Here is a 54,817-nt window from a genome sequence, read left to right on the forward strand (position 1 = left end):
GGCAGGTGCGGCCGCTGATCGACGACCGGCGGCTGGTCGCCACCACCTCGGACGGGCTGGCCGTCACCGACGATCTGCGGTGCACCCGGCCCGGCGTGCGCAGCGGCCGCTTCAACCCGTCGTCGCTGCTGCTGCGCCGCTCCACCGTGCTGCGGACGGTCGGCTACTTCGACCGGCTGCGCAAGGCGGCCGACTCCGAGTACATCGGCCGGATCCAGGCCGCGTTCGGGGCGGCCCGGGTCCGCCACCTCGACTCGCCGCCGCTGGCGCTGATCCGGTTGTCGGCCGGGTCGCTGTCCCGGGCCGAGATCCGCGCCCACTGGATGCATCCCGCGCGGACCGCGTACATGTCGGCCTACCAGCGGCATCACCGGTTGATCGCCGAGCGGCAGGCCAGCGCGTACCGGCCCGCGGACGGCTCCGACCGGCCCTTCCCGGCGCCCGACCACCTGCTCGGGACCGTACGCGACCGGGCCTACGACGTGGTGATGGTGGCCGACTGGCGGTTCCTCGAGAGCGCCCAGCGGACGGCCCTGGACGAACTCCGCGCGCTGAGCACGGCCGGGCTGCGGGTGGCGGTGCTGCAACTCGACTCGTACCGGGCGGTCGAGCTGCGGCGGATCCCGTTCGCGGCCGGAGTGCAGGACCTGGTGAACGCCTCGGTCGTCGACCGGATCTCGCTCGACGATCCGGTCGAGACCACGCTGATCGTGGTGCGCCAGGCCGCGGTGCTGCAGTTTGCTTCACAAGAGCCTTCCCTCGTACGGGCGGCGCGCGCGACGATCGTGGCCGACCGCGCGCCGGTCCGGGCCGATGGCAGCGACCACCGCTACGACCCGGCGATCTGTGCCGACGCGGTGCGGCGCCTCTTCGGAGCCGATCCGACCTGGACGGTGCAGGATGCGGGTGTGCGCGCGTCGATGCGTACGGTGGGAAATCTGGACCCGGACGACCTGCCCGTCGCGCTCGCCCCGACCGGGTGGGTCGCCGACCGGGTGGCGGTCTCGGCCGGGACCGCGATCGCCGGCACCGACCTCTGCGACGCCGCCAACTGGCCGCCCGACGCCGTCGACAGCCTCGCCGTGTGCCGCCGCCTGCCCGACGCCGACGTGCGCGTGCGGCTGCCCGACCGGCCCGCCCCCGAGGTCGGCATCGGCGCGGCCTGGCTCGGCTATCAGGTGGCCGACCTGTCGTCCCGCTCGTTCGTGCACCAGCTCGACTTCTACCTGCACTTCCCGCCCCGCGAGCAGGCCGAATGGTATTCGCGCCCGGCGCTCGAAGCGGCGGCGGCCGGCTGCGTGGTGGTCATGCCGGCCCGCTACCAGGGCTTCTACGGCGACGCGGCGGTCTACTGCACCCGCTCCGAAGTGGACCCGCTGATCGCCCGCTATCAGGCCGATCCGTCCCGGTACGCCGCACAGAGCCGGCGCGCCCGCGAGGCCGTAGCCGCGTTCGACCCGTCGTACTACGTGGACCGGATCAGGGGGATGCTGCCCGCTTTGCTGTCGATCCCGTAACGGGACGGGTCGTCGCGACGTTGACGTGGGTGTGCGCATCCCCATGATCAGGCTGCTCCGGCTCGCCCGCCTCGTCGTGCGGCGGTGCCGTGGCCTGTCCCGGCGGCAGCTCGCTGCCCTGATCGTGGTCCTGCCGCTGGCGCTGGGCGTCGGGATCTCGTCGATGATCGGGCGGGCCGCGCTCGCCACCGGCCTGCTCGCGGTGCTGCTGGCCGTCGTGCTGACCGGGGTGATCCACCTGTCCCGCCGGATCGGTGGGGCCCAGCGCTCGACCCAGGAGGCCGTACGCGACCTGCACGGTGTCGTCGACCAGCTGCAGCGCCGGGTGATCGCCGCGCTCGAGAAGGAACGGCTCGCCGCGGGCGACCGGCACCAGGAACTCACCGAGGCGATGGCCCGCACCGAGCGGCTGACCGGTCGCGGGGCCGAACTGCTGCTGCGTGACCAGAGCCTCGAGATCGAAGCCCTGATGCAGCTGTTCCAGATGGTGACGCCGCGCGCGCCGATGCCGTCCGGGATGCCGCCGACCGACCTGCTCGGGCTGGTGCACGTCGTCCGCCACCGCCGGCCCGGCCTGGTCGTGGCCCTGGGCGGCGGGCCGGCCACAGTCTGGCTCGGCTACGCGGTGGCGGCCGGCGGCGGGCGCCTCGTCACGATCGATCACGACGCGCCGCGGGCGTCCCGGGTGCGGTCGCAGCTCGGCCCGCACGGGCTGGCCCGCTCGGTCGACGTACGCCACGTGGGGCTGGCCGAGCTGTCGGTCGACGGCCGGACGGTCGACTGGTTCGACGTCGAGGCGCTGGACGGGCTGACCGAGATCGACCTGCTGGTGGTGGACGGCTCGCTCGCGCCCGGCGGATCGGACCCGCTGGCGCCGGCGCTGCACGTGCTGGGCCGGCGGCTGGCCGAGGCGGCGGCCGTGGTCGTCGACGACGAACCCACCCGGGTGGCGCCCCGCCAGGGCGGAGGCTTCGGGCTGACCGTGCGGCATCGGCTGCCCGGCCGGTGGACCGCGCTGACCCACCCCGAGACCGTCAACGTCTAGAAACACCGCTACCCCGTCGCGGGGGACGACGGGGTAGCGGTACGCGGGGTGGGGGTTGGTGCTTCCCGCTTGCGGAGCGGCGGGGGCCGCTCCGAGTCTGTGCTGCTCGCTTCTGCCCTGAAGAATCGGTTGCCGCCCCACGCGGTTGACGAATCGCCCGGGTGCCAAACGGTTGCCGTCATTCAGCTCTGCGACGCCAGCCACGCGACCCGTTCGGCGTAGAGCTCGTGGGCGTGGTGACGGCGTACGAAATCGAACCCGCGGGCCCCCTGGTCGAGCAGCGCGCGGCGGTCGGCGTGCAGCAGTCGTACGGTGTCGTGCACCTCGTCCGGCGCGCAATAGACGGCCGCCTCACCGAACGTGGACGCGTACCGGTAGGGCAGCACGGCCACACACCCGGCGGCCAGCGCGGCCAGCACGTCCGGGGCCGGGTCGGCGGGCTCGTCGTCCGCGGGCAGGTGCAGGTAGAAGTCGATCTGGTAGAGGAACGAGCGCAGGCTCACGTCACCCGGGCCGTAGACCAGCCAGCTGCGCGGCGGCCCGAACCGCCCGAACGACCGGCCCGCGGTGCCCGCCGCATCCAGCAGGCGGACATCGAGGCGGGCGGTGTCGGGCAGTTCGTCGCGCAGGCGCTGCCACTCGGCCCGGCCGCCGTGACAGTGCCGCCCGAGCACCGGACGGTCGGCCCGCGGACCGCGCCGGTCGAGCCGCCACTGGGCCGCGTCCAAGGTGCTGGGGAGGTCGAGCTTGGCCAGCGCGGCGTCGTGGTCGGCGAGGTGCTTGCGGCCGTCGGGGCCGGCCGGGGCCCACAGCGGTTGGCGGCCGAAGAGGCGTACGGCGGCGGCCGCGGCGTCGGGGATCACGGTGGTGTCCTCGATGACTACGCGCTGGGCCCGGACGCCCGCGGGGAGGTCGGGGGCGTGCTGCAGGATGCGGGCCGAGCGGGCGATCACGAGCCGGGTGCGGACGTCGTCGGTGAGCTCGACCTGGGTCAGTTCGCCGGTGTTGATCAGCGTTTGGACGTACGGGTCGAGGTCGAGCGGGCCGTCGCGCAGGTTGGTGAGCGTGTCCAGGTGGAGGAGGGCGGCTCGGAGTCTTCGGGCGGAGAGGGCGCGGAGTTGGCCGATGCCGGCTGTGGCGGCGCCGCCGGGGGTGGTCCAGTCGCCGGCCAGGACTACGTCGTAGGCCTTGGCGCCGGTCTCGCCCAGCAGCTGACGGGGGCGGGCGAAGGCACGGTCGTGGGCGACGCGATAAGCCGACCGATACGACCGCCGAGCCGGATGCACCCACCCCGGCCGCACATCCCCGGCCACCCTGACCAGCACCAACGGCGGCCCCTCGACCGCCTGTACACCCCGGAGCCGCTCGACGTATTCGTCCTCCGCCCACATCCGTACGGAATCAAAATGCCCCGCCACCCCGCGCCGCACCATCAGCACCCCGTCGTGCTGCAGCGCCACCCCCGGCCGCGTCACCACCAGCTTCGGCGTCACCCACAACCCGCCGGCCATCGTCGCCGCCACCCGGGTGTCGGCCAGCATCGGCGCGACCTGCCGTTCCAGCCGCAGCGGATGCGACCAGTCCCCCGGATCCTGAAAGGTCACGTAATCACCGGTCGCCGCGTCCAGGCCCGCGTTGCGCGCCACGTAGGGCCCGGCGTCGGCCAGCATGCGGATCACCCGGACGCGGGGGTCGAGGCCGGCCGCCGTGCGCAGCACCGGCTCGAACTCGGCCGGCGAGGCGGCGTCGACGATCAGGATCTCGTGGTTGGTCCAGGTCTGCCGCACGAGTGAGCCGACCGCGGTGAGCAGTCCCTGGTCGGGCCGCCGGCATGCGACGACGGTGGTGATCCGGCGTGGATGTCCGGTGCGCTGGACCGGGCCGGTGGTGAGCCGGTCGAGCGGCGTGCCGGTGCCGTCGGCCACGGTCACTTTGGGCGCGGGCAGCAGGGCGGCGAAATTCCAGGTTCCCGAGCCTTCCGCGTACGGGTTGGCCAGGTCGACGACCAACCCCCGGCGCACGTCGGACGGCATGTCCAGATACGCCACCAGCAGTTCACCGGCGAGGGCGTGGTCTCCGGTGGCGTACGCGATCTGGCCGTGCAGTCCCTGGTGGACGCCCGCGATCCGGCCGCGCCGCCGCAGCCCGTCGAGCAGGGTGAGGGCCATGGTCTGGTCGTCGGGGCGCAGGTCCTGCAGCGCGATCACCCGGGCCAGTTCGCCGGTCGCCCAGGGGTCGCCGTCGGCCGCCCGGGCCAGCGGTTCCCGCGCCGCGACGGACCGGGCCTGCAGGGCGGCGACGGCCAGTGGATGCGGTTCGCCCATGAAAATTTCTCCCACGCCCTTCCCAACGATCAAGGCGCGAAGGTGAATTGTCCGTATCGCCCGGTTACTGCGTCTCGTTGACCAAGCCGTGTACGACGTCGCCATCCTGTCCGACCTGCGGTACCCGGGCAGCCACTCGGCGAGCATCGCGGCCGAGGTCCGGGCGCAGGCGGCGGCCGGACTCACCACCGTCCTGATCCACCGGCCCGCGCCGGGTCTGCGGCACACCCGTCCGTTCGCGTCGCGGATCGTGGCCTGCCTGCGTGACGGGCTGGCCGACCTCGCCCACGACGGTGACGTCGTCGAGGCCAAGGTGCTGCTGATCCGCCGCTTCGGGGACCCGGCGGCGCTGCCCGCGGTCTCCGCCGCGCACACCATCGTGGTGGTCGACGAGCCGCTCGACCACTATCCGGCCGGGGCCGTGCTGGCGCCGGTCGACGGCCGGGCGCGCGCGGCCATGCCGCCCGGCGCACCGCTGACCGCGACCGACTGGCACGACATCATCGACGGCGCGGCCGATCCCGGATCGGACGACGACGTCTTCATCAAGTCTGACGAGGACGACGGCGACCTGCGACCGGTCCTGGAGGCGATGGCGGCCGGTGTCCCGGTGATCCTCGGTCCGCGCTTCCGGTCGGTGTTCGCCGAGGCCGCGGCCTACGCCCACCCGGGCGGCCGCGAGGAGCTGGCCGAGCGTCTGCGTCAGGACCGTCCCGCGTACGAGGCCCAGGCCGCTCGCGCCGAGTCGTTCGTGACCGAGCACTACGGCAGTGCCTCGCACATCGCCCGGCTGGCCTCGCTCGGCGTGCTGACCCGCGGGATCGTGCCGTCCCCGCGCGAGCAGATCCAGCCCAGTGCCCGGCCTGCCCGGCGCGTGCTGTTCGTCGGCGACGACATCGCGCGTTTCCGGGCCATCGCCCGCCGCCTGCCCGCCGACCTCGAGCCGGTCGTGGTGGCCGGGTCGGCCGGGCTGTCCGACGCGCACGCGGCCGGCCTGCTCACCGAGTACCTGCCGTCGGCCGAGGATCTCGGGGCGGACGACGGGCGCTGGGCCGGGTTCGTCCGGGACCGGCTGCGTCACCTGATCGACCTCTACGGGCCGAAGGCCGTGCTGGTCGGCGGCGTGCCGCACGACGGGATCGCGGCCGCGGTCGAGCAGCCGGGTCCGCGCTGGCTCTGGCTGCGCCCGGCGATGTGGCGGCGCGGCACCGGCGGGCAGTGGGCGGCCCGCGGCGCGTTGTTCGCCGGAATCCTCGAGCCGGGGGAGTTCGCGGCGGGCGGCGACGAGGGCTGGACGACCACGGCGCGGGCCGGGGTCAGCACCGTCGATCCGATCACCGAGCTGCCGCGCAAGCTGCGCCGGCGTACGGGGGAAATGTCGTTGGTGTGCCGCGGGGTCGAGGCGGTCCTGCCCGGTTTCACGCGGGTCGAGGCCCGGCCGGAGGAGCTGGGCGGCGTCGCCGTGGCCGTGTCGCGGGCCGACTACACGAACTTCCACGAGCTGCTCGGCGCCGGTGTGCCGACGGTCTTCGTGCCCGACCCCGAAGCGTCCGACGACGAGCTGGCCCGGGCCCGGTTCGCGGCGGCGGCCGGGGTGGCGTTGTGCGCGACCGACGACGACTCGGCCGCGTCGGCCCTGGAACGGCTGGCCGACCCGGCCGTGCGGGAGGCCCTCGGCCGGCGTTGCGCCGAGCTGTCGTTCGGCAACGGGGCCGCCGACGCCGCCGAATGGCTGGCCGGGCATTGCCGGCGACGATCCGAAGTGGAGGCACAGGGTGTTCGATGAACCGGACGCCGCCGATCTGGCGCTCGCCCGCTGGGAGGTGGCCACGCTGACCGGGCGGTTGCGCTGCGTCGAGGACGAGCGGGACGCCGCCCTGCGCGACCGGGACCGCAACCGGGAACTGGTGCTGGCGTTGCGGCGCAGCCGGTCCTACCGGCTCGGCCGGGCCCTGGTCGATCTGGCCCGCGACCCGATGCGCAACGGCCCCTCGGTGGCCCGCCGGCTGCGGAGGTCGGAGGCGACCCGCACCCGCCCGGACGCGACGCCCGTGGCGGCCCGTGTCTATGTGGCGATCGGGTTGTCGCTGGCCGGCACGCACGCGCTGGTCCGGGCGTTGCGGCAGCGGGTGCAGGTGGACGCCGATCACCTGCCGGTGGTGGTCACCGACCAGCCCAGCCTGCGTGGCCTGCGGGTGCCGGGAGTGGTGCTGGAATATCTGCCCGACCCGGCCACCTGGTCGCGCCACGATCCGGGCGCGGACTGGGAGTCGCTGCTGGCCGGCCGGGTCGCGCAGTTGTGCCGCGACCACCGGGCCGAGGGGGCCGTGGTGATCGACCCGCGCGACCCGCCCACCCTGGCCCGCCTGCTCGAGAGCGTTACTGATCAATCGGTGGTGTCGTTGGCATCGGCATGAGTGCTCCGCCCGTCGACGTACCCGTCGCTGCCCCGCACGTGGGGATGCGTTTCGTCGTCGAGGGGCCGCCGGTCGGTGCGTTGTGGCGGCGGGCGCTCGCGCGGGCCGTGCTGGTGCCGTTGCCGGTGCTCGCGCCGCTGGTCGCGCTCGCGCCGACCCGCGATCACCGGTTCAACCTGTACTGGCACGGCGGGATGTTCCGCGACGATCCGTGGCGGATCGTGCCGCATACGGTCGACTCGCTGCCCGGCTATCTGCGGCTGGGCAACTTCCGGCTGTTCGGCCGGATGCTCGAGAAGGCGCTCGACACCGCCGCGTACGCCCTCAGCGAGGTGCTCGGTCTGCCGGTGAACGTCGGCTTCCGGCTCGTCTCGTTCCTGTCGGCGCTGGCGCTGTGCGTGACCGCCGTGCTGCTGGCCGAGAGCGTCATCGCCCGCGGCAAGGTGTTCCGCCGACCACCCTCCACAATGGCCGCCGTGGTTCCGTTCGCGGTTGCGGCCGGCTTCGTCGCGGCCGGTGGGTCCAGCCCGATCGTGTTGTTCGGCGGCCTCTATCTGGGCTCGGCCGCGCTCGTCCTCGGCGTGACCGCGGCGCTCTGTCGCATCGATCCCGACCGGCCGTTCCGGCTCTGGTGGGCGCCGCTTCTCCTGCTCGGCGGGGCGTCGCTCGCGGCCTTCAACGAGATCGCCTGTCTGGCCCTGCCGCTGGCCACCGTCGCTGTGCTTGCCCGTGGGTGGCTGGTGCTCGGTCTGCGGCCCGGGCGCCTCGTCACGGCGGCCCCGGCGCGCGCGATCGCGTTGCTGTGGCTCGGATTCCTGCCCGTCTTCCTGGCCGTCCGCGTGGTGATCCAGCGCTACTGCTCGGCCGGGGACTGCTACCGCGGATCCGACGTCCGGTTCACCGCCGACACGGTGGAGGCGTTTCCCGTACGGGCGATCAGCTGGCTCCCGCCCCTGATGTGGCGGGCCGCGACGGCCGGCGGCAGTGCCCGCCCGTGGCTCGGGGGAGTGGTGCTGATCGTGGCCGTGATCGCGCTCGGACTGCTGGCGTGGCACGCGATCCGGGATCTGCCGCGCCTGTCCCGGGTCGGGCGGCGGGGCGCCCTCGCCGTCGTGCTGACCGCGGGCACCCTGGTCGTGCTGGGTGCGGCGATGGGTTCGCTCAACGTGGATGTGCAGCAGCTGGTGACCGGGGGCCGGTGGGGATCGGGGTGGCGCGACTCGGCCGTGACCACCACCGCGGGGGCGCTGGTGCTGGCGGGCGGGCTTCACCTCGTACGGAGAAAGGGCCTTGTTCTTTCCGCCGTTGTGCTCTTCGCCGTGGCCGCTTCCGTGTCGGCCGCGGCCAACAAACGTCAGCGGGACACGGCGATGGCGACGCCCGCGGCCCGGCTCGCCGACCGGGTCGCGGTCGAGATGGCCGACTTCGACCCCGGTCCCGGCGGCGCCGCCCGGCGATGCGCGCTACGAGCCGAATTCCTGAAGCTGTACGCCGATTCCCCGTTCTCGGTACGCCGATTCGACGAGTCGCTCGAGACCGCGGCCCAGCAGCGGGCGGGCGTGGCGTTCTGCCCGGGCGTAACCGGCGCCGACCGTCCGCGTTGAGGAACCGTGCATCGGTTACGGAGCCTGACCAAGCGACAGGCGATCCTGGCCGCCGGCGCGTGTCTGCTCTGCGCGGCCGTCGCCGCGGCGGCCCTCACCGGCAACGTCGGGCTCGCCCTGACCCTGCTCGCCGGTTTCTTCACCATCCTGTTCGCCGGACTGCTGCTGATCGCGCGACGGATCTCGGGGCTGGCCCGGGCGCAGCGACGGCAGCAGGCCGACGTGCGCACGGTGCTCGACCAGACCCAGCGGCGGCTGCTCGGCGCGATGGAGGAGTTGCTGCTGCACTCGGGTGACCGGCATCGCGAGCTGAACGAGTCGGTGGCCGGCCAGCTCCGTGCGCAGACCCGCGACCTGGAAGCCGTCGTGCAGCTGTATCAGCACGTCACGCCGCGCGGCCCGATGCCGCCCGCGCACGCTCCGGCCGCGCTGCTGGCCCTGGTGCACCTGATTCGCACCCGGCGGCCGCGGCGCGTGCTCGAGCTCGGCAGTGGAACGTCGACCATCTGGATGGCGTACGCGCTGGAACAGGCCGGCGGCAAACTCGTCTCGCTGGAACACGACGCCGATGTGGCCGAGCGCAGCCGGGCCGCGGTCGCCGGGCACGCGCTGGTCGGGGTGGCCGAGGTGCGCGAGGCTCCACTGCGTCCGCTCTTCCTGGAGGATCGGACCTTTCCCTGGTACGACCTGGACGCGTTCGCCGATCAGCACGACGTCGACCTGCTCGTGGTGCACGGCCCGCCCGCGCGCACCGGGCCGGACGCGCGTTACCCGGCGATGCGTCTGCTCGAGGATCGGCTGGCCGAGGCCGCCTCGGTGTTCGTCGACGACGAGGACGACGTCGCCGGGCGGTGGCTGGAAACGACAGAAGGCCTCACCCGGGAAGGTGAGGCCCTGCTGTCCTACCGGCGAGTCGTCCGGGAACTGCTCAGTAACCGAACTCCTGGCTGATGTACGAGGTGCCGTTGGCCGAGTAGGCGATGCTGACGCCGACGGCCTTGGCGGTGCAGTTCAGGATGTTGGCACGGTGACCCGGGCTGGCCATCCACGCCTTCACGGTGTCGGCGCCGGTGCCGTAGCCGTACGCGATGTTCTCGCTCAGCGGGCGGACGTAGCCGGCGGCCTTGATGCGGTAGTCGAACGACGAGTTGCCGGAACCGACGTGGCTGAACTTGCCGGTGCGGGCCATCCAGGCGCTGTGGCCGGTGGCGGCGCGGGTCAGGGCCGGGCTGACGACGACGGCCTTGCAACCGTGGGCGACGCGCTGGGCGTTGGTCGCGGTCACGATGTCGGCCTGCATCTTCGCGGTGTTCGCGGGCGCCGAGGTGGCGGCCTGAGCGGCGGATGCGAACGCGACCATCACAAACAGGGTGGCGGGGATCATGGCGATCAGGGCCAGACGCTTGGTGATCGAAGAACGCATCGAGTGCCTTTCGTTTGGTTTCCGTTGCGGCTCGTGCCGCCCCGTACACGGTTCTAGTTCGACGGCGACGCAGTGATGCTGACCGTTGTTCGGGTGCGTGCCGGATGCCCTTCGGTTGCCGCCAGGTTCACGGTTTCGGTCACGTTGCCGTGACGGTGCGTGCCGGTTCTCGTTGATCACAACAGGCGTTTGGAGAGGGGGTTTTGCGGTGATTTCGACCGTTCACGACGTGGCCATCCTGGCCGACTTCCGCTTCGCCGGGCCGGGTGTCGCGGCCGAGGTGCAGGCCCAGGCCGAAGCGGCTCTGACCACGGTGCTGGTGCACGTGCCGCGGGACCCGCGTGTGCTGCCCTTCGCCCCGCACATCCAGGCGATCCTGCGCGACGGCTCGGCCACCCTGGCCCGGGAGGACCAGATTGCTTCCGTACGCCTGCTGGTCGCCCGCGGCGCGGACCTGCTGGCCGCCGGACGGGCCCGGACCCGCGCCGAGCACATCGTCGTGGTGGCCGGCGAACCGCCGATCTGGTCCGAGGAGTACGACGACGTCGAGTGGGCCCCGGCCGACGACCGCGTGCGCGTCGCCATGCCGCTGCTCTGCAAGCTCACCGTGCAGAACTGGCACGAGATCGTCGACGCGGCCGCCACCTGGCACGACGACCCCGAACGCTTCCGCGCCCTGGAACGCACCTCGGGACACCAATCGCACCTCAGGCGTCTCGCCGGTTTCGGCATCCGCCCCCGGATCAGCGCCCCGGCCGTGCCCCGCGAGCCCGGCCCGACGCCGCCCGGCCCCACCCGCCGCGTGTTGCTGGCCGGCTCACCGGCCCGGCTCACCGCGATCGCCCGGCGGCTGCCCGGTGACCTGGCCGCGGTGATCGCCACCGACTCGTACGAGAGCCCGGGCGACGGCTTTCTGACCGAGCACATTCCCGCGTACGAGGAATTCGGCGCCCCGCGGGACGCCTGGAACCGGATGTTGCGCGACCGCCTGTCCCACCTCGTCGAGCTGCACCGCCCGGAGATCGTGGCGGTCGACGACCTGCCTCATCCCGGCATCGTCGAGGCCGTGCGGGCGCACCCCGAGGTGCTGTGGGTGTGGGTGCGCCGGGCGATGTGGAAGCGTTCCCCGCTGAATACCGAGTGGCTCACCGAGGGCAAGGTGTTCGACCACGTGCTCGAGCCGGGCGAGTTCGCCGCGATGGCCGACGACGGCCCGACCGTGGCCGAGCGGGAGACCGCCCACCGCGTCGAGCCGATCACCCTGCTCGACGCGGGCGAACTGCTGGACGCCGCCGCGGCCCGGGCCGACCTCGGCCTGGACGACCGCCCGGCCGCGCTCGTCCGGCTGGATGACACCCGGATCGTCGAGCGGCTCGAGCGCCACGGTTTCCAGGTGGTCGTCCGCACGACGGCCGTGAGCCGCTACCTGCGGGCGTTCGACCTGGCGGTCAGCGCGGCCGACTACGACGCGTACCACGAGCAGTTGCGTTTCGGGATCCCGACCGTGTTCGTCCCGTCCGGCGATGATCCGCTCGACGATCAGGCCGCCCGGGCCCGGTTCGCCGACGCCAGCGGGGTCGCTCTGACCGTCTCCTCCGGTGACGACCTGGACCGGGCCCTCGACGCGATCGCCCGTCCTGAGAAGCGGGCCGCGCTGAGCCGCCGCTGCGAGGAACTGACCTTCAGCAACGGCGCCTCGGCCGCGGCGACCTGGCTGGGTGGGCTGGCCGCCCGGCACGACCGGACCGGAGGCTGACATGCCCGAGACCGCACTGGTGCCCGTCACGCGTGACCCCCTCGACTCCCAGCGGGCCCGCTGGGAACTGGCCGCGATGGCCGGCCGTCTCCGGATGCTGGAATCCCGCCTGGTCACCGAACGCCACCGCATCGACGAGCTGCAGCGCGAGCGTGACCGGGAGCGCCGCCGGGCCGACCGCCTGCGGCGCAGCGAGTCCTACCGGATCGGGGCGGCTCTGCTGGCCCTGCTCAAGAACCCGGTCCGGGCCACGCCCCGGCTGGCCCGCTCGGCGCTGCGCCGGTTGCGGCCCGCGCCCCGGACGACCCCCGCTCTGGCCCTGCCGGCCGGCCCGCCGATCGCGGCCGAGCCGACCCCGCCGGTGCACCTCTATGTGGTCATCGGTCTGGAGTTCGACGCGGTGCGGGAGTTCGTGCTGACGTTGCGTCAGCGCCTGCAGGTGTCACCCGACCACCGCCCGGTGGTGATGACCGACTGCTCGTCCTTCGGTCTGCTGCGCGACCTGGGCATCCTGATCGAATATCTGCCCGACCGGGCCACCTGGGAACGGCACCGCCCGGACCGGTCGTGGGAGGACGTGCTCTCCGAGCGCCTGTCCCGCCTCTATCGGGATCACGGCTCGGTCCGCACCATCATCATCGACCGGGCCGCACCGCCGACCCTGGCCGAACTGCTTCGTTGACGGCGTCGAACTCCGGCTCCGGGGACGGCTTGCCGAAGTAGTAGCCCTGGGCCAGCCGGTAGCCCAGCCGGTGCAGCTCGGCCGCCTGCTCGGCCGTCTCGACCCCCTCGGCCACCGCCATCAGCCCCAGACCGTCACTCACCATGATCAGCGCGGTGGCGATGACCGCGTGCCGGCCGGCCATGGTGATGTTGTCGACGAACGACTTGTCGACCTTGAGGATGTCGACCGGCACGGTCTGCAGCAGCGTCAGCGACGAGTGCCCGGTGCCGAAGTCGTCCAGCGCGATCCGCACGCCGAGCGCGTGGATCTCGTTGACGGCCTGCACGGTCCGCCCGCCGCCGAACACCGCCGTCTCGGTCACCTCGACCACCAGGCCCGCGGCGGGCAGCCCGCTCGACGCCAGCACCGAGGCGACCAGCTCGGGAAAACGGGGCTCGGCCAGCTGCCGGGCCGACACGTTCACACTCATCCGCTGCGGAGCCTTTTCCCCGTACGCGTCCCGCCAGGCCACCGCCTGCGCGCACGACTCCCGCAGGATCCACTCGCCGAGCTCGACGATCAGGCCGTTCTGCTCGGCCACCGAAATGAACTCGGCCGGGCTCACGAACCCGCGTACGGGATGATCCCAGCGCACCAGGGCCTCGACCGACACGATCCGGCCCTCCGGCAGCGACACGATGGGCTGGTAGAACACCCGGAACTGGCCCTCGTCGAGCGCCGTCCGCATCTCGGCGCCGAGCCGGGCCTGCTCGCCCGCGTCCTGGTCCATCTGCGGCAGGTAGCGCAGATGCCCACGTTCGGTACTCGCCTTGGCCACGTACATGGCGACGTCGGCCCGGCGCAGCACCTCGTACGGGTCCTCGGTGCCCTCGTTGCCGGCCGAGCCCACGGCCGCGGTCATCAGCATCTCGTGCCCGTCGACCTCGACCGGGCGGCGCAGCACGGCGAGCAGCCGCTCGATCGTCCCGTCCATCGCCGGTGGATCGGCGTTCCGCACGATGACCGCGAACTCGTCGCCGCCGAGCCGGGCCACCAGGTCGGCGTGCCGCACCGCCCCGGCCAGCCGGGCGCCGACCACAGCCAGCATGCGGTCGCCGGTGGCGTGCCCGAACCGGTCGTTGACGTCCTTGAACCGGTTGAGGTCGAGCAGGGCCAGCTGCACCTGTCCGCCGGCCATCGCCTCGCGCAGGCGCAGCTCGAACCGTCGCCGGTTGGGCAGCCCGGTCAGGTCGTCCCGCATGGCCAGGTCTTTGAGCTGCCGGGACTGCAGCTGCACGGTGGCCACGAAACCGGACAACCGGGCCAGCACCAGGGCGAACAGCAGGATCGACCCGGCCGCGACCGGCAGCCAGCTGACGTGCGCGGGCTCCCGCAGCCCCTGCAGGAGCAGCACCACCGGCACCGGCAGGGTGGAGACGCCGAGCAACATGAGCCGGGCCCGGCCGAACCGTTCCTGGGTCAGCTCGTCGGTCTCGATCGGCGTGGTCGGCGCGTAACGGGCCGCGCCGGGAATGCAGATGTACGCGAACAGGAACAACCCCAGCGACACGTCGGCGAGGAAGCTGTCCGGGGGCAGGAACGAATACCCGGCGTTGCCCAGCATCCCGGCCAGGCTGCACATGGTCAGCAGCCAGAGGGTGGGGGAGCGCCCGCCGACCCGCAGCACCATCGGCAGGGTCACCGCGATCTGCAGCAGGCCGGTGGTCGGGTAGGCCATCAGCACCAGGCGCACCAGTTCGGGCATGCCCGGCTCGTCGGCGATCGGCGCGATGACGAACACCCAGTAGACCAGGCCGACCCCGGTCACGATCACCGCGAAATCCAGGAGGCCGGCCAGGCTGCGCTGCCGGGGCGGCCGGCTGAGGCCGAACAGGCCACCGATGAGCAGCGGGTACGCCCCCAGATAGCAGGCATCGGCCCACGACGGGAACGGCAGCGCGTGCAGCACGGCCGCGTGATACAGGGTGATCAGGTCGCCGACGGCCCAGACGATCAGGCCGCCGACCAGCACGTACCAGAGCCGGGCGTCGGCCGGTCGGCGGCGCCGGACGATGACCACGGCCAGGACCGACGTGACGAGGCTGGTCAGCGAGCCGAGCGCCGAGCGCTGGAGGTCGCCGGCCAGCAGCACGTAGACCAGGAACACGGCCGTGGCGGCCGCGGGCCAGCCCAGCCAACCGGTTCTGCCTCGCACACCCTCCCGTTCGGCACCCTGCGCGAGCGGATGAGCGCTTGGTGCGCCGTTAGTGACGTTCTCGGGTCATCGTGTTTCTTTTCGCCATGGCAGCAGCGGGATACCGAGCAGCAGCACCACGGACAGGACGATCAGCGACGTACGGACGCTGGTCGCGGCGGCGAGCGCGCCCGCGACGGCGATGAAGACCGGCTGAACCGTCTTGTTGGTGATCGACCACGCCAGTACCACCCGTGACGTGTGCGCGTCGTCGGTGGCGTTCATCCGGTAGGTGGCGAACAGCGGGTTGAACATGCCGGCGAAGAAGACCAGCAGAAACTCCGAGGCGGCGATCATGACGAGCCCGGTCGTCGACGCCGGCGCGAACGCGATGAGCCCCATCCACAGGTTGCGGCCGACCCCGGCGATCAGCAGGAGCCGATGCCCGCCGCCCAGCCGGCCGCTCAGCATCGACCCCAGGATCCCGGCCACCCCGGACAGGCCGCCGACCAGCCCGAACTGCCAGGCGGCGAAGCCCAGATCGCGCAACATCAGGACGGTCAGCAGCGGGGTGAGGGCCGTGATGCAGCCCCCGAAGATGATCGAGTTCCAGAACAGGGCGGCCAGCCCCCGATGCCGCAGGAGGTAACGCCATCCCGCGGTGATGTCACGCGCCCAGTGATGCTCCGCGGACCGCGCCGGCGGCTCCGGCTCCCTCGTCCGCAGCCGGCGCAGCAGAAGCGCCGAGACCAGGAAGCTGACCGCGTCGAAAGCCATCGTGACCGTGGCGCCCAGCCACGAGATGAGCACACCACCGGCCGGACCGCCTACCGAGTTCGCGGTCCACAGCGTCGTCTCGAACCGGCCGTTGGCCGCCGCCCGATGCTCGACCGGCACCAGGGTCCGCAACTGCGCGACCCCGGCCGAATCGAACGCCAGACGAGCCACCATCTGCACGACGGCGACCAGGCACAACTGCCAGTAGCTGAGAACGCCCAGCAGCGCGGCCACAGGGATCGACACGATCACCACGAACCGCATCAGATCCGCCGCCACCATCACCGGCAGCTTGCGGCGATGCTCGATCCACGGACCCATCGGCAGCGCCAGCAGAGCGCTCACGACGCCGGCCAGAACGTTCAGCAGCGAGACCCGGAAATCCGACACCCCGAGCACCAGCACCGCGACAATCGGCAGGGCCGAGTATCCGAGTGCGCTCCCGGCCTCGCTGGTCGCGAACGCGGCCCAGCGCCACCGGAAATCCCGCCGCCATCCCTCGTCGGTCACGCCCGTGAAGGCGGCACTCATCCAGTACGCACTTCCCCTCGTGTCAGTGCCGGGAAGTATGCCGCCCGAGTACGACACTTTGTAACTTTTGCGCGCGTGTGGTCGTTGGGCGAGCGTGACCGTATCGAGCCCGTTGATCTCTGTGGTCGCGCCGATCTTCAATGAGGGTGCTGGGGTGGCCCGCTTCGTGCGGCGGCTCACCGAGGTTCTCACCGGGGCGGGACTCGCGTATGAGCTCGTGCTGGTCGATGACGGCTCGACCGACAACTCGTGGCAGCACGTCGTCGAGCAGGCGACGATGGACAAGCGGGTCCGTGGCCTGCAGCTGTCGCGTAACTTCGGCAAGGAAGCCGCCGTGCTGGCCGGGCTCGAGCATGCCGCGGGCGAGGCCGTGGTGGTCATCGACTCCGATCTGCAGCACCCGCCGGACGTGATTCCCGAGATGGTCCGGCGCTGGCGGGAAGGCGCTCAAGTTGTCGAGGCGGTCAAGCGCAACCGCACCGGGCAGGGGCTGATCGGGCGGCTCGGTGGGCGGCTGTTCAACCGGGCGTTCACCGGGCTGACCCAGGTGGATCTGGTCGACGCGACCGACTTCCGGCTGCTCGGGCGGCCCGCCCTGGAGGCGTTGCTGCGCCTGCCCGAGCACTCCTCGTTCTTCCGCGGTACGAGCAGCTGGATCGGTTTCCGCCGCAGCACCATCGAGATCGACATCGACGAGCGCGAGGGCGGCCGTACGCGGTGGACGTTCCGCTCGCTGTTCCGGCTCGCGGTCAACGGGCTCACCTCGTTCACGTCGGCGCCGCTGCATCTGGTGACGATGGTCGGGCTGGCCTTCGCCGGGTTCGCCGTGCTGCTGGGGGCGCAGACGCTGATCCGGTGGATCGGCGGGGACTCGGTGGCCGGCTTCCCGACCGTGATCCTGCTGCTGCTCGTGATGGGCACGTTCCTGCTGCTCGGCCTGGGTGTGATCGGCGAGTATCTGGCGCGCATCCACGAGGAGGTCCGCGGCCGGCCGCGCTATCTCGTGCAGGAGACGGCGGACGGTTTCGCCGAGACGACCGTCCCCGAGCAGTGGGCCCGTGCGGAGCGCTGAACTGGTCAGATACGCGATCAGCGGCGGCGCCAGCGCACTCACCCACCTCGGCGTCGGGTTGCTGCTGGCCGAGGGGCTGGACGTCCGGCCCGCGGTCGCGTCGAGTGTCGGATTCGTGGCGAGCATTCTCATTTCGTACGGGCTGCAAAGGACCTGGGTCTTCGGCTCGACGACCGGCCACCTGCGCACGGGCCCGCGCTTCCTGGCCGTCACGGCGGTCGCCGGAGCACTCAACGCCGCGATCATGACGCTCGACGGCCCCTACGTGCTGGTGCAGGGCGTGGCGCTGGTCGTGATCCCGGTGGTCAACTACGCGCTGAACTCGCACTGGACCTTCCGCGTGCCTTGATGTCATGGTCGTGTGGTGGAGCTCACGGTCCAGGACACCAACGGCATCCTCCGGCTGCCCTGGGTCCACCCCGACCGCACCAGCCGCGGCCTGGGCTGGGAGCAGCTCTACGTGTCGACGCAGAGTGAGCAGCCGTATCAGGCCAGTTTCGGCGGGGCGCCCAGCCACCTGGTGATCCTGCACCTCAACGGGCCGGTCACGGTGCGTCGCGGGCATCTGGGGCTGACCAGTTCACGGACGGTGCCGCCGGGCGGGCTGTTCGTGCACCCGGCCGGCAAGGAGCTGACCGTCGAGCTCGGCGGCGCGCTCGACACCGTGCACGCCTATCTGACCGACGAGCTGCTGAGCGCGGCCTGCGACGACGAGCCGGTCGAACTGGCCGAGGAACTGGGCACGGTCGACCCGCTGGTCGAGCAGCTGATGCTGACCCTCGACGGGGTGATGCGCGACTGGGAACCGTCGGCCCGCACCTATGTGGATCATCTCGGGTACGCGCTCGCGGCCCAGCTGGCCCGGCAGCACAGTGTGGGCGGGCGGCCCGTCGCTCCGGCGGTGCACGGCGGGCGGGGCGGGCTGACCGAGCGGCAATTCCGGCGCGTACGGGAAATGGTCGAGGAAAGGCTCGGTGAGTCGCTGCCGCTGCGCGAGATGGCGGCCGTGACCGGGCTGAGCGTGAGCCAGTTCGGGCGGCAGTTCAAGGCGCGCACCGGACTGTCACCGCATCAATATCTGATCCAGCGCCGGGTCGACGCGGCCGGCCGGTTGCTGCGCGGCACGTCGATGCCGATCGCCGAGGTGGCCCAGCGCTGCGGCTTCTCGCATCAGGAACATCTGACCCGGGTGCTGCGGGCGCACCTGGGCACGACGCCGGCCGCGATGCGCGTTTCGTGCAGCGCGTAGATGCAGGAAGCTGAACGCCGGCCGCGCGGACACTGGGCCGGTGGAGTCCTTCGAATACACCGCGCACGCCTCGCGGGTGATCTTCGGGGCGGGGACGCTGGCCCGGCTGGGTGACGAGGTCACGCGCCTCGGGGCGAGCCGCGTGCTGCTGCTGGGCGATCGCGCCGGACGGTCGTTGAGCGCGCTGGGGTCGCTGACCGTCGCGCATTTTCCCGATGTCGCCATGCACACACCGGTAGAAATCACCGAGCAAGCCCTTTCCCGTACGGACGGAGTCGACTGCCTCGTATCAGTCGGCGGCGGATCGAGTACGGGGTTGGGCAAGGCGCTCGCCGCGCGCACCGGGCTGCCGCAGATCGCCGTGCCGACCACATACGCGGGTTCGGAGATGACGCCGGTGCTGGGCGAGACGGCGTACGGGAAAAAGACCACCCGCCGCGACCCGGCCCTCGTGCCGAAGACCGTCGTCTACGACGTCGAGCTCACCCTCGGGCTGCCGGTCGGGCTCTCGGTCACCAGCGGGCTCAACGCGATGGCGCACGCGGTCGAGGCGCTGTATTCGCCGCAGGCCAATCCGGCCGTCGACGCGTTCGCACTGGACGCCGTCGCGCGGATCTCGCGCGCGCTCCCGGTCGTCTCGGCCCGTCCCGGCGATCTCGAGGCCCGCGCGGATCTGCTGGCCGGGGCCTGGCTGGCGAGCATGTGCCTGGGTGCGGTCGAGATGGGGGTCCATCACAAGCTCTGTCACATCCTGGGCGGTTCGTTCGGGTTGCCGCACGCGGAGACCCACGCCGTCGTGTTGCCGCATGTGATGGCCTACAACGCTTCCTCGCCGGCGATGCCCAGGATTGCCGCGGCCATGGGGGTCGCTGATGCCCCGGCCGCGGTGTTCGACCTCGCCGCCCGTCTCGGCGCGCCCCTCTCGCTCGCGTCGCTCGGGCTGGCGGAAGCCGATCTGGCCGCGGCCGCCGAGCTGGCGACCGCGCAGCCCTACCCGAATCCTCGTCCGCTGTCGGCGGCGGGTGTTCGGTCGGTTCTCGGGGAGGCGTGGCGGGGCGAGCGGCCGCCCGGGCGGCCGGACATCGGGTGGCTGACCGACGAGGTGGTGGCGAGTTTCGGCGGCGATCCCCGGCTCGCGCAGCTGCTGGGCGATCTGGTGCGGCGGCTGCACGGATTCGTGGCCGACAACGACCTCACCGAGGACGAATGGAAAGGCGCAATCGACTTCCTTTCCCGTACGGGCCAGATGTGCACCCCCACACGGCAGGAGTTCGTGCTGCTCAGCGACACTCTCGGCATCTCCAGCGCGGTCGACTTGCTGACCAACTCGCGGTCGCCCGACACCACGCCGTCGGCCGTGCTCGGGCCGTTCTACGTCGAGGGGCCACCGTCCGTGCCGTCGGGCACCGACCTGGCCGAGGGACTGCCGGGCGCGCCGCTGCGGGTCGACGTGCGGATCGTCGACCTCAGCGGGCAGCCCGTACGGGAAGCCGTGGTTGATGTTTGGCAGTCCAATGAGGACGGCTTCTACGACGTGCAGCTGCCCGAGCTCGAAGGACCGGTGCTCCGGGCCCGGCTGCGCAGCGACTCCGACGGCCGGCTGTGGTTCCGGACGATCCGGCCGTCCGAGTACCCGATCCCGGACGACGGGCCGGTCGGGCAGATGCTGCGGGCGACCGGGCGGCATCCGTACCGGGCCCCGCATCTGCATTTCATGATCAACGCGCCCGGCTTCCGACAGTTGATCACGCAGCTCTTCGTGGCCGGCGGCGCCTATCTCGACTCGGACGCGGTGTTCGGGGTCAAGCCGGATCTGATCGTCGAGTTCACCGATTCCGTCGAGTTCACCTTCCGCCTGGGGGCTGACCATGCCTGATGTCGAGACCGATGTCCTGATCGTCGGCAGCGGGCCGGCCGGTGGGGCCGCCGCGCTGTTGCTGAGCACGTACGGCGTACCGAACATCGTCGTCACCAAATACGGCCGCCTCTCGGACACGCCGCGGGCGCACATCACCAACCAGCGCACGATGGAGGTGCTGCGCGACGCCGGCATCGAGGATCAGGTGATCGCCCAGGCCACGCCGCAGCACCTGATGGGCGACACGGTCTTCTGCTCGAGCCTGGCCGGCGAGGAACTGGGCCGGCTGCACACCTGGTACACGCACCCGTCCCGAATGGCCGATCACGCACTGGCGTCGCCGTCGGCGATCTGCGACATGCCGCAGCACCTTCTTGAGCCGGTGCTTCTCAACAGTGCGGTCGCGCGCGGAACGTCGTTGCGCTACCAGACCGAGTATCTGTCTCTCCAGCAGGACTCGTCTTCGGTGGTGGCTACCGTTCGTGACCGGCTGCGGGGCGACACGTATCGGATCAGAGCGAAATATCTGATCGGTGCCGACGGCGGGCGCAGCCAGGTTGCGGCCGACATCGGGCTGCCCATGGTCGGGCAGATGGGCGTGGCCGGCAGCATCAACATCGTCTTCGAGGCCGACCTGACCCACCTGACCGCCCATCGGCCGAGCACGCTCTACTGGGTGCTGCAGACCGGATCCGACGTCGGCGGCATCGGCATGGGACTGGTCCGCTGCGTCCGGCCGTGGCACGAGTGGCTGATCGTGTGGGGCTACGACATCAACGGCGAACCACCGGACCTGACCGAGGACTACGCCCGCCGCATCGCCCACCACCTGATCGGCGACGACACGGTGCCGGTCACGATCAAGTCGTCGTCGGCGTGGACGGTCAACCACCTGTACGCCGAGACGTACCAGAGCGGCCGGGTGTTCTGCATGGGCGACGCCGTGCACCGGCACCCACCGTCGAACGGGCTGGGCTCCAACACGTCGATCCAGGACGCGTACAACCTGGCCTGGAAACTACGCGCGGTGCTGGCCGGGGAGGCCTCGCCGGGCCTGCTCGACTCCTACTCGGCCGAACGCGCCCCGGTCGGCCGGCAGATCGTCGACCGGGCCAACCGCAGCATCGGCGAGACGTCCCGCATCTTCGAGGCGCTCGGCATGCTCTCGACCGAAGACCCGGACCAGTTGCGGCGCAACATGGACGCGCGCAAGCTCTCCACCCCCGCGGCCGAGAAGCAGCGGCGGGCCCTGCGCGAGGCCATCGAGTTCAAGAACTACGAGTTCAACACCCACGGCGTCGAGCTCAACCAGCGGTACGCCTCGTCGGCGGTGATCCACGACGGCACGCCGATGCCGGTCAACCCGCGCGACGACGAGCTCTACCACCACGCCACCACGTGGCCCGGCGCCAAGCTGCCGCACGCGTGGATCGGGTCGGGGCGCACCCGACTGTCTACGTTGGACCTCGGCGGGCAGGGCCGGTTCACCCTGTTCACCGGTCTCGGCGGTGAGGCCTGGGTCGCCGCCGCGGCCGCCCTCGACATCGTCCCGGTGCTGATCGGCCCGGGCCAGGAGTACGAGGACATCTACGGCGACTGGGCCCGGCTGCGCGAGGTCGGCGACTCGGGCTGCGTGCTGGTACGCCCCGACAACTACGTCTGCTTCCGCAGCGCCGAACTGGCGGCCGATCCCGCGGCGACGTTGGGCGCCGCAATAAGGTCCGTCCTATGGCCTTCCACGTAGACCTGACCCTGGACACGCGCGACGCCGAGTCGCTGGCGGAATTCTGGAAGCTGGCACTGGGCTACGAGGACGAGCCACCGCCCGCGCCGTTCACGACGCGGGCGGAGTGGGTGGCGTCGTTCGGCGAAGACCCGTCGACGGGTGGCGGCGCCTGGCTGCGAGACCCGTCCGGGGTGGGGCCGCGGCTGTCGTTGCTCGACGTGCCCGAGCCCAAGACGGCCAAGAACCGCCTGCACCTCGACATCCGGACCGGCCAGTGGTCCGGGGTGGAGGCCAAGTCGGCCGAACTGGTGGCCGCGGGCGGCAGCGTCCTGGCCGTCTTCGAGGGCCACCACATCGTGATGGCCGACCCCGAGGGCAACGAATTCTGCGTGGCCCCGTGAGCATGCTCGGTGACCTCATTCGGCTCTCACCGGAACTACGGGACGAGATCCGGGCCGACCCGTCCACCGCCTATGACCGGGCGACATCGTTCGACGGCCCGGAACGCCTCGAACTCGACTGGGAGTGGAAACTCTTCGGGCCCCTGTTCACGGCGGCCGGCTTCCGGGTCAACCCGTTCCGGTCCGGCTCCCCCGGTGTCCCGTTTTCCGGCGCGCTGTCTCTGGAGCCGAACGAAGTAGCGGAGGCTGCGGCGACGCTGGAGAAGACGCCGTTCGCCGTCCACGTCCCGCATCTGCGCGGAGCCCTGGTCGAGCGCGACACCGTGCGGGTCGACCATGACTACGAGTCACCAGTAGTGACGCCGACGTTCCCCGACGACGAGGTCGAGTCCTACCGGTCCCGGTTGGCGCCCCGATACGACGACCTGACCGCCTTCTACCGGACAGCCGCCGATCACGGCGAATGCACGGTCTTCTGGGCCGCCTGAGAGTCCGTCCAGAGCAGCTCGCCGATCGGGCGTCGCTCGCGGGCCGGCTCGGGATTTTCGCGAGCCGGGCCGCGGCCGAAGGCCGACATGGTGGTGACCTCCCAGTGACCGGGGACGTCGAACTCGGCGGCCAGGGCGTCGCGGTCGAAAGCGCGGAACTGCCGGGCCGACAACCCGAGGGCCTGGGCCTGGATCGTCATGTGGGCGACCGCCTGGCCCAGGTCGTACTGGGCGAACTCGGAATACTCCCAGTCGGTGCCCTCGACGTAGCGGTGGGCCAGGTTGGCCACGAGGATGCCGGCCGACGGCGCCCAGCGGCCGGAACTGGCGGCCAGGTGACGCACCAGCCGTCGATGGGTGTCGTCGCCGCGACGGCCCACGATGAACGCCCACGGCTGCGAATTACCCGCCGACGGGGCCCAGCGTGCCGCCTCCACGAGCAGTTCGGCCTGGGCCGCTTCCACCTCGTGCGCCGGGTCGAACGTGGCCGGGCTCCAGCGCGTGGCCAGCAGCGGATGCAACCCGGGCATGATCAGGTCATCGTCCACCCCGAAAGTGTCGTACGCGAACGGCATACTTCCCGGCACTGACACGAGGGGAGGTCGCGTATTCATGGCGACCGAGGACAACCAGGCCGCGATCTGGCGACAGGTCATCGAGGGCGAGAACAAGTCGTGGGTGCTGTTCGCCCACCACACCTGCGTCGTGCTGCCCGACCCGCCCGACGGCGATCTGGCGGCCGCCGCGACGGCGATTCTCGGCGAATACGGTCCGGTGCACGCGGGGTCGGCGTCCGGAGATTTCGGCACGATCGAGCTCGAAAAGGTTCCCGGCTGGGTGGTCTGGAGCCACCACCCCGACGTCCTCACCTTCGTCGCCCCCGACGAGGTCGAGGCACCGCCGAGTGACCTAGTCGTAGGCCTGACCGGCCGATCCAAACGCGACCGCGACGGCCACGAGCTGACGGTCATCCACGTCGAAGACCGCCGGCTCTCGGCGCCCTGACCACGGCCGTTTGGTAGAGGACCTCCGGGTGCCGTGGCGTTTGCGGCAGTTCCACACCGCACCCTGGAGGTCCTCGCATCCACGGACGCGGCATCACCGTGACGAAAGCCCACCTCTACCGGCCACAAAGCACTGCGCCCGCATCGGCGAATGGGCCTGCACCAAGCCCTGCACCAGCGAAGACGCCCGCAGCGGTTCCTGCACACCGCCCAATCTCCGTCGCCCACGCCGCGATCGGTGGTCCGCCCGCCGGCCGCGTTTCTGACGTTCGCCGGGTGGGACGCTCAGGGCTTGAAGTACTGCGACATCAGGTCGCTGACCCAGTCGGGCTGGGTGGCGTCGGCCGGGAGGAATTCGAGGATCATCGGCTTGATGTCGATGATCGGGGTGCCGGTCACCGCGTCCAGGCCGATTACGGTCAGGTCTCGGCCCTGGACGGCCTCGATCTTGCAGCAGGTTACGCCGATGCGGTTGGGGCGGCGGGGGCCGCGCGTGGCGAAAATGCCGACCGGCGGCAGGTCGGCTCGGCCGCGGTAAGGGCGTGGCTCGCGGAAGTCGCCGCCCTCGGGGAACTGGTCGAAGGCGAACAGCACCTCGACGTGCGAGAAGTATTCCAGCCCCTGGAGGCACGCGTCGCCGAAGCGCTCGTCCACAGTGATCGTGCTGCGGACGGCGCCCCAGTTGTCCGAGTGCTGGATGTCGGTGCGCTCGTTCCGGACCGTACCGATGGAAGTGATCTCGAAGCTGGGCATGGTCCGCAGGCTAGCCGGGAACCACCACCAAACGGCGGCCGCGCAGGTCGGTGCGTTGCCAGGCGGTCTCGATGTCGCTCAGCGGAACCCGCACCAGATCGAAGGTCAGCTCGCCGGACAGCGTCCATGCCACGACCTGGCGGTATAACTCCTGCATGGTTGCGGCGTCGAGCCGCCGGGCCGCGCCGTAGATCTCGACCCCCGAGGTGCGCAGGCTCTCGGCCGCAACCGTGAGCGCGGCCCCGGCCGACTCGCCGATCTGGACCAGGCGGGTCGGTTTCGGGAAGGCGAACGACCGTGGGACCAGCGCTCGCAGCAGGATCTCGGTGGGCCGGCCCCAGAGGTAGTCGAGCACGACGTCGGCCCCGGCCTCGCGATAGGCCCGCTCGAGTTCCTCGTCCGGCGCGGAGGTGTTCAGCACCGCGTCGGCGCCCAGGGCTCGTACCTCTCGCAGTTGGTCGTCGTCGCGGCCGGTGGCGACGATCCGGCCGGCGCCGAGCAGGCGGGCCACCCGCACGGCCAGGCGGCCCGCGACCCCGGTGGCGCCCTGCACGAGTACGGTCTCGCCCGGCACGAAGCCGGCCGCGGTCTTGAGGGACATGGCGGTGATCGCGGTGCCCAGCACGGTCGCGGTCGCCGGGTCGATGCCGTCGGCGAGCGGCATGTAGGCGCCCTTGGCCACCACGGTCTTTTCGGCGAGAGCGCCGTAGGGGCGGCGGGGATTGCCGAACCCGACGAGAGTGCCGTCGGGCAATGCGCCGATGCCGTCGAAGGCGGGAATCGCGGGCAACTGGTCGACATAGTGCCGGCTCGCGTAATGGGTGCCTGCCGCGATGAGCTTGTCGACGTTTTCGACCGCGACCGCCCGTACGTCGAGGAGCACCTCGTCGTCGCCGGCCACCGGATCGGGGAAGTCTTCGTAGCGTGGCACGCCGCCGATCTCGTGCAGGACCGCCGCTTTCATCACACCTCCCGGCCGAACAACGCCGCTATCCGGCGCTGCCAGCCCGGCAGGAACCGGGGTGGGCCGGGCGGTGCATGGGTCGGCGAACGGAACGCCGTGCCCTGGTGCCCGGACGGCCGCTCGGCATGCGCGGGAACGCCGGGGATGCGATGGATCGCCTGGTGCAGACGGTGGCTGAAGCTCATCGGGGAGTCCTCTCTATCAGTGATAGGGAGAATCTAGCACTGATAGAGTGCGGGCGGGAGGTACCGAATTGGCACTGGACCGCCAGCGGATCGTCACCGAGGCCGTCGCCCTGCTCGACGCCGAAGGTCTCGACGCGGTGACCACGCGCAAACTCGCCGCTCGGCTCGGGGTGCAGTCCCCGACGCTGTATTGGCACGTGCCGAACAAGGCGGCCCTGGTCACCGCGATCGCCGACGCGATCCTCGATCAGGAATTCGCGACGACGGCCGCAGGCGGCAAGGAAGAAGAGGCGACGGCCGCAGGCGGCGAAGATGAGGATCAGCCCTGGCCGCAGTGGCTGACCGGCCTGGCCGAGCGGCTACGCCGGGCGCTGCTGGCCCATCCCGACGGCGCCCGGGTCGTCTCGTCGGCGCAGCTCTCCCGCACCATGGCCGCGATCTCCGAGCAGGCCATGAGCACGCTGGTCGCACAGGGCATCCCGCTGCGGCAGGCCCGCGTGATCGTCCTGACCGTCGAGCGGTTCACGGTCGGCCACGTGCTCGAGGAGCAGGCCGCCCGGCCCGACGCGGCGGCGCTGAAAGACTTCGACCTCAACGCGTTCACCGCGGAGCACCCGACGGTGGTCGCCGCCATCACCGACTACTTCCATCCCGGCCGCACGGTCGACGACCTGTTCCGCGACTGTCTCGATGTGGTCATCGCGGGCGCCGTGGTCAGTGCAGGTGACCGCCGGTAGCCAGATCGTCGAAGAGGGCGCGGTTGAAGGCGTTCATCCCCGGCAGCCCGCGCAGGTCGAAGAACCGCAGGTCGACCGTCTCCGGGTCGGCCCGGTCGAGCCGCCCTGACCACGACTCGGCGCGGTAGGTCACCGAGATGACCTGGCACTGGTCCCCGTTGGGATAGACCAGGAGACACTCCGGACCCGATCGGGCCATCAGCAGCGTCAGTTCGCCGGCGAGCAGGCCGGTCTCCTCCCGGAGTTCCCGGCGGGCGGCCTCCTCGAGCCGCTCACCCGGTTCCACCGCACCACCCGGGATGCACCACGTGCGGTCGTCGGAGCGCTGCTGCAGGAGGATGCGCCCGCGGTCGTCCCGGACGAGCACACCGGCCGCTGCGACCACCAGCGGTTCGTGGCCGACCAGCGGGCGCAGTCTCTCCACGTAGGACATGCCGGGAGCATAGGTCAGAGGCGGTGTGCCTCCGGATGGGTCGTCGCACCGCGGGTGTCGAAGAAGCGCTTGGCCACGGCGGCCAGCCGATCCACCTCGTACGCGCGATGGTTCTGCACCAGGATCACCAGGTCGGCCGCGGCCACCGCACCCAGCACATCGTCGGTGCCGGGGACGATCCAATCCCGCACGTACGGGTCGTGGAACGTGACCGCTGCACCGAGCGACTGCAGGTGCCGGGCCAGCGGCGCAGCCGGCGATTCCCGCTGGTCGGCGATGTCCGGCTTGTAGGTCACGCCCAGCAGCAGGATCGACGCGCCGTGGACGGCCTGGCCGTCGGCGTTCAGCAGGTTCTGGGCGCGACGGGCCACATAGGACGGCATGGTCGCGTTGATCTCCTGGGCCAGTTCCACGAAGCGGAACGGGTAGCCGAGCCGGCTGCGGACGTTGTGCGACAGGTAGTTCGGGTCGATCGGGATGCAGTGCCCGCCCACTCCGGGACCGGGATAGAACGCCTGGAAGCCGAACGGTTTGGTGGACGCGGCGCGGATCACGTCCCACAGGTCGATGTCGAGCTCGTGGCAGAACCGGGCCATCTCGTTGACCAGCGCGATGTTGACATGCCGGTAGGTGTTCTCCAGCAGCTTCGCGGTTTCCGCTTCGCGGGTTCCTCTCGTACGGACCACGGTGTCGACGAATCGCCCGTAGAACTCGGCGGCGCGGTCAGTGCAGGACGGGCTGAATCCACCGACCACCTTGGGGGTGTTGCGCGCGCCGAACACCGGATTGCCGGGATCGATGCGCTCGGGCGAGAACGCCAGATGGAAGTCGACGCCCGCGGTCAGCCCGGAGAGCGATTCGAGCAACGGCCGTACGACCTCGTCGGTGGTGCCCGGATAGGTGGTCGACTCCAGCACCACGAGCATGCCCGGCCGCAGGTTGCGCCCGATCGCCGCGACGGCCCCGCGCACCGCGGTCAGGTCGGGCCCGTCACCCTCGGCGAGCGGCGTCGGCACGCAGATCACCGCGGCGTCACACGAGGCGATCAGAGTCTCGTCGGTGGTCGGTGTGAAAGCCGACATGGCCGCGATGTCGGCGTCGGTCAGGTCGTCGACGTGGGACCGGCCGGCGGCCAGCGCGGCGACCACGTCGGCGCGCACGTCGTATCCGAGCACGGACAGTCCGGCCCGCACGGCCTGCTGGGCGAGCGGCAGTCCGACGTAGCCCAGCCCGAGGATGACGACGTCGTATCTCATCGAGCCTCCACCGGACGGAGCGCACTTACCGGCGTACGAGGGGAAGGGGTTGATCTTGGTGGTGATTCCCAGCGTGATGGTGCCGGGAGATAGGCCGGCAGGAACTCGGCCAGCATGGCGGCCTGCTCGGCCATCTCGTCCGGCCCGGAGGCGGTGTCGTTGAGGCAGAACGCGTCCAGGTGCCGCCGGTGCAGCAGCCGGGCCAGGTGGAACGGGGTCGCCGGGTCGGCCAGATCGGTGTAGAGATAGCTGATCTGGCCGGGGGCGGCGCGGCCGGTGAGATAGGCGTAGTACTGCTGGAGTGACGACAGCAGCGCGATGTCGTCGGGGTGGCGGAACTGGTGCGCGGCCGTCGCCTCGACCTCGCCCGCGAACCGCTGCTCGATCTCGGCCAGCACGCTGCGTCGCGACGGGTGCGGCGTGTGCTTCATCTTGCGGGTCAGCACCCGGCCGAACGCGCTCTGGATGAGCTGGCGGTTGTTCTTGCCGGCCGAGTCGGCGGGGGCGTCGGCCGCAGTGCGCGGCGCCGAGCTGACCAGCGCGCCGGACGGGAAGAAGCGGGTCAGCCCGCCCGGCGTGAAGAACAGCTCGGGCGCGACCGGCCGGCCCAGAAAGACGTCGTCGTTGAGGTAGAGGAAATGCTCGGACAGGTCCGGGATGCGGTGCAGGCGCGACTCGATGGCCTGCGAGTTGAAGGTCGGCAGCCGCCCGGTGCCGCCGAAGATCTCGCGGTGGGTGACCACGGTCAGGTCACGGCGCGTGGTGTCGAGCCAGGCCGGTATCTGACCGTCGGTGACCAGATAGACATGGCGGATCCAGGGTGCGTACGCGTGCAGTGAGCGCAACGAGTAGCGCAGCTCGTCCCGCGAGTGGAAGCGGGAGTCGTTGGCCGCCTGCTCGTTCGTGCCGGCCACCCAGCCGTTCTCGCGCAGCGCCCGGAGTTTGCGGGCGCGCCAGGCCGGATCGCTGCCGTCGACCCACGTGTAGACGGCGTCGATCGGGAACGCGACCCGGTCGGGGCTGACCATCGTGAACACCTCGCGGGTGCGATAGCGGCGGGGCGAGCCGGGCGAGCCGAACGGGCCGAACACCGGCTCGGCGACCACGATCTCGGGTTCGTCGGCCGCGATCACATCGGCCACCGGGTTGCTGCGCGGTCCGGCCAGCGTCTCGCCCTCGCGCCGCCAGAACTCAATTTCGCAGCCGTACGCCGGATTTCCCGCCCCGGGCCAGCTGACCCGCAGGACGCGGCCCGGGACAACGCGCTCGAACCGGGCGTTCCCTCCGGACAGCGCGGCGATGGCCCGGGCCCGGTCGCGCTCGTCGACGGCCACGCCCGTGTTGGTCAGCGAGCTCACCGGGATCCGGAACCAGTCGACGCCGGCGCTGGTCAGGGTGTCCAGGGTGCGGTCGAGGTTCTCCCGGCGGGCCGTAGCCGGGTCGGGCGCCGTGGAGGCCTCCCGGCGCGAGCCCAGTGGGACCAGCCGCCGGGCGATCCGCAGGCGCCGGCTCTCGCTCACCAGGGGCAGGAGCCGGCGCTGCATCTGGTTGAGCAGACGTCGCCGCACAGGCCAGGGGGTCAGGCTGAGGATCCGCACGAACCGCTCAACTCGGGTCACCGGAAAGAAGTTGCGTGGCGTCCCTCCTCGGCGGCGAATCGGTGATATACGGGCAATTCGGACTCGGGCTCAGGGTTGTCACCGATGCGGGAGGTTGCCCGGGTGAGTCATGGTGGAGGCCGAAGCTTCGACTCGGGGAGGCCGAGATGGGCAAGGCCATCGCTTTTCTGGTTGCGTTGATCGCCGGTGTGGTCGTGGTCGGCTGGGTGGTCAGCTCGCTGATCGGGCCGGCGCTGTTCTACCTGATCGTGGGCGCCCTGGCGATCGCCGGCGGCTATTACGTCTACACGAAGGTCAAGAAGGAGATCGCTCCCGGCACCCGCACGCAGCGGCGGATCGAGGCGGCCGCGAAGACGTACCGGATGCGGAACCGGTAAGCGTCAGCGCGGGCGGCTAGGCTTGCGGTCATCGACCCACTCTCTTGACCAACGGGAAGTCTTGCCGTGTTTGACACTTTGAGTGACCGTCTGTCCGGGATCTTCACCAAGCTCCGGGGCAAGGGCAAGCTCACCGACGCCGACATCGACGCCACCGCCCGCGAGATCCGTCTCGCACTGCTCGAGGCCGATGTCGCGCTGCCCGTGGTCAAGGCCTTCATCTTCAACCTGAAGGAGCGCGCCCGCGGGGCCGAGGTCTCCCAGGCGCTCAACCCGGCCCAGCAGATCATCAAGATCGTCCACGAGGAGCTGGTCAACACCCTCGGTGGCGAGAACCGGCGGCTGCAGTTCGCCAAGCAGCCACCCACGGTGATCATGCTGGCCGGTCTGCAGGGTGCCGGTAAGACGACCCTGGCCGGCAAGCTGTCCCGCTGGCTCAAGGGCCAGGGCCACCAGCCGCTGCTGGTCGCAGCCGACCTGCAGCGTCCCAACGCGGTCAACCAGTTGCAGGTGGTCGGCACCCGGGCCGGCGTCGAGGTCTACGCGCCCGAGCCCGGCAGCGGCGTCGGCGACCCGGTCAAGGTCGCGAAAGACTCGATCGAGGTCGCCCGGCGCACCGCCAAAGACATCGTCATCGTCGACACCGCCGGTCGTCTCGGCATCGACGAAGAGATGATGCAGCAGGCCCGCGACATCCGCGACGCGGTCGACCCCGACGAGGTCATCTTCGTCATCGACGCGATGGTCGGCCAAGACGCGGTGCAGACCGCCGAAGCCTTCCGCGACGGCGTCGGCATCACCGGCGTGGTGCTCTCCAAGCTCGACGGCGACGCCCGCGGCGGTGCCGCGCTCTCCGTCCGGCACGTCACCGGCCAGCCCATCCTGTTCGCGTCGACCGGTGAGAAGCTCGAAGACTTCGACCTCTTCCACCCCGACCGGATGGCCAGCCGCATCCTCGGCATGGGTGACGTCCTGACGCTCATCGAGCAGGCCGAGCAGGCCTTCGACGACGAGCAGAAGGAGAAGATGACCGGCAAACTGCTTGCCGGCGAGTCCTTCACCCTCGAAGACTTCCTCGACCAGCTCATCGCCGTGCGCCGGATGGGCCCGATCGCCAACATCCTGGGCATGATGCCCGGCATGGGCCAGATGAAGGACCAGCTGGCCGAGCTCGACGACAGCCACTTCGACCGGGTCACCGCGATCATCCGCTCGATGACCCCGGCCGAGCGCACCAACCCCAAGATCCTCAACGGTTCCCGCCGCGCCCGCATCGCCAACGGCTCCGGCGTCACCGTCATGGACGTCAACCAGCTGCTCAACCGCTTCGCCGACGCGCAGAAGATGATGAAGCAGATGGGCGGCATGATGGGCCTGCCCGGCGGCAACCGGCGCAAGGCCACCAAGAGCCCCAAGAACAAGCGCAAGGGCACCAAAGGCGGAAACAACCGTCCCCGTACGGGTGGTGGCGGCGGGGGTCTTCCCGCGGGCTTCCCGGGCGGCATGCCGCAGCTGCCGCCGGGCCTCGACCCGAACGCGCTGGGCGGCGCCGGGGGCGGCTTCAACCTGCCCAATCTCGACTTCAACAAGCTGATGAAGCAGCAGAAGGACGACAAGGACAAGCGCTGACCGCAGATTGGTGATCTAGGCATGGGTACAGTAGGCTCGTGACACCCCCTGAGGAGGTCCCGATGACTGCGGCCCTGCAGCTGCCGAGCCTGCTGGATGAGAAGCAGGACTGGACCGTCGACGACCTGGCGAGCCTTCCGAAGGATCTTCGTTACGAGTTGATCGACGGAAGGCTCGTGGTGTCGCCGTCTCCCACCCCGATTCACCAAGACCTGGCTGTCCGGCTGCTGCTGATGCTCGAGGCCGGCTGTCCGCCGGAACTCATGGTGGTCACCGACCTCTCGGTGCGGATCGATGCGAGTCGTGAGCCACGACCGGATGTAGTCGTGATCGACCGGAAGCTGGTCAGCGTCAGCCCCGTTCCGGTAGAGGCGGCCGTGCTGGCCATCGAGGTCATCTCGCCCGACTCGACCATTCGTGACCTGCATTCCAAGCCGCGAATGCTGGCGAAGGCCGGGCTGCCGCATTACTGGGTGCTCGATCCGTTCCATTCGGACGGCATCGTTCTCGCGGTGTTCCGGCTCGGGCCGGACGAGCAGTATTCGCTCGTGACCGAGACCCACCAGGCCTTCACGACCGACGTGCCGTTCCCGGTGACGGTCGATCTTCCGGCCCTCAACGATCGCCGGCGGATGCTTCTGGCTGACACCCCGCCTGAGCGCTGATACCCCCACCTCGGGTAGGACTGTCGGTATGGCGTTTCATGTGCGTGGGACGGTTCTGCCCGACGGCGAGACCAAAGACCTCTGGCTGGTGGGGGATCGGGTCACCTACGAACCCGTCCGCGACGCCGAGACGATCAGTGACGGTGGGTTTGTCGTGCCGGGGCTGGTCGACGCGCACTGCCACCTCGGGATCGCCTTCGGGGCCAAGCCGATTCAGAGCCTCGACCAGGCCCGCGAACTGGCCGCCACCGACCGCGACGCGGGTGTGCTGGCCCTGCGCGACGCCGGGTCGCCCTACCCCTATCCCGAGCTCGAGGACGAACCCGAGATCCCCCGCCTCGCGCGGGCCGGCCGGCATGTGGCGGCACCGCGGCGCTATCTGCGGGATGTGGGCATCGAGGTCGACGGTGCGGCCGACGTGCGGGCCGCGGTGACCGAGCAGGCCAAGGCCGGCAACGGCTGGGTCAAGCTGGTCGGCGACTGGATCTCCCGCGACAGCGGTGACCTCGCGCCCTCGTGGGACGCGGCGACCATGGCGGCCGCCGTCGACGCGGCCCATGCGGCCGGCGTGCGCGCCGCCGTGCACACGTTCTCCGAGGAGGGCGTCGAGCTCATGGTTCGCGCCGGCGTCGACTCGGTCGAGCACGGCACCGGGCTGTCGTTCGACCTGATCGACGAGATGGCGCGGCGGGGCACGGCTCTGGTGCCCACGATGATCAACATTCGGACGTTCGGCGGGATCGCCGACCGGGCCCGGGGCAAGTTCGACACGTACGCGGACCACATGGTCGCGCTGCAGGAACGGTTCCCGTCGGTGGTGCGCGCCGCCTACGAGGCCGGCGTTCCGATCTACGTCGGCACCGACGCCGGCGGGGGCATCCGGCACGGGCTGGTCGCCGAGGAGATGCTGATCCTCGAGGAGGCCGGGCTGCCCGCCGCCGAGATCCTGGCCATGGCCTCGTGGCGGGCCCGCGAGTGGCTCGGCTTCCCCGGGCTGGTCGAGGGCGGCCTGGCCGACCTGGTCGTCTACGAGACCGACCCGCGCGCGGACCTGCGAGTGGTCCGCGCGCCGAGCCGCATCGTGCTGAAGGGCCGCGTCATCCGCTGATGTCGTAGATCTGCAGATCGCGCGGGCTGTTGCAGGCCAGCCGGTCGCCGGACGCCACACACATGTCGTTGTCGACCGGGATCCGCCCGTGCCGGGTGGCCTGATAGCCGGGGACGGCAATGGTCGCCACCTCGCCCGAGCCGAGCGTCGGCAACGCCAGCAGCCGCCCGTCGTCGAGCCAGCTGACCTGCGACTCGAGGATGCGCAGGGCCTGCTCGCCCCGTTCGTCGAACAGGACGGCCATCTGACCGGTGCTCACCAGCACCTGTGTGCCCCGCGCCGAGATCGACGTACCCATGCTCGGCCCGGGCACCGACCAGATCTTCTTGCCCTGCGCCACGTCGACCGCAGTCACCGTGGTCAGCGCGTTGTCACCCTGGTCGAGCACGCACACCCGGCCCGGCCCGCAGGCGGTCAGCCCGGCCGGCGAATGTCCGGCACCCTCCTGGAGGATCACACTCGAGGCGCCGGTCACCAGGTTGGAGGTGACCACGCGATAGGCCTCGCCGTCGCAACACCCCGCGCCGATTTCATACAGCCATTCCCCGTACGGGATGAAATTGCTCCCCGCCTGCGCCGGTGACGCCGGGGTGATCGTCCGGACCAGGGTGCCCGTGCCGGCGTCGCGCACCTGGAGCTTGCCGGTCTGCGTGACCAGCACGACCCGGCCGCCGGCCGGATCCCCGACCACTCGCAGGACCTTGTCGGGGCCGCTGGTGGCACCGGGGTCGACCGACCACAGCTTCCGCCCGGTCCGCCAGTCGTGCGCGTCGACCTGCCCGTTGATGTCCCACCGCCGGACCAGCGCCTTCTCGAACGGCACCACCTCGTCCAGGTCACCGGCGGTCAGCACCCAGTCGCCCGTGTCCGCACCGGCCGGGTTCATCACGTGGATCGTGCTGTCGACCGAGACCATCACGCCCTGCTCGGTCGCGCGCACGCCCCAGCCCACCAACTCCGAGTCGAACCCGTTCAGGCCGGTCACCTTCCAGTCGACGGCCCCGCTGTGCAGGTCGGCCGCGAGCACGCTGACCGAGTTCTGACCGGCGCGCCAGGCGGTGAAGACCCGGCCTCCGGCGATCACCGGCGACTGATCCTGGGTCTTGACGCCGAACGGGATCGGGCTGCCCACCATCGTCGCCGGTCCCACGAGGGTGGAGACCGACGGACTCGGTGCGACCGTCTTGTGGTCGGCGCGCCGCTCGGTGCCGCCGCCGACGGCCACGCCGACGCCGGCCAGTACGACGGCGACCGCGGCGGCCGTCGCAAGGATGCCGTTGCGGGTGCGCTGCCGTCCCCGCGTACGGGCCTGGGCGGCTGTTCCGAGCGGAATGGCGTCGGCCTGCCGGGCCACCGAGGCGAAGATGTCGTCGAGGTCAGTGGGCATCGTCGGCTCCGTTCGTGGTGAGGGCGGGCGCGTCGGAGCCCAGGGCGGCGGCCAGTCCGGCCCGGCCGCGGGACAACCACGACTTGACCGTGCCGATCGACGAGCCGGTCTCGTGGGCGATCTCGGCGACCGAGCGGTCGAGCAGGTAGTGCAGGGCGAGGGCGCGGCGGTGCGCCATCGGCAACGTGCGCATCGCGCGGATCAGCAGCACCGTGTCCTCCGACGGGGGAGGCGTGTGCGGCGGAGGTGGTTCGGCGGCGGCCCGCGCCCGGCGTACGCCCAAACGCCGCCACCGGTCCGCGGAGAGCCGGTTGACCACCAGCCGGAGCCAGGCCTCGCGGTCCTCGTAGTCGGCGAGCCGGCGCCAGCGTTGCCAGGCCCGCGCGTACGCCTCCTGCACCAGGTCCTGGGCGTCGCCCGGGTCGCCGGTCAGGCCGTACGCGTATCGGGCCAATCGTCTGGAGGTGTCGCGGTAGAAGTCATCGAAGTCCCCGTTCGTATTCATCGGCACCGCCCTTCCTCCATGGACACGCGATGCCCACCCGGCCGGTTGCGCGGGGGACACGACTAGGATGTCGCCTCATGGCTCGTGTGCTCACACCCCGTGCGGAAGACTTCCCCCGCTGGTACCAGGACCTGATCTCCAAGGCGCAGCTGGCCGACAACGGCCCGGTGCGCGGCACCATGGTGATCCGCCCGGTCGGCTGGGCCATCTGGGAGCGCATGCAGGCCGACATGGACGTGCGGATCAAGGAAGAGGGCGTGCAGAACGCCTACTTCCCGCTGTTCATCCCCGAGAGCTACCTGCGCCGCGAGGCCGACCACGTCGAGGGCTTCTCGCCCGAGCTGGCCGTGGTCACCCACGCCGGCGGCAAGCAGCTCGCCGAGCCGCTCGTGGTCCGCCCGACCAGCGAGACCGTGATCGGCGAGTTCATGGCCAAGTGGGTCGACTCCTACCGCGACCTGCCGCTGCTGCTCAACCAGTGGGCCAACGTCGTACGGTGGGAGCTTCGCCCGCGTACGTTCCTGCGCACCACCGAGTTCCTGTGGCAGGAGGGGCACGACGCCCACGCCACCGAGGAACTCGCCCGTGACCACGCCCGCAACATCCACAAGAACGTCTACCAGGCGTTCATGGAGGAACTGCTGGCCATCCCGGTCGTGCCGGGCCGCAAGACCAAGGGCGAGCGCTTCGCCGGCGCCACCAACACCATGACCGTCGAGGCCATGATGGGCGACACCAAGGCGCTGCAGATGGGCACGTCGCACGAGCTGGGGCAGAACTTCGCCAAGGCCTTCGACATCACGTACTCGTCCAAGGAGGGCTCGGTCGAGCACGCCTGGACGACGTCGTGGGGCACGTCCACCCGCATGATGGGCGGCCTGATCATGGTGCACGGCGACGACAACGGCCTGCGTCTGCCGCCCCGCCTGGCCCCGATCCAGGTGCAGATCATGGTGGTCAAGGCGGGCGAGGGTGTCGTCGAGGCCGCGGGCAAGCTCCGCGACGAGCTCAAGGCCGCGGGCGTACGGGTGAAGCTCGACGACCGGGCCGACATCCCGTTCGGCCGCCGGGCCGTCGACGCCGAACTGCAGGGCATCCCGATCCGCATCGAGGTCGGCCCGCGTGACCTGGCCAACGGCAGCGTCACGATCGCGCGCCGGATCGACGGCTCCAAGACCCCGACCCCGCTGGCCGACGTGACCGGCGCGGTGACCAGCGCCCTCAAGGCCGACCAGCAGCGCATGTACGACGACGCGCTGGCGTTCCGCGAGGCCAACACGGTCGAGGTCAAGACGCTGGACGAGGCGATCGAGGCCGCGCAGACCGGGTGGGCCCGGGTGCCGTGGTCGGCGGTCGGCGAAGAGGGCGAGAAGGTGGCCAACGGCAAGGCCGTCACGGTCCGCTGCCTGGCCCGTCCCGACGGCGAGATGCCCGACTCCGACGACGAGCCCGGCCTGGTCGCCTACCTGGCCCGTTCCTACTGATGCGCTTCGAGCCGGGCCGGCTCGTCCTGCACCGCGACACGCACCACGGCCGGCTCGGTTTCGTGCACCCGAGCCGGGTGATCTCCGACGACGAGCGCGGGCTGCTGCTCTGGCTGGCCCGCGGCTCGGTCGTGGCGATCGAGACGACGACCGACGGGCGCGGACCGCGGGACATGCCGTCGTTCGTCGAGTGGGAGGCCGCCGAGAAGAAGCAGACGCTCACCACCTGGCGCGGGCCGGGCGTGTTGCGCTTCTTCCCGGCCGGGGCCGACCACTCGGTCTGGCTGTTCCGCGACGACGAGGGCGTCTTCACGCGCTACTACGTCAACCTGGAGGAGCACGCGGTCCGCTGGGACGACGGCCCCGCCGCCGGCATCGACGTCATCGACCAGGACCTCGACATCGTCGCCGCTCCCGACCTGCAGTGGGAGTGGAAGGACGAGGACGAGTTCTCCGAGCGTCTGGCCCGCCCCGACCTCTACTGGGTGCCGGATGAGGCCGCCGTCTGGGCCGAGGGCTTCCGGGTCATCAAGCTGATCGAGGCGGGCGAGTTCCCGTTCGACGGCACGTGGACCGACTTCCACCCCGACCCGGCCTGGCCCACCCCGACCGTGCTCCCCGACGGCTGGGACCGTCCGGTGGTCGCCCGCATTTGACGGTTATGTGGCATTTCCCGGGCCGATTGGGAGACGCCGCCTCCCATCTGGCAGAATGGTCCTCTGGTATTCGGCTCGCGTGAGGCGCCCTCTAACTCCTCTGCGTGGCCAGTCCTCGAGACGCTGGCTCTCCTGTCCCCACGGGAGACGCCCTCGCTCAACCTCGCAGTCATTCAGGAGCGAAGAGAACCGTGGCCGTTAAGATCCGGCTCCTGCGGATGGGCAAGATCCGCAACCCGCAGTACCGCATCGTCGTCGCCGACTCGCGCACCAAGCGCGACGGCCGCGCCATCGAGTACGTCGGCATCTACCAGCCGAAGGAACACCCCTCGGTCATCCAGGTGAAGTCCGAGCGTGTGCAGTACTGGCTCTCGGTCGGCGCGCAGCCGAGCGAGGCCGTGCAGCGCATCCTCGAGAAGACCGGTGACTGGCAGCAGTTCAAGGGCCTCCCGGCCCCGCCGCCGCTGCTCGTCGCGGAGCCCAAGCAGTCGCGTGCCGAGGTCTACGAGGCCGAGGCCAAGTCGGCCGCCGGTGTCGCCGACGCTCCGGCCAAGTCGACGCCGAAGAAGGCCGACAAGGCCAAGGCTGAGGCCAAGACCGAGGCCAAGGCCGAGGAGCCCGCCAAGACCGAGACCGCAGAGGACCCGGCCGGTGCCGGCGCCGACGCGAGCTGACGGGGCGCTCCGGCCGGCGCTGGAGCACCTCGTCAAGGGCATCGTCGACAACCCGGACGACGTCCGGGTCCGGCTGGTCGACTCGCGCCGCGGCAAGCGGCTCGAGGTGCGCGTGCACCCGGAAGACCTGGGAACGGTCATCGGGCGCGGCGGGCGTACGGCCAAGGCCCTGCGGCAGGTCATCGGGTCGATCGGTGGGCGCGGCATCCGCGTCGACATCGTCGACGCGTACTGACCGATGCTCCTGGTAGTCGGCCAGATCGGCAAACCGCACGGCATCCGGGGCGAGGTCTCGGTGGTCGTGCGGACCGACGAACCGGAAGAACGTTTCGTCCCCGGGTCGGTGTTCGTGACGGAGGTCCCTCGGGACCGCCGCGTGAGCACCGGCCCGGCGGCCGCTTCCGGCGCACGCTTCGACGTGCCGAAACAGCTCACTCTCGAGTCGATCCGCTGGCATCAGGGCCGCGGGATCGCGGTGTTCGAGAACATCTACGACCGCAACCTCGCCGAAGAGCTGCGTGGCGTGTTCCTGCAGGTCGACAGCGCCGACCTGACGCCGCCGGACGACCCCGACGAGTTCCACGACCACCAGTTGGTCGGACTGCGGGTCGAGTCGTCGGACGGCACTGTGCATGGCACTGTCGCGCGGATCGAACACGCACCCGCCTCCGACCTGATCGTGCTCAAGAAGCCGGACGGCGGCACGGCGCTGATCCCGTTCGTGACGGCGATCGTGCCGAAGGTCGACCTGGCCGGCGGTCGCGTGCTCGTCGACCTGCCCGAGGGCCTGCTGGACCTGTAGATGCGCGTCGACATCATCTCGATCTTCCCGGACTACTTCGCCCCCCTCGAGCTGTCGCTGATCGGCAAGGCGCGGGGCACCGGCATCCTCGATCTGAACGTGCACGATCTGCGCACCTGGACCAGCGACGTGCACCGCACCGTGGACGACACCCCGTACGGCGGCGGTCCCGGCATGGTGATGCGACCCGAACCGTGGGGTCAGGCACTGGACGCGGTCGGCGACGGGACGCTGATCGTGCCGTCGCCGGTCGGGAAGCCGTTCACGCAGGCCGACGCGTACGCGCTGGCCGCTCTTGATCATTTGATCTTCGCTTGCGGGCGTTACGAGGGCATCGACCAGCGCGTGATCGACGACGCGGCGTCCCGGATGCCCGTACGCGAGGTGTCGCTCGGCGACTACGTGCTCTTCGGGGGCGAGGTCGCGGTCATCGTGATCATGGAGGCGGTGACCCGGCTGCTGCCCGGGGTGCTCGGCAACGCCGACTCGCTGACCGAGGAGTCGCACGCGGCCGGGCTGCTCGAGGCGCCCGTCTATACCAAGCCGGCCTCGTGGCGCTCGCGCGAGGTTCCCGACATTTTGCGCTCGGGCGACCACGGCAAGATCGCCCGGTGGCGACGAGATCAGAGTCTTTCCCGTACGGCGTCCAGGCGGCCCGACATGATGGCCGCGTACCCGCTCGACCAGCTCGACAAAGCGGACAAGAAGGCGCTCGACGAGGATGGATTTCAGATCACGCCTCCCGGTGTGGCAAAGTAGGGAGGTTGCCGATTTCTCCCGCGCCGCGGGGTGAGGTCGAGGATCCCTTGGAGGTGAGAGGGATCAGAAGTACCCAGCCGCGCATCGAACTCCCGATGCGCTCCAAAGAACGAGGATCAGCGATGAACACGCTGGACGCTCTCGACGCCCAGTCGCAGCGCACCGACATTCCTGATTTCCGGGCCGGCGACACCGTCAAGGTGTACGCCCGAGTCGTCGAAGGTAACCGTTCCCGCGTCCAGATCTTCCAGGGCGTCGTCATCGCCCGGCAGGGCGCCGGTCTCCGGGAGACCTTCAAGGTCCGGAAGATCAGCTTCGCCGTCGGTGTCGAGCGGACCTACCCGATCAACAGCCCGGCGATCGACCGCATCGAGGTCGTGAGCCGCGGTGACGTCCGTCGCGCCAAGCTCTACTACCTGCGCGAGCTCCGTGGCAAGAAGGCCAAGATCAAGGAGCTTCGGGAGAAGCAGACCGTCTGACACTCATCGATTCGTGCACGCGCGCATTACTCTTGCCGTGTGCCGGATGGGATCAGTGTGAACCCTTCCAGCACTACCGCCCGTAAGACCCCGCGAGGGGAAATACTCGGGCGGTAGTGCTGTATCCGGGGTTGGTTCGGCCGGTCGGCGGCGGGAGATGCGAAGAGTGGAACCGATGGAGGGCTACGGCCCGGCGTCCCGGCGGCGGCGGTCGATGGTCCGGCGCAAGGAGATGCCACTCTGGCAGGAGCTGCCGCTCCTGTTGGTGGTGGCCTTCTGTCTTGCCGTGCTGATCCGCACGTTCCTGGTGCAGGCGTTCTACATCCCCAGCGGGTCGATGGAGAACACGCTGCTGGTCAAGGACCGCGTGCTGGTCAACAAGGTCATCTACGACATGCGCGACCCGGTGCGCGGCGAGGTCGTGGTCTTCCGCGGCGACGAGAACTGGACGCCCGAGGTCACCGAGCCGGTCAGCAACACGTTCGCGGCCAAGCTCGGCCGCACGATCGGCGACCTCGTCGGCGTCAGCCGCCCGGGGGAACGCGACTTCATCAAACGGGTGATCGGCCTGCCGGGTGACAAGGTCTCCTGCTGCGACGCCAAGGGCCGGATCATGGTCAACGGGGTCGGCATCGACGAGTCGTACATCGCCGACGGCTTCAACTCCGACCCGAATGCGCCGGCCAATCCCAACCAGTGCACCAGCCGGAAGTTCACGGAAGTGATCGTCCCGCAGGGTGAGATGTTCGTCATGGGCGACCATCGGGCCGTCTCACAGGACGCGCGCTGCCAGGGTCCGGTGCCGATCAGCAACGCCATCGGGCGGGCATTCGTCATCGTCTGGCCGAGCAGCCGGTTCACCAGCCTCTCCGTCCCCGACGTGTGGAAGGCGTATGCGGTCGACCATCCCACCGCGGCCGCCCCGCTGCTCGAGCCGGTGTCGAAGAAGAGTCCCGCGACCGAGGTATTCGCCCTCCCGTTTCTGTTAAGTGCCGCGTTATCCGCGCGTTCCGGACTGCCGTTCCGGACCCGGCGACGTAGGCTCCCCTCGTGATTGACGAGCAGACCGAAAAGCGCAAGAGCTCCTTCTGGCGCGAGCTTCCCATCCTGCTGGGCGTGGCGGTTCTGGTCGCCGTCCTGGTGCGCGCTTTCGTGCTGCAGACGTTCTACATCCCGTCGCCCTCGATGGAGCACACGCTCAACGTGCTCGACCGGGTGCTCGTCAACAAGCTGGTCTACGACTTCCGTGAGCCCCGCCGCGGCGAGATCATCGTCTTCCAAGCGCCGACCGAGTGGCAGTCGGGTGCCGACGGAGAAGACTTCATCAAGCGCATCATCGGGGTGCCCGGCGACCATATCGCTTACAAGCCCGATTCCTCCGGTTCCGGCAAGATCACGATCAACGATGTCCCGCTCGACGAGCCCTACATCTATCGCGATGAGACCGGGGCCCAGGATGCGCCGGCCGACACTGAATTCGATGTCACCGTGCCACCTGGGCGGCTCTGGGTGATGGGCGACCACCGCTCGGCGTCGGGTGACTCGCTCGAGCACTGGCAGGACAGCGACAAGAACGTGCAGGAGGCGACGATCCCCGAGGATTCGATCGTCGGCCGCGCCTTCACCGTGTTCTGGCCGGTCAACCGGGCGACCTGGCTGTCGGTTCCGGACGGCTTCAAGGCCATCCCCGACCCCAAGTAACTCCCGGATAGGCTGGGCGCGTGACCGTTGTCGAACGCCGCGCCGCCCGCGTGCTGCTCGTCGACTCGGCCGGCCGGGCTCTGCTGCTCCACGGCGGCGACCCGGCCCGCGCCGGCACGAGATGGTGGTTCACCCCCGGCGGCGGCCTCGAGCCCGACGAGACGCCCGCTCAAGGCGCCGCCCGCGAGCTTCTCGAAGAAACCGGCCTGCGGGTCGACCCGGCCGAGCTGGGCGAGTCCGTGTGGCACCAGGTGACCGAGTTCAGCTACGACGCCCGCGACTACCGCCAGGATCAGGAGTTCTTCCTGCTGCGCGTGCCGGGCTGGCAGGTCGACTTCGCGGGCATGGACGCCGAGGAGAAGGCGACCATCACCGCGCACCGGTGGTGGTCGGCCGACGAGATCGAGGCCAGCGCCGAGTCGATCTTCCCCGCCGAGCTGCCCGAACTGTTGCGGCGGGCCGCCTGATGCTGGCCCCTCCCCGCACCGTGGTCCGCCGTGAGGGCGGGCTCTACGCGATGGAACGCGCCCTCCAGCGCCGCGGCTTCCAGCAGGTGGCCGGGGCCGACGAGGCCGGCCGGGGCGCCTGCGCCGGTCCGTTGGTGGCGGGAGCCGCGATCCTGCCCGAGGGCAAGCGTGGCGAGATCGACGAGCTCGCCGACTCCAAGCTGCTCACCCCGGCCGCCCGCGAGCGCGTCTACGAGCAGGTGGTGGCCCGGGCGCTGGCCTGGTCGGTGGTGATCGTGCCGGCCACCGAGGTGGACGCGCGCGGCCTGCACGTGTGCAACCTGGCCGCGATGCGCCGGGCGCTGGCCTCGCTGACCACGCCGCCCGAATACGTGCTGACCGACGGCTTCCCGGTCGACGGGCTGGGCGTACCCGGGCTGGCCGTCTGGAAGGGCGACCGCGTCGCCGCCTGTGTCGCCGCCGCGAGCGTGCTGGCCAAGGTGACCCGCGACCGCATCATGGTGGAGATGGACGACCAGTTCCCCGCCTACGGGTTCGCCGTGCACAAGGGCTACATCACCGACGAGCACAGCGCCGCGCTCAAGCAGCACGGGCCATGCGCCGAGCACAGGTTCTCCTACGTGAATGTGGCCGCTGCCTCGGGACGGGGAAACCGCCCGCCGCGGGCTCGCCGACCGGTGTCGCGCGTGGTGTCCGAGGCGGCTCAGCCAGTACTGTTTGACGCATCCGCCGCCGATCCGCCGGTGCTTCCCGGCCCCGCTGAGAGTACCGTCGGCGTGGCGTCGGGCGACCAGCCTCAGCCGTCGCCGTCGGTGGGGGAAGATGAGGCCATGGAGGGCGAGAAGCGATGAGCGCAGAGGATCTCGAGAAGTACGAGACCGAGATGGAGCTGCAGCTCTACCGGGAGTACCGCGACATCGTCCGTCAATTCTCCTACGTGGTGGAGACGGAGCGCCGGTTCTACCTGGCCAACCAGGTCGACCTGCACGTGCGCAACTCCGACGGCGAGGTGTATTTCGAGGTCGAGATGCACGACGCCTGGGTCTGGGACATGTATCGCCCGGCCCGGTTCGTCAAGAACGTGCGGGTGATGACCTTCAAGGACGTGAACGTCGAGGAGCTCGAGAAGCCGGACATCTCCCTGCCCGAAGAGCCCGGTTTCGGCAGCTGATTGTTCGGATCGTTCCGGGCCGGCCTCGTTCGCGAGTCCGGCCCTTTCGTTCTTTCGTGGGCTGGTCAATCGTCGGCTGGTCGTTCGTGGGCTGCTCGTTCGTCGGCTGGTCGTTCGTGGGCTGGGCCAGAGTTATCCACAGGGCCGTTCGGGGTGGTCGTGATGCGGCAGATTCCCCGGCATGCTTCTGCTGTCTCTCCTGGCCGCCCTGGTCTTCGGCTGGCCCGTCACCCCGCCGGTCGTTCTGCGCCCCTTCGACCCACCCGCCCAGCCCTGGCTCGCCGGGCATCGCGGGGTCGACCTCGACGCCCCGCCGTCGACGATCGTCCGGTCGGCCGGCCCCGGCACGGTGCTCTTCGCGGGCCGGGTCGCCGGGCGCGGTGTGATCAGCGTCGGCCACGCCGGCGGTCTGCGCACCACCTATGAGCCGGTGACGCCCACGGTCATGGTCGGTGATGCCGTCGCGGCGGGCGATCCGCTCGGGCAGCTCGAGCCGGGCCATCCGGGTCTGCACTGGGGGCTGCGGCGGGGCTCGCTCTATCTCGACCCGTTGGCACTGCTGGGCCGGGGCCGGGTGCGGCTGCTCCCGCTCGACCCTGCTTCCGCTCAGCGGCGGTAGTCGTGCAGCAGCTGGGGGAGGCGCTCGGCGAACCGGTCGTACTCCTCGGGCCGGTTGTAGATCTGGGCGCTCAGACGCAGCAGGCCGCGGCCGCCCCAGGCGTTCACTGCGGTCTCGACGGCCAGCTTGTCGGCGATGTGCTGACGCAACGCCTGGGCCTCGGGCGGCGTCGTGGCCAGCCCGGCCGGCAACGGCACGACCCGCATCGACAGGTCGGGGTCGGCGGGCCGGGGCAGGTCGGCGTCGGCCACGTTCAGGGCGGCGGCGATCACCCGCTGGCCGTAGGCGGCGAGCGCCGCGTTGTGCGCCCGCACCTCTTCCCAGCCCAGCGTGCGCAGCGTGAAGAGACCGGTCGGGGCGGCGAGCCACGGCGTGTAGTCGAGCGTGCCCTGCGCCTCGACCGAGTGCGGATAGCCCTGCTCCTGCTCCCACGAGACGACCAGGGGTTCCATCCGGCGGCGCCACTGCGGGGCCACCGCGAGCAGGGCCGTGCCGCGCGGGGCGAAGGCCCACTTGTGCAGGTTGCCGACCCAGAAGTCGGCCCCGATCGACGAGACGTCGACGTCGAGCATGCCGGGCACGTGGGCCGCGTCGACCATGACCGGGATGTCGTGTTCCTGGGCAACGGAGGCAATTTCCCGTACGGGAAAAGTCATCGCCGTCGCTGACGCGATCTGGTCGACGATCAGCAGCTTGGTGCGGCCCGGACGCAGCGCGGCGCGAACCCGGCTCACCAGTTCGGCGTCGGTCGCACCCATCGGCAACGCGACCGTCCGTGCGGTCGCACCGGCCCGGCGGCAGCGACGGCGGGCGGCCATCGCGACCGCGCCGTACGCGTGATCGGTCAGCAGCACCTCGTCGGCCGACTCGAGCTTGACCGTGTTGAGCACCAGCGCGGCGCCGGTCGTCGTGTTCGCCACCAGCGCGCTGCCTTCGGGATCGGCGCGCAGAAAAGAGGCGACGTGACGTCGGGTATGGATGATCCGGTCGCCCAGACCCTGCGCGAAGAAGCGCAGCGGGTTCGTCTCGATCTCGTCCCGCAGGCGCTGCTGGGCCCGCTGCACCCCGACCGGGACGGCGCCGAACGAGCCGTGGTTGAGATAGGACACACCGGGGTCGAGGGAGAACAGAAGTCGGGCACCCGGGATGGGGGCGGGCGGTGCTCCGGCGCTCACTCTGCGATCGTACGGGGTCACGCGCGTGGGTGCGCCTGTTTGAAGGCCGCGCGCAGGCGTTCGGTGGACACATGGGTGTAGATCTGCGTGCTCGACAGCGACGCGTGGCCCAGCAGATCCTGCACCGCGCGCAGGTCGGCGCCCCCGTCGAGCAGGTGCGTGGCGGCCGAGTGACGCAGGTCGTGCGGCTTGGTGTGCGGCAGTCCGGCGGCCCGGGCGGCGGCGTCGACGATGCGGCGCACCACCGTCGGCTGGAGGCGCCCGCCCTTGACGCCGAGGAAGAGCGCGTCGCCGCTGGACGGGTTGGCCAGGCTCGGGCGGGCGTGCCGGCGGTAGTCGTCGAGGGCCTTCTGGGCGGGCAGGCCGTAGGGGACGGCGCGTTCCTTGGCGCCCTTGCCGAAGACCCGGACCACCCGGCGCGCCTCGTCCAGGTCGGCCTGGTCGAGGCCGCAGAGCTCGCTCACCCGCACGCCGGTGGCATAGAGCAGCTCGAGGACGGCGCGATCGCGCAGCGTCTCGTCGTCCTGCTCGCCGCTTGGGGCGTGGCCCCCGACCAGGGCGGCGGCCTGATCGGCGCGCAGCACGGTCGGCAGGGGGCGGTGCGCCTTCGGGCTGACCAGGTGGGCGCCGGGGTCGGTGGGGGTGCGGCCGGTGCGCCGGGCCCAGGCGGTGAACGCCCGGACCGCGGCCGCCCGGCGGGCCTGCGACGTGCGCGCGGCACCCTGACGCATGCGGGCGGCGAGCCAGCTCCGCAGCATCGCGATGTCGATCTCGGCGAGCGTGGTGGCGCCGCTGTCGGCCGCGTGGTCGAGCAGCGACACGACATCGACCAGATATCCCCGTACGGTCTGGGCCGATCGGTTGTCGATCCGCGCCAGATGTTGGCCGAAGTCGTCCACCGACTCACGCATCTCGGGCGGCAGCCGTTCGTGCAGTTCGCGCGTCCCCACGTGTCGACGGTCTTCGCTCGGCGCGTGATCGTCAAGCCTCCACGCGCGTCTTGCCCGGCCTTCCTAGACTGCCCTCACCATGGCAGTGATCCGCGGCATCCTCGTACTGGCCCTGTTGGGCGTCCTGTCCGGCTGCTCCCTCTTCGAGAGCGCCGGCTCCTCGGCGTCGCCCACACCGACGGCTTCGGCCAAGGTCGGGTTCGGCGGCCCCGGCCCCGAGCCGGTGATCCCGACGACGGTGGACGAGGCGATGTTCAAGACGCCGTCGCAGAACATTGCGTGCGCGCTGACCGCCTCCGACGTGCGATGCGACATCGTCCGCAAGTCGTGGACGCCCCCGGCCAAGCCGGCCGACTGCGACCTCGACTGGGGCAACGGACTGGTCGTCAGCGGGGGCAAGGTCGTCTTCACCTGCGCCGGCGACACCGTGATCGGCTCGTCCGACCAGACCCTGGAATACGGTCAGGCGCTGCGGGCCGGCTCGGTGCGCTGCGACAGCGAGAGCTCCGGCCTGACCTGCAAGGACGAGGAGACCGGCCACGGCTTCACCCTGGCCACGGCCGCCTACAAGATCTTCTGACCGGGTTCTGTCGTACCCACGCCTTAGGGTCGTCCGCATGGCTAGCTGGCATGAGATCGAGAAGGACGCACCGGCCTTCGCCGAACGGGTGAAATCCCTCTTCGACGCGGGCACCAACAAGACGATCGCCACCCTCCGGCGCGACGGCTCACCCCGAATCAGCGCGAACGAGGCCAAGTTCGAAGACGGCGAACTGACCTTCGGCATGATGGCCGGCTCGATGAAACTGCTCGACGTCCGCCGAGACCCGCGGATCGCCATGCACGCACCGACACTCGAACCACCGGCCGACAACCCGGAGTCCGGCCCCGGCGACGCCAAACTGGCCGGCGTCGCGGTCGAGATCCCGCCACCGGCCGACTGGCCGCACGGTGAGTCGGGCCTGTTCCGCATCGACATCCACGAGGTGGCGCTGACCTACGTCGGCGAGCCGGCCGACCACTTGGTCATCGAGTCGTGGCACACGGGCCGCGGCTACACCCGCCGAACGCGCGCCTGACCGCCGCCACGCTGTGCACAGGCTGCGCTCGGTGAACGCGTGCCTGGCTGCCGTCGCGCTGTGCATGGGGTGCGTTCGGTGTACGCGTGCCTGGCCGCCGTCGCGCTGTGCGCGGGCTGCGTTCGGTGTACGCGTGCCTGGCTGCCGCCTTGCTGTGCGCGGGCTGCGTTCGGTGTACGCGTGCCTGACTGCCGCCTTGCTGTGCGCGGGCTGCGTTCGGTGTACGCGCGCCTGACTGCCGCCTTGCTGTGCGCGGGCTGTGCTCGGTGTACGCGCGCCTGACTGCCGCCACGCTGTGCATGGGCTGCGCTCGGTGTTTCGCGCGTTCGAGTGCCGCTCGCGACTGGGCGATCGTCGCCCGGGTGCTGGTGCGGTCAGGGGCGCGTGAGCTGCACCCGGTCGGCCGGGTGGACGGTCTCGGTGCCGTCGGTGGCGGTCACGACCAGCACGGGGACGCCCTCGCCGAGGCGGTATTTGCGACGCTCGGAGTCGGTGGGCATGCGGGCGCTGGCGCGTTCGCCGCGGGCCAGCGGGACGAGCTCGATCGGCTCGGGTACGCGCACGAAGGTGCCGCGCGGCCGGTCGACGGTCACCAGACCCTCGGTGCGGAGCTGGCCGATCGCCTGCCGGACGGTGGTGCGGCTGATGCCGTATTCCTGCGCCAGGCGCAGTTCGCTGGGCAGTGGTTCGCCGGGGCCCAGCGCACCCGACTCGATCTGATTGCGGAGCAGGTCAGCCAATTGGCGGAAGACCGCACGGTCCGCGGAGGGATCGATCATGCCAGCCAGTCTACGTGACCACGATGCTCCATCGTATTGTACGTACCAAGCCATGTAGGTATGATAGCCCTGCCGCACTGAGAAGGCTGAGACTTGATCGGGCGGCAGGGCGGGCGGCGGTCGAAAGCCGTGACACGAGATGCGTCAGCACCATCGGGTCGGCCCCAATCGTCGCCCGTTCTTCCGCTCTGCCCCAGCCCCAGCCCCAGCCCTCCGCCGACGGCGCGGTCTAGTTCTCGGAGCGGTGGCCTCTTCATGTCCGATGTCGACTCAAGCGTTCGGGCGTCACTCGTCAGGTGAGTTCAAGCCCCGCCGCCCCCAGGCGAGGAAGCGGTCGAAGAGATCGGTCGGCGCGAGTTGCCCGGCGGCCACGAAGTCGTTCAAAGCGTCATACATCTGCGCCGACATGTAGACCGTCAGCGTCGACGGAAACTCCCGGTACTCGACGAGCATCCTCGTCCGAGCCGTCACACACGGCCACGGTTTTCCGCACACGAGGCAGTCCCAGCTCGGGCGGGTATTCAGATGCGCGGGTGGTTCGGTCTTCCTCACGGTGGTTCCCCCTAAGGCGCGCTCATTCCTACGAGCGGGTGGTCCTGTCCCATGCCGTCCCGGCCCGCCGCTCCAGCGCCGCCGCCGAAAGCCACTCGACGCGTGAACGGGCGCTGATTCAGGAGCCACCCGAATCGGCCGCGCTGAGGAGCAGCGCCTCTCCGCTCCTCAAGTCGCGATTCCGCCGGCTGCGACGACGCCTGTCCGCCCGCGATGCCTCGCCGGGCCGTGGCGCCTGCCCGCCCGCGATGCCTCGCCCGCGCGGCCGGTCCGTGGTCGCCACTGAGCTGGTTCGCCCCGGGCCGTGGTGCCTGTCCGCCCGCGATGCCTCGCCTGCGCGGCCGGGCCCTGGTCGCCGCTGAGCTGGCCCGCCGCGGGCCGTGGTGCCCGTTCGCCCGTGATGCCTCGCCCGTGATGCCTCGCCCGCGACGCCTCGCCCGTCCGCCCGCGACGCCTCGCGCGCGCGGCCAGGCCATGGTCGCCACTGAGCTTGTCCGTCCCGGGCCGTGGCGCCTGTCCGCCTGCGATGCCTCGCCAGGCCGTGGCGCCTGTCCGCCCGCGACGACTGTCCCCAGCGATGCGCGGCCGCGGTGACGTCCGCCTAGCGCGGCCTGTCGCGGCGGGAGCGAGCCGCCCTCCGGTCGCGCCGGGGGAGTCGGCCGCCGTCGGTGAACGCGTGACGACGGCGGCCGCCCCCGATGGCGCGTTGCCCGTTGCTGTGGTGGGCATCGAACCTCTGCGGCAGCGAAACCGCGGGGCCTTCCTGCGGATTTCGGGCGCTGCCGCCCGGCGGCTTCTGGGTTCTCCGCGCCGGAGAGTGGGGGCCGCCGGGCGACCAGCGTGGCGGAGCTGTGGGATCGCTCGCCGCGGTGCCCGATCTCATGGTTTCTGCGTGGCGGTACCTCCTTTCTGTCCTGAGGGCGAATGCGGACGGGGAATGCTCGGAGCCGCCGCGCGGTGGATAGGGGAGCGGCGTAGCGGGGACGAGCGCGTCGACGCAGGGGGCCGTCAGGCCGCAACTGCACCGGCGCCAGAACGACCGCCACGTGCGTCGATGGCGGGGACCGACGGGCACGAGACCAGTTGTCTGGCGACGCCTAGGCATGGAGCATAGTGTAGATGGCAAGAGACTAGATGTCTCCTATCAAGTTGGTGATTGACTAATAGTCCCGCGCCTACGGTCGATCATGTGGCAGCGAAACCGATCCGGCTCATGGGGGCGCACGAGATCCGCATCCGTCTGGGTGGGGTGAGCCGGCAGCGTGCGTACCAGATCACCAGCCGCGCTGACTTCCCCAAGCCGGTCGCCGACCTCGCTCAGGGCAAGGTGTGGGCGACCGACGACGTCGAGGCGTGGATGAAGGTGCACCGGCGCGACCTGGACGACTCCGAGGACTGACCGCGATTTTCGCGGCAGGATGGGCGACCCTGGGCGGCGCCCGACTTTGTGCTGCCGAAAACACGGGGACCATCAGGACGTCGGCCGCAGCGCCACGCCGGTCTCCCGCTGCTCGACCAGACCGGTCAGCTCCAGCAGGGACAGTCGCCGCAACACCGTCCGTACGGGAAGCCCCGCCCGCACGGCCAGTTCCTCCGGGGTGATGGCTCCCCGCCGCGGCACGGCCTCCAGAATGAGCGCCGACTCCTCGTCGAGAGTGTCCCTCGCATGGTCGGGCCCGCGCGGCACGTCGACCGGATATTCGCCGATCTGCCCGACCGTCTCCAGCACGTTCGACAGGCCGGTGACGAGAGTCGTGTCGGGCCTGGACCGCAGCAACTCGTGGCATCCGACCGACATGGCCGACGTGATCGGGCCCGGCACCACCATCGCGACGCGGCCCAGGGCCAGCACCCGGCCCATCGTCTGGATCGCCCCGCTGCGGGCCGCGGCCTCGACCAGCACCGTGCCCACGGTGGCGGCCGCGATGACCCGGTTGCGGATGAGGAACCGGTGCTTCAGCGGCTCCGCCCCGGGTGGCCATTCGCTGATCAGCAGGCCGGTCTCGGCGATCCGGTCGAACATCGCCGAGTTTCCCTGGGGATAGGGCCGGTCGACCCCGCAGGCGAGGACCGCCACCGTACGCCCCTCGGCCGCCATCGCCGCCCGATGAGCCGCCGCGTCGATCCCGAAGGCACCCCCTGACACGACGGTCCACCCCTGCTCGGCCAGCCCGTACGCGATCTCGTTGGTCGCATGGAGCCCGTAGGGGGTCGCCGCCCGGGCCCCCACCACCGCGACGGACCTCTCCAGCGTCTCGCCGAGCGGCCGGGCCCCGCGCACCCAGAAACACAGCGGTGGCCGCGTGTCCCGGTGCACCCGCGTGGTCCCCTCGAGAGTGAGGGTCGCCAGCGATTCCACTCGCGACGGCCATTCGTCGTCCGAGGGCACCACGATGCGCGCGCCCAGCCGGTCGGCCCGCCGCAACGTCAGGTCGGCCAGGCGCCGCGGGTCGAGGGCCGCCGCCTTGGCCAGGGCGGCGGCCCGCAACGACTTGTCCGGCACGTCACCCCGCAGGAGGCGGGCCAGCGTGGCCTCGGCGCCGCATTCCTCGACCAGCGACCACACCGGCAGATTGCCCGGCTCGGCCAGCCACGTCAGGGCCACCCGGGCGGTCCGGTCGTCAACCATGGCTTTCTCCCATTCGCAGCTGGATCGCCTCGTTGACCTCGGCCCGGGCCGGACGTTCGCGGCCGTCCAGATCTCCGATCGACCAGGCGAGCCGGAGCACACGGTCGAAGCCGCGGGCCGAGAGCAGCCCCCGGTCGAGCGACGCCCGCAGGTCTCTGGTGTCGGTGACCGGCAGCCGCCACGGCGCACGCCGCAGGACCGGGCCCGGCACTTCGGCGTTCGTCCGCCACCCGCCCTCGGCCCAGCGCGCCGTGGCGGCTGCCCGGGCTGCGAGCACCCGGGCCCCGACCTGGGCCGACGACGTGGCCGGCCCGGTCGCGGTGGTCAGCTGGGCGGCGCTCAGCGGGGCGATGGTGAGCCGGATGTCGATCCGGTCGAGCAGCGGGCCGGACAGTTTGGCCAGGTAGCGCCGCCGGACCGCGGGGGCGCAGGTGCAGTGCTGGTCGCCGGCCGGACTTGCGCAGGGGCACGGATTGGCCGCCATCACCAGTTGGACCCGGGCCGGGAACTCGGTCGTGCCCCGAGCCCGGGCCAGCACCACCCGCCCGGTCTCCAACGGCTGTCGCAGCGCCTGCAACGTGGCCGAGGGGATCTCGGCCGCCTCGTCGAGGAAGAGGACACCGCGGTGGGCGAGCGACAGGGCGCCGGGCCGGGCCAGTCCGCTGCCGCCGCCGACCAGGGCCGCCGCCGATGCTGTGTGGTGGGGCGCCTGGTAGGGCGGTCGCCGGACCAGCCGGCCGTCCGGCGGGAGCACCCCGGCGATCGAGTGGAGCGCGGTCACCTCGAGCGCGGCCTCGTCGTCGAGTTCAGGCAGGATCGACGGCAGGCGCTCGGCCAGCATCGTCTTGCCCGCGCCGGGCGCGCCGAACAGCGCCAGGTGGTGCCCGCCCGCGGCGGCGACCTCGAGCCCGAACCGGCCCAGTTCCTGCCCGGCCACGTCGGCCAGGTCGGGCCCGGCCGCCGCCGGTGCCGGGTCGGCCGGCGGCGGGTCGAGCAGGGCCTCGGCGTCGCGGATGTGGGCGACGAGCCGGTGCAGGCTGTCGACGGCGTGCACAGTCACCCCGGGTACGACGCCCGCCTCACGCGCGTTGGCCAGCGGCACGATCACCCGGGTCAGTCCGGCCCGGGCGGCCGCGGCCACCATCGGCAGCACGCCGCGGACGGCCCGCACCGCGCCGTCGAGCCCCAGTTCGCCGAGCACGACGACGCCGTCGAGCGCGTCCGTCGGCAGCTCGCCGGCGCTGGTGAGCAGCGCGGCGGCTATGGCGAGATCAAACGCCGAGCCCTGTTTGGGCAGCGCGGCCGGCTGCAGGTTCACGGTGATCCGCCGGTTGGGCCAGGACTCGCCGGAGTTGACCACGGCCGCCCGCACCCGGTCGCGGGCCTCGTTGAGCGAGGTGTCGGGCAGCCCGGTCAGCACGACCGCGGGCAGGCCCTGGGAGAGGTCGGCCTCGACCTCGACGACGTGCCCGGTCACCCCGAGCAGACCGACGCACATGATGCGCGCGTAACTCATCAGAACGCCGCGCGGATGTGCGTGACCTGGCTGGCGCCCTGGGCCTGAGGGCGCACCTCGACCACGTCGAACCGGACCTCCCGGGGCCGGATGCCGGTCTGGTCGAGCCAGCGGACGGCCAGGATGCGCAGCCGGTGCACCTTGGCCGGGGTGACCGCGGCGGCGGGCGGGCCGAACAGATCGCCCCGGCGGGTCTTCACCTCACAGAAGACGACGTCGGCGCCGTCGCGCAGGACGAGGTCGACCTCGCCCTCGGCACAACGCCAGTTCCGGTCGAGGACCACGAGGCCTTGCTCCTGGAGGTGCCGGGCCGCGACCTGTTCGCCGTACGCCCCCACCGCCCGCCGTTGCGTCGTCATGCCGGACAACCTGGCCCGGCCGGGGGCGCCCCGCATCCGGCCGGAACCAAGATCTGTGGACAGAGCGCAACTGTGGAAAGCCGCTGTGTCACCGTCCAGGTGTGTTATGGGGCCAGCGGTGGCAATCACGCCGGTAGTCACTTAAGTTGCGCATCGTGGATGGACGCCGCTACGCCGATGAGCCCGAGCCGACCTGGTACTCCGGGGCGGGTCAGTACGCACGATCGAGCGAGTCGGAGGTGTCCGGTTCGATCCCGGCCGCCAACCCGTACGACTCGGGCATCCATGAGCGGCCGAGTGGCGCGTTCCGGCTTCCGGAGCAGCGTCCGTCCGCGTCGCCGTACGCGCTGCCCGAGAGCACCGGCAGCCATGCCCGCCCGGCCGAACCGGAGCCACGGATGCCGGTCCGCGGTCCCGAGTACCCGACGATCCGCCCGACGAGCGACGCCGTCGCCCCGGCCGCGCCTCCGGTGCCGCCCCCGCCCGCTCCCTCGATGCCGTCGATGGCCGAGCCGACGGCGCTGGTGCCGCCGGTGACCGAGCGCAAGGACAAGAGCGTCTACGCGTCGCGACGACCGGTCACGTCGATTCTGGTGGCTGTCGTCACGGTCGTCCTGATGATCCCGGTTGTCCGGCTGCTGATCGACGCGACGTTCACCGGCGACCCGAGCGCCCGCGCGATCGTCCCCGCCGTCCTGCTCACGCTCGGCTTCACGCTCACCGGGATCGGGCTGTTCACTGTCTCGCGCGGTGGCCCGATCACGCGGGACACCTGGCTGCGGCCCCCCGCGGCGTACCTCCCGGCGGGGTTGATCCTGCTGATCGCGGCCGGCCTGGCGGTGGCCTGAAGCCCGCGGGAAAGGCTTCGCCGAAGCTTGGCGTATGCTGGTTGACGGCGACCGCCTCGTGCGGTCGACCTCGCGTGCCCTCTGCCAGGTCTCTGCAGCGTTTCCGCAGGACCAGACCGGCAGCGACGGCCCTCCCTGGTCTCGATCATCTCGGGTCCGACTGTGGCCGGCGACCGGGCACCAGGACGCTCACCGCCGGTGAGCGTGACAACCAGGGACCGTAGGAGTAACCCACCATGGCCGTCGTGACCATGCGCCAGCTGCTGGAGAGCGGTGTCCACTTCGGGCACCAGACCCGCCGCTGGAACCCGAAGATGAAGCGCTTCATCTTCACCGAGCGTAACGGCATCTACATCATCGACCTGCGCCAGACGCTCGACTACATCGAGAAGGCGTACAGCTTCGTGCGGGACACCGTCGCCGAGGGTGGCCACATCCTCTTCGTCGGCA

59 protein-coding genes (2 of these 59 cut by a window edge) are annotated in these 54,817 nt (G+C 71.0%); 39 read left to right on the top strand and 20 right to left on the bottom strand.

The window, feature by feature from the left end:
* Nucleotides 1-1,517, top strand: the 3' portion of a protein-coding gene (locus tag KOI35_RS01355) for a glycosyltransferase family A protein (protein ID WP_215784127.1). Its footprint begins 904 nt before the window's first position; the window shows 1,517 of its 2,421 coding nt (coding positions 905-2,421); its start codon lies off the left edge, out of view; its stop codon occupies nt 1,515-1,517.
* A 43-nt stretch (nt 1,518-1,560) separates the two neighbouring features.
* Nucleotides 1,561-2,562 carry a class I SAM-dependent methyltransferase gene (locus KOI35_RS01360; RefSeq protein WP_215784128.1) on the top strand — a complete coding sequence of 334 codons (1,002 nt, stop codon included), beginning with the start codon at nt 1,561-1,563 and terminating at the stop codon, nt 2,560-2,562.
* 182 nt (nt 2,563-2,744) lie between these two features.
* Here KOI35_RS01360 and KOI35_RS01365 read toward each other — a convergent pair whose 3' ends face one another.
* The gene (locus KOI35_RS01365; protein WP_246612350.1) at nt 2,745-4,886 is read right to left on the bottom strand and encodes a glycosyltransferase family A protein; all 2,142 of its coding nucleotides are present in this window, start codon (nt 4,884-4,886) and stop codon (nt 2,745-2,747) included.
* An 88-nt stretch (nt 4,887-4,974) separates the two neighbouring features.
* Here KOI35_RS01365 and KOI35_RS01370 point away from each other — a divergent pair, with 88 nt between their 5' ends.
* Genes KOI35_RS01370 through KOI35_RS01385 form a run of 4 tightly spaced genes read left to right on the top strand, consistent with a single transcriptional unit; the run spans nt 4,975 to nt 9,858 of the window.
* Nucleotides 4,975-6,672, top strand: a complete 1,698-nt coding sequence (locus KOI35_RS01370; RefSeq protein ID WP_215784129.1) for a glycosyltransferase — start codon at nt 4,975-4,977, stop codon at nt 6,670-6,672.
* Nucleotides 6,662-7,303 (top strand): hypothetical protein, encoded by a 642-nt coding sequence (locus tag KOI35_RS01375; RefSeq protein ID WP_215784130.1) that lies wholly within the window; start codon nt 6,662-6,664, stop codon nt 7,301-7,303. Before KOI35_RS01370 ends, KOI35_RS01375 begins: the two co-directional genes overlap by 11 nt.
* Nucleotides 7,300-8,907 (top strand): hypothetical protein, encoded by a 1,608-nt coding sequence (locus tag KOI35_RS01380; RefSeq protein ID WP_215784131.1) that lies wholly within the window; start codon nt 7,300-7,302, stop codon nt 8,905-8,907. Before KOI35_RS01375 ends, KOI35_RS01380 begins: the two co-directional genes overlap by 4 nt.
* 6 nt (nt 8,908-8,913) lie before the next feature.
* Nucleotides 8,914-9,858: a class I SAM-dependent methyltransferase gene (locus tag KOI35_RS01385; RefSeq protein WP_215784132.1), complete on the top strand. Its 945-nt coding sequence runs from the start codon at nt 8,914-8,916 to the stop codon at nt 9,856-9,858.
* On the opposite strand, the gene KOI35_RS01390 is transcribed toward KOI35_RS01385, so the two are convergent.
* Nucleotides 9,836-10,330, bottom strand: coding sequence for a CAP domain-containing protein (locus KOI35_RS01390; protein WP_215784133.1), 495 nt, complete (start codon nt 10,328-10,330; stop codon nt 9,836-9,838). The two genes, KOI35_RS01385 and KOI35_RS01390, sit on opposite strands and share 23 nt — an antisense overlap.
* A gap of 208 nt (nt 10,331-10,538) precedes the next feature.
* Here KOI35_RS01390 and KOI35_RS01395 point away from each other — a divergent pair, with 208 nt between their 5' ends.
* Together KOI35_RS01395 and KOI35_RS01400 are read left to right on the top strand one after the other, a co-directional pair.
* Nucleotides 10,539-12,086, top strand: coding sequence for a glycosyl transferase (locus KOI35_RS01395; protein WP_215784134.1), 1,548 nt, complete (start codon nt 10,539-10,541; stop codon nt 12,084-12,086).
* Between the two features lies 1 nt (nt 12,087).
* Nucleotides 12,088-12,768 (top strand): hypothetical protein, encoded by a 681-nt coding sequence (locus KOI35_RS01400; protein WP_215784135.1) that lies wholly within the window; start codon nt 12,088-12,090, stop codon nt 12,766-12,768.
* On the opposite strand, the gene KOI35_RS01405 is transcribed toward KOI35_RS01400, so the two are convergent.
* Both KOI35_RS01405 and KOI35_RS01410 read right to left on the bottom strand, forming a co-directional pair.
* Nucleotides 12,722-14,965, bottom strand: coding sequence for a putative bifunctional diguanylate cyclase/phosphodiesterase (locus tag KOI35_RS01405; protein WP_215784136.1), 2,244 nt, complete (start codon nt 14,963-14,965; stop codon nt 12,722-12,724). The two genes, KOI35_RS01400 and KOI35_RS01405, sit on opposite strands and share 47 nt — an antisense overlap.
* Before the next feature lie 66 nt (nt 14,966-15,031).
* On the bottom strand, nt 15,032-16,252 hold the full coding sequence (locus tag KOI35_RS01410) for an MFS transporter (protein ID WP_215784137.1): 1,221 nt from the start codon (nt 16,250-16,252) through the stop codon (nt 15,032-15,034).
* Between the two features lie 121 nt (nt 16,253-16,373).
* Here KOI35_RS01410 and KOI35_RS01415 point away from each other — a divergent pair, with 121 nt between their 5' ends.
* The 7 genes from KOI35_RS01415 to KOI35_RS01445 are packed head-to-tail and all read left to right on the top strand — an operon-like array spanning nt 16,374 to nt 23,046.
* Nucleotides 16,374-17,324, top strand: coding sequence for a glycosyltransferase family 2 protein (locus tag KOI35_RS01415; protein ID WP_308120787.1), 951 nt, complete (start codon nt 16,374-16,376; stop codon nt 17,322-17,324).
* The gene (locus KOI35_RS01420) at nt 17,311-17,673 is read left to right on the top strand and encodes a GtrA family protein (protein ID WP_215784139.1); all 363 of its coding nucleotides are present in this window, start codon (nt 17,311-17,313) and stop codon (nt 17,671-17,673) included. The genes KOI35_RS01415 and KOI35_RS01420 overlap by 14 nt, the downstream gene beginning before the upstream one ends.
* A 15-nt stretch (nt 17,674-17,688) precedes the next feature.
* Nucleotides 17,689-18,573 carry a helix-turn-helix domain-containing protein gene (locus KOI35_RS01425; RefSeq protein ID WP_308120730.1) on the top strand — a complete coding sequence of 295 codons (885 nt, stop codon included), beginning with the start codon at nt 17,689-17,691 and terminating at the stop codon, nt 18,571-18,573.
* Between the two features lie 40 nt (nt 18,574-18,613).
* Nucleotides 18,614-20,449 carry a maleylacetate reductase and hydroxyquinol 1,2-dioxygenase domain-containing protein gene (locus KOI35_RS01430; protein WP_215784141.1) on the top strand — a complete coding sequence of 612 codons (1,836 nt, stop codon included), beginning with the start codon at nt 18,614-18,616 and terminating at the stop codon, nt 20,447-20,449.
* Nucleotides 20,442-22,175 (top strand): FAD-dependent oxidoreductase, encoded by a 1,734-nt coding sequence (locus KOI35_RS01435; RefSeq protein ID WP_215784142.1) that lies wholly within the window; start codon nt 20,442-20,444, stop codon nt 22,173-22,175. Before KOI35_RS01430 ends, KOI35_RS01435 begins: the two co-directional genes overlap by 8 nt.
* Nucleotides 22,160-22,558: a VOC family protein gene (locus tag KOI35_RS01440; protein ID WP_215784143.1), complete on the top strand. Its 399-nt coding sequence runs from the start codon at nt 22,160-22,162 to the stop codon at nt 22,556-22,558. The genes KOI35_RS01435 and KOI35_RS01440 overlap by 16 nt, the downstream gene beginning before the upstream one ends.
* A 2-nt stretch (nt 22,559-22,560) precedes the next feature.
* A complete protein-coding gene (locus KOI35_RS01445; RefSeq protein ID WP_246612478.1) occupies nt 22,561-23,046 on the top strand; it encodes a DUF1877 family protein in 486 nt (161 codons plus the stop codon).
* Here the strand turns inward: KOI35_RS01445 and KOI35_RS01450 are convergent.
* Nucleotides 23,013-23,594 carry a nitroreductase family protein gene (locus KOI35_RS01450; RefSeq protein WP_215784145.1) on the bottom strand — a complete coding sequence of 194 codons (582 nt, stop codon included), beginning with the start codon at nt 23,592-23,594 and terminating at the stop codon, nt 23,013-23,015. The genes KOI35_RS01445 and KOI35_RS01450 overlap by 34 nt on opposite strands.
* Before the next feature lie 64 nt (nt 23,595-23,658).
* Here KOI35_RS01450 and KOI35_RS01455 point away from each other — a divergent pair, with 64 nt between their 5' ends.
* Nucleotides 23,659-24,051, top strand: coding sequence for a hypothetical protein (locus tag KOI35_RS01455; RefSeq protein WP_215784146.1), 393 nt, complete (start codon nt 23,659-23,661; stop codon nt 24,049-24,051).
* Nucleotides 24,052-24,335: 284 nt separating this feature from the next.
* Here KOI35_RS01455 and KOI35_RS01460 read toward each other — a convergent pair whose 3' ends face one another.
* The 3 genes from KOI35_RS01460 to KOI35_RS01470 are packed head-to-tail and all read right to left on the bottom strand — an operon-like array spanning nt 24,336 to nt 25,952.
* Nucleotides 24,336-24,803 carry an SAM-dependent methyltransferase gene (locus tag KOI35_RS01460; RefSeq protein WP_215784147.1) on the bottom strand — a complete coding sequence of 156 codons (468 nt, stop codon included), beginning with the start codon at nt 24,801-24,803 and terminating at the stop codon, nt 24,336-24,338.
* 10 nt (nt 24,804-24,813) lie between these two features.
* Nucleotides 24,814-25,767, bottom strand: coding sequence for a quinone oxidoreductase family protein (locus KOI35_RS01465; protein ID WP_215784148.1), 954 nt, complete (start codon nt 25,765-25,767; stop codon nt 24,814-24,816).
* Complete coding sequence (locus KOI35_RS01470) at nt 25,767-25,952, bottom strand: hypothetical protein (protein ID WP_215784149.1); 186 nt, start codon at nt 25,950-25,952, stop codon at nt 25,767-25,769. Before KOI35_RS01470 ends, KOI35_RS01465 begins: the two co-directional genes overlap by 1 nt.
* A 68-nt stretch (nt 25,953-26,020) precedes the next feature.
* Here KOI35_RS01470 and KOI35_RS01475 point away from each other — a divergent pair, with 68 nt between their 5' ends.
* Entirely contained in the window at nt 26,021-26,689 is a 669-nt protein-coding gene (locus KOI35_RS01475; protein WP_215784150.1) for a TetR/AcrR family transcriptional regulator C-terminal domain-containing protein, read from the top strand.
* On the opposite strand, the gene KOI35_RS01480 is transcribed toward KOI35_RS01475, so the two are convergent.
* The 3 genes from KOI35_RS01480 to KOI35_RS01490 are packed head-to-tail and all read right to left on the bottom strand — an operon-like array spanning nt 26,667 to nt 29,997.
* On the bottom strand, nt 26,667-27,122 hold the full coding sequence (locus tag KOI35_RS01480; RefSeq protein ID WP_215784151.1) for an NUDIX hydrolase: 456 nt from the start codon (nt 27,120-27,122) through the stop codon (nt 26,667-26,669). The genes KOI35_RS01475 and KOI35_RS01480 overlap by 23 nt on opposite strands.
* 14 nt (nt 27,123-27,136) lie before the next feature.
* Entirely contained in the window at nt 27,137-28,378 is a 1,242-nt protein-coding gene (locus KOI35_RS01485; protein WP_215784152.1) for a nucleotide sugar dehydrogenase, read from the bottom strand.
* The gene (locus KOI35_RS01490; protein ID WP_308120731.1) at nt 28,375-29,997 is read right to left on the bottom strand and encodes a stealth family protein; all 1,623 of its coding nucleotides are present in this window, start codon (nt 29,995-29,997) and stop codon (nt 28,375-28,377) included. Before KOI35_RS01490 ends, KOI35_RS01485 begins: the two co-directional genes overlap by 4 nt.
* A 146-nt stretch (nt 29,998-30,143) precedes the next feature.
* On the opposite strand from KOI35_RS01490, the gene KOI35_RS01495 reads away from it, so the two are divergent.
* From KOI35_RS01495 to KOI35_RS01510, 4 genes are all read left to right on the top strand, one after another.
* On the top strand, nt 30,144-30,374 hold the full coding sequence (locus KOI35_RS01495; protein WP_215784153.1) for a hypothetical protein: 231 nt from the start codon (nt 30,144-30,146) through the stop codon (nt 30,372-30,374).
* A gap of 66 nt (nt 30,375-30,440) precedes the next feature.
* Nucleotides 30,441-32,003 (top strand): signal recognition particle protein, encoded by a 1,563-nt coding sequence (gene ffh / locus KOI35_RS01500; protein WP_215784154.1) that lies wholly within the window; start codon nt 30,441-30,443, stop codon nt 32,001-32,003.
* A 62-nt stretch (nt 32,004-32,065) separates the two neighbouring features.
* On the top strand, nt 32,066-32,668 hold the full coding sequence (locus tag KOI35_RS01505; protein ID WP_215784155.1) for a Uma2 family endonuclease: 603 nt from the start codon (nt 32,066-32,068) through the stop codon (nt 32,666-32,668).
* Between the two features lie 28 nt (nt 32,669-32,696).
* On the top strand, nt 32,697-33,776 hold the full coding sequence (locus KOI35_RS01510) for an amidohydrolase family protein (RefSeq protein WP_215784156.1): 1,080 nt from the start codon (nt 32,697-32,699) through the stop codon (nt 33,774-33,776).
* On the opposite strand, the gene KOI35_RS01515 is transcribed toward KOI35_RS01510, so the two are convergent.
* Both KOI35_RS01515 and KOI35_RS01520 read right to left on the bottom strand, forming a co-directional pair.
* A complete protein-coding gene (locus tag KOI35_RS01515; protein ID WP_215784157.1) occupies nt 33,766-35,163 on the bottom strand; it encodes a PQQ-binding-like beta-propeller repeat protein in 1,398 nt (465 codons plus the stop codon). The genes KOI35_RS01510 and KOI35_RS01515 overlap by 11 nt on opposite strands.
* On the bottom strand, nt 35,153-35,668 hold the full coding sequence (locus tag KOI35_RS01520; RefSeq protein WP_215784158.1) for a SigE family RNA polymerase sigma factor: 516 nt from the start codon (nt 35,666-35,668) through the stop codon (nt 35,153-35,155). The genes KOI35_RS01515 and KOI35_RS01520 overlap by 11 nt, the downstream gene beginning before the upstream one ends.
* 77 nt (nt 35,669-35,745) lie before the next feature.
* Here KOI35_RS01520 and proS point away from each other — a divergent pair, with 77 nt between their 5' ends.
* The 13 genes from proS to KOI35_RS01585 all read left to right on the top strand — a co-directional run bounded on the left by proS (nt 35,746) and on the right by KOI35_RS01585 (nt 44,480).
* Entirely contained in the window at nt 35,746-37,152 is a 1,407-nt protein-coding gene (gene proS / locus KOI35_RS01525; protein WP_215784159.1) for a proline--tRNA ligase, read from the top strand.
* A complete protein-coding gene (locus KOI35_RS01530) occupies nt 37,152-37,808 on the top strand; it encodes a ribonuclease FAU-1 family protein (protein ID WP_215784160.1) in 657 nt (218 codons plus the stop codon). Before proS ends, KOI35_RS01530 begins: the two co-directional genes overlap by 1 nt.
* Nucleotides 37,809-37,999: 191 nt before the next feature.
* Nucleotides 38,000-38,482 (top strand): 30S ribosomal protein S16, encoded by a 483-nt coding sequence (rpsP, locus tag KOI35_RS01535; RefSeq protein ID WP_215784161.1) that lies wholly within the window; start codon nt 38,000-38,002, stop codon nt 38,480-38,482.
* Nucleotides 38,460-38,717: an RNA-binding protein gene (locus KOI35_RS01540; RefSeq protein WP_014447131.1), complete on the top strand. Its 258-nt coding sequence runs from the start codon at nt 38,460-38,462 to the stop codon at nt 38,715-38,717. Before rpsP ends, KOI35_RS01540 begins: the two co-directional genes overlap by 23 nt.
* Nucleotides 38,718-38,720: 3 nt before the next feature.
* Entirely contained in the window at nt 38,721-39,284 is a 564-nt protein-coding gene (gene rimM / locus KOI35_RS01545) for a ribosome maturation factor RimM (RefSeq protein ID WP_215784162.1), read from the top strand.
* Nucleotides 39,285-40,043, top strand: coding sequence for a tRNA (guanosine(37)-N1)-methyltransferase TrmD (gene trmD / locus KOI35_RS01550; RefSeq protein WP_215784163.1), 759 nt, complete (start codon nt 39,285-39,287; stop codon nt 40,041-40,043).
* Nucleotides 40,044-40,165: 122 nt separating this feature from the next.
* On the top strand, nt 40,166-40,522 hold the full coding sequence (gene rplS, locus KOI35_RS01555) for a 50S ribosomal protein L19 (RefSeq protein WP_215784164.1): 357 nt from the start codon (nt 40,166-40,168) through the stop codon (nt 40,520-40,522).
* 157 nt (nt 40,523-40,679) lie between these two features.
* Nucleotides 40,680-41,576: a signal peptidase I gene (gene lepB / locus KOI35_RS01560; RefSeq protein ID WP_215784165.1), complete on the top strand. Its 897-nt coding sequence runs from the start codon at nt 40,680-40,682 to the stop codon at nt 41,574-41,576.
* Nucleotides 41,573-42,223, top strand: coding sequence for a signal peptidase I (gene lepB / locus KOI35_RS01565; RefSeq protein WP_215784166.1), 651 nt, complete (start codon nt 41,573-41,575; stop codon nt 42,221-42,223). The genes lepB (KOI35_RS01560) and lepB (KOI35_RS01565) overlap by 4 nt, the downstream gene beginning before the upstream one ends.
* A 20-nt stretch (nt 42,224-42,243) precedes the next feature.
* Entirely contained in the window at nt 42,244-42,690 is a 447-nt protein-coding gene (locus KOI35_RS01570; protein WP_215784167.1) for an NUDIX hydrolase, read from the top strand.
* A complete protein-coding gene (locus KOI35_RS01575; protein ID WP_215784168.1) occupies nt 42,690-43,541 on the top strand; it encodes a ribonuclease HII in 852 nt (283 codons plus the stop codon). Before KOI35_RS01570 ends, KOI35_RS01575 begins: the two co-directional genes overlap by 1 nt.
* Nucleotides 43,538-43,861: a DUF2469 domain-containing protein gene (locus KOI35_RS01580; protein WP_215784169.1), complete on the top strand. Its 324-nt coding sequence runs from the start codon at nt 43,538-43,540 to the stop codon at nt 43,859-43,861. The genes KOI35_RS01575 and KOI35_RS01580 overlap by 4 nt, the downstream gene beginning before the upstream one ends.
* Before the next feature lie 181 nt (nt 43,862-44,042).
* Complete coding sequence (locus tag KOI35_RS01585; RefSeq protein ID WP_215784170.1) at nt 44,043-44,480, top strand: murein hydrolase activator EnvC family protein; 438 nt, start codon at nt 44,043-44,045, stop codon at nt 44,478-44,480.
* On the opposite strand, the gene KOI35_RS01590 is transcribed toward KOI35_RS01585, so the two are convergent.
* Nucleotides 44,468-45,655 carry an aminotransferase class V-fold PLP-dependent enzyme gene (locus KOI35_RS01590; RefSeq protein WP_215784171.1) on the bottom strand — a complete coding sequence of 396 codons (1,188 nt, stop codon included), beginning with the start codon at nt 45,653-45,655 and terminating at the stop codon, nt 44,468-44,470. The genes KOI35_RS01585 and KOI35_RS01590 overlap by 13 nt on opposite strands.
* 17 nt (nt 45,656-45,672) lie before the next feature.
* A complete protein-coding gene (locus KOI35_RS01595) occupies nt 45,673-46,566 on the bottom strand; it encodes a tyrosine recombinase XerC (RefSeq protein WP_215784741.1) in 894 nt (297 codons plus the stop codon).
* A gap of 118 nt (nt 46,567-46,684) precedes the next feature.
* On the opposite strand from KOI35_RS01595, the gene KOI35_RS01600 reads away from it, so the two are divergent.
* Both KOI35_RS01600 and KOI35_RS01605 read left to right on the top strand, forming a co-directional pair.
* Nucleotides 46,685-47,185 carry a DUF6636 domain-containing protein gene (locus KOI35_RS01600; protein WP_215784172.1) on the top strand — a complete coding sequence of 167 codons (501 nt, stop codon included), beginning with the start codon at nt 46,685-46,687 and terminating at the stop codon, nt 47,183-47,185.
* Between the two features lie 37 nt (nt 47,186-47,222).
* On the top strand, nt 47,223-47,684 hold the full coding sequence (locus tag KOI35_RS01605) for a pyridoxamine 5'-phosphate oxidase family protein (protein WP_215784173.1): 462 nt from the start codon (nt 47,223-47,225) through the stop codon (nt 47,682-47,684).
* Between the two features lie 374 nt (nt 47,685-48,058).
* On the opposite strand, the gene KOI35_RS01610 is transcribed toward KOI35_RS01605, so the two are convergent.
* Both KOI35_RS01610 and KOI35_RS46985 read right to left on the bottom strand, forming a co-directional pair.
* On the bottom strand, nt 48,059-48,463 hold the full coding sequence (locus KOI35_RS01610; protein ID WP_215784174.1) for a winged helix-turn-helix domain-containing protein: 405 nt from the start codon (nt 48,461-48,463) through the stop codon (nt 48,059-48,061).
* A gap of 285 nt (nt 48,464-48,748) precedes the next feature.
* On the bottom strand, nt 48,749-48,916 hold the full coding sequence (locus KOI35_RS46985) for a hypothetical protein (protein ID WP_246612353.1): 168 nt from the start codon (nt 48,914-48,916) through the stop codon (nt 48,749-48,751).
* A gap of 1,312 nt (nt 48,917-50,228) precedes the next feature.
* Between KOI35_RS46985 and KOI35_RS01620 the strand changes: the two genes are divergently transcribed.
* Nucleotides 50,229-50,414 (top strand): DNA-binding protein, encoded by a 186-nt coding sequence (locus KOI35_RS01620; RefSeq protein ID WP_215784742.1) that lies wholly within the window; start codon nt 50,229-50,231, stop codon nt 50,412-50,414.
* A 72-nt stretch (nt 50,415-50,486) separates the two neighbouring features.
* On the opposite strand, the gene dprA is transcribed toward KOI35_RS01620, so the two are convergent.
* The 3 genes from dprA to KOI35_RS01635 are packed head-to-tail and all read right to left on the bottom strand — an operon-like array spanning nt 50,487 to nt 53,519.
* Nucleotides 50,487-51,644, bottom strand: coding sequence for a DNA-processing protein DprA (gene dprA / locus KOI35_RS01625; protein ID WP_215784176.1), 1,158 nt, complete (start codon nt 51,642-51,644; stop codon nt 50,487-50,489).
* Nucleotides 51,637-53,160 carry a YifB family Mg chelatase-like AAA ATPase gene (locus KOI35_RS01630; RefSeq protein ID WP_215784177.1) on the bottom strand — a complete coding sequence of 508 codons (1,524 nt, stop codon included), beginning with the start codon at nt 53,158-53,160 and terminating at the stop codon, nt 51,637-51,639. The genes dprA and KOI35_RS01630 overlap by 8 nt, the downstream gene beginning before the upstream one ends.
* Complete coding sequence (locus tag KOI35_RS01635) at nt 53,160-53,519, bottom strand: YraN family protein (RefSeq protein WP_215784178.1); 360 nt, start codon at nt 53,517-53,519, stop codon at nt 53,160-53,162. The genes KOI35_RS01630 and KOI35_RS01635 overlap by 1 nt, the downstream gene beginning before the upstream one ends.
* 155 nt (nt 53,520-53,674) lie before the next feature.
* Here KOI35_RS01635 and KOI35_RS01640 point away from each other — a divergent pair, with 155 nt between their 5' ends.
* On the top strand, nt 53,675-54,367 hold the full coding sequence (locus KOI35_RS01640; protein WP_215784179.1) for a hypothetical protein: 693 nt from the start codon (nt 53,675-53,677) through the stop codon (nt 54,365-54,367).
* A 236-nt stretch (nt 54,368-54,603) separates the two neighbouring features.
* Nucleotides 54,604-54,817: the beginning of a 30S ribosomal protein S2 gene (gene rpsB / locus KOI35_RS01645; protein ID WP_215784180.1), read on the top strand. Its footprint extends 701 nt past the window's final position; the window shows 214 of its 915 coding nt (coding positions 1-214); the start codon lies at nt 54,604-54,606; its stop codon lies off the right edge, out of view.

Origin of the sequence: Paractinoplanes bogorensis (genome assembly GCF_018829635.1) — a bacterium.
Classification (GTDB): domain Bacteria; phylum Actinomycetota; class Actinomycetes; order Mycobacteriales; family Micromonosporaceae; genus Actinoplanes; species Actinoplanes bogorensis.

What these genes read in the sequence shown, in the direction of transcription:
- KOI35_RS01620 (WP_215784742.1), top strand. Translation starts at nt 50,229, where the DNA reads ATGGGGGCGCACGAGATCCGCATCCGTCTGGGTGGGGTGAGCCGGCAG.
- rimM (WP_215784162.1), top strand. Translation starts at nt 38,721, where the DNA reads ATGCTCCTGGTAGTCGGCCAGATCGGCAAACCGCACGGCATCCGGGGC.
- KOI35_RS01365 (WP_246612350.1), bottom strand. Translation starts at nt 4,886, where the DNA reads ATGGGCGAACCGCATCCACTGGCCGTCGCCGCCCTGCAGGCCCGGTCC.
- KOI35_RS01460 (WP_215784147.1), bottom strand. Translation starts at nt 24,803, where the DNA reads ATGCCCAGCTTCGAGATCACTTCCATCGGTACGGTCCGGAACGAGCGC.
- KOI35_RS01445 (WP_246612478.1), top strand. Translation starts at nt 22,561, where the DNA reads ATGCTCGGTGACCTCATTCGGCTCTCACCGGAACTACGGGACGAGATC.
- KOI35_RS01440 (WP_215784143.1), top strand. Translation starts at nt 22,160, where the DNA reads ATGGCCTTCCACGTAGACCTGACCCTGGACACGCGCGACGCCGAGTCG.
- KOI35_RS01360 (WP_215784128.1), top strand. Translation starts at nt 1,561, where the DNA reads ATGATCAGGCTGCTCCGGCTCGCCCGCCTCGTCGTGCGGCGGTGCCGT.
- KOI35_RS01480 (WP_215784151.1), bottom strand. Translation starts at nt 27,122, where the DNA reads ATGTCCTACGTGGAGAGACTGCGCCCGCTGGTCGGCCACGAACCGCTG.
- KOI35_RS01585 (WP_215784170.1), top strand. Translation starts at nt 44,043, where the DNA reads ATGCTTCTGCTGTCTCTCCTGGCCGCCCTGGTCTTCGGCTGGCCCGTC.
- KOI35_RS01515 (WP_215784157.1), bottom strand. Translation starts at nt 35,163, where the DNA reads ATGCCCACTGACCTCGACGACATCTTCGCCTCGGTGGCCCGGCAGGCC.
- KOI35_RS01610 (WP_215784174.1), bottom strand. Translation starts at nt 48,463, where the DNA reads ATGATCGATCCCTCCGCGGACCGTGCGGTCTTCCGCCAATTGGCTGAC.
- KOI35_RS01530 (WP_215784160.1), top strand. Translation starts at nt 37,152, where the DNA reads ATGCGCTTCGAGCCGGGCCGGCTCGTCCTGCACCGCGACACGCACCAC.
- KOI35_RS01575 (WP_215784168.1), top strand. Translation starts at nt 42,690, where the DNA reads ATGCTGGCCCCTCCCCGCACCGTGGTCCGCCGTGAGGGCGGGCTCTAC.
- KOI35_RS01400 (WP_215784135.1), top strand. Translation starts at nt 12,088, where the DNA reads ATGCCCGAGACCGCACTGGTGCCCGTCACGCGTGACCCCCTCGACTCC.
- KOI35_RS01505 (WP_215784155.1), top strand. Translation starts at nt 32,066, where the DNA reads ATGACTGCGGCCCTGCAGCTGCCGAGCCTGCTGGATGAGAAGCAGGAC.
- KOI35_RS01455 (WP_215784146.1), top strand. Translation starts at nt 23,659, where the DNA reads ATGGCGACCGAGGACAACCAGGCCGCGATCTGGCGACAGGTCATCGAG.
- KOI35_RS01595 (WP_215784741.1), bottom strand. Translation starts at nt 46,566, where the DNA reads ATGCGTGAGTCGGTGGACGACTTCGGCCAACATCTGGCGCGGATCGAC.
- KOI35_RS01580 (WP_215784169.1), top strand. Translation starts at nt 43,538, where the DNA reads ATGAGCGCAGAGGATCTCGAGAAGTACGAGACCGAGATGGAGCTGCAG.
- KOI35_RS01600 (WP_215784172.1), top strand. Translation starts at nt 46,685, where the DNA reads ATGGCAGTGATCCGCGGCATCCTCGTACTGGCCCTGTTGGGCGTCCTG.
- KOI35_RS01390 (WP_215784133.1), bottom strand. Translation starts at nt 10,330, where the DNA reads ATGCGTTCTTCGATCACCAAGCGTCTGGCCCTGATCGCCATGATCCCC.
- KOI35_RS01470 (WP_215784149.1), bottom strand. Translation starts at nt 25,952, where the DNA reads ATGAGCTTCAGCCACCGTCTGCACCAGGCGATCCATCGCATCCCCGGC.
- KOI35_RS01630 (WP_215784177.1), bottom strand. Translation starts at nt 53,160, where the DNA reads ATGAGTTACGCGCGCATCATGTGCGTCGGTCTGCTCGGGGTGACCGGG.
- KOI35_RS01605 (WP_215784173.1), top strand. Translation starts at nt 47,223, where the DNA reads ATGGCTAGCTGGCATGAGATCGAGAAGGACGCACCGGCCTTCGCCGAA.
- proS (WP_215784159.1), top strand. Translation starts at nt 35,746, where the DNA reads ATGGCTCGTGTGCTCACACCCCGTGCGGAAGACTTCCCCCGCTGGTAC.
- KOI35_RS01510 (WP_215784156.1), top strand. Translation starts at nt 32,697, where the DNA reads ATGGCGTTTCATGTGCGTGGGACGGTTCTGCCCGACGGCGAGACCAAA.
- dprA (WP_215784176.1), bottom strand. Translation starts at nt 51,644, where the DNA reads ATGGTTGACGACCGGACCGCCCGGGTGGCCCTGACGTGGCTGGCCGAG.
- KOI35_RS01635 (WP_215784178.1), bottom strand. Translation starts at nt 53,519, where the DNA reads ATGACGACGCAACGGCGGGCGGTGGGGGCGTACGGCGAACAGGTCGCG.
- KOI35_RS01410 (WP_215784137.1), bottom strand. Translation starts at nt 16,252, where the DNA reads ATGAGTGCCGCCTTCACGGGCGTGACCGACGAGGGATGGCGGCGGGAT.
- KOI35_RS01485 (WP_215784152.1), bottom strand. Translation starts at nt 28,378, where the DNA reads ATGAGATACGACGTCGTCATCCTCGGGCTGGGCTACGTCGGACTGCCG.
- KOI35_RS46985 (WP_246612353.1), bottom strand. Translation starts at nt 48,916, where the DNA reads ATGCTCGTCGAGTACCGGGAGTTTCCGTCGACGCTGACGGTCTACATG.
- lepB (WP_215784165.1), top strand. Translation starts at nt 40,680, where the DNA reads ATGCGAAGAGTGGAACCGATGGAGGGCTACGGCCCGGCGTCCCGGCGG.
- KOI35_RS01520 (WP_215784158.1), bottom strand. Translation starts at nt 35,668, where the DNA reads ATGAATACGAACGGGGACTTCGATGACTTCTACCGCGACACCTCCAGA.
- KOI35_RS01495 (WP_215784153.1), top strand. Translation starts at nt 30,144, where the DNA reads ATGGGCAAGGCCATCGCTTTTCTGGTTGCGTTGATCGCCGGTGTGGTC.
- rplS (WP_215784164.1), top strand. Translation starts at nt 40,166, where the DNA reads ATGAACACGCTGGACGCTCTCGACGCCCAGTCGCAGCGCACCGACATT.
- trmD (WP_215784163.1), top strand. Translation starts at nt 39,285, where the DNA reads ATGCGCGTCGACATCATCTCGATCTTCCCGGACTACTTCGCCCCCCTC.
- KOI35_RS01465 (WP_215784148.1), bottom strand. Translation starts at nt 25,767, where the DNA reads ATGAAAGCGGCGGTCCTGCACGAGATCGGCGGCGTGCCACGCTACGAA.
- KOI35_RS01380 (WP_215784131.1), top strand. Translation starts at nt 7,300, where the DNA reads ATGAGTGCTCCGCCCGTCGACGTACCCGTCGCTGCCCCGCACGTGGGG.
- KOI35_RS01435 (WP_215784142.1), top strand. Translation starts at nt 20,442, where the DNA reads ATGCCTGATGTCGAGACCGATGTCCTGATCGTCGGCAGCGGGCCGGCC.